This is a genomic window from Virgisporangium aliadipatigenens (genome assembly GCF_016863615.1).
GTDB lineage: Bacteria > Actinomycetota > Actinomycetes > Mycobacteriales > Micromonosporaceae > Virgisporangium > Virgisporangium aliadipatigenens.
Genome location: NZ_BOPF01000005.1, coordinates 56,508 through 114,178 on the forward strand (window position 1 = coordinate 56,508; position 57,671 = coordinate 114,178).

Here is a 57,671-nt window from a genome sequence, read left to right on the forward strand (position 1 = left end):
GTTCCTACAGGACTCGATGGGGAGTTGCCGGCGCACGCTCGACCGGCTCACCGGAGCGCTGCGTGCGGCCGGATCCACGCCCTCGACCGTGTCCCCGTTGCCCGACCGCTCCAGCCGCATCCTCGGGATCGCCGCGGCGAACGTGCTGGGCCTGCCCGTGGTGCCGTTCGCGGCGGAGCGCACCGACACCGTGATCGTCGCCTACGACCTGAACGACTCCGACGAGCAGACCCTGCGGGCGCTGTGGGGTGAACGGGCGCCCGGGGCCGTGCTCGTGGAGCAGGCGTCGTGCTGGACCGACCCGCCGGCCGTCGCGGCGGACCTCACCGGCCTGCTGCACCAGGTGGCCCACGCGCCCTGGGGCGAACGCCTCACCGTCGACGGGCGCACCCCGCCGGACGACCGGCCGGAGGAAGAACTCGCCGCCGAGCTCGTGGCCGCCGCGCCCGGGCCGGACGACGACATCGCCCCGGGCGACAGCGACGCGGACTTCGCGGCGTTCGTGCGCGCGGTCGGCGCGGACTGGCCGGGCACCGGTGCGCGGGATCGGGTCTTCTCCCCGGGACCCGTGCGCAGCAGCAGGTTCGCCTGACACACGCCTCAGGTCAGGCCGACCCGGTCGGCGGCCTCGACGCCGGAGTCCCAGCCCTCCTCGCTGTCCACCCGACTGCCGCGCACCCGGGTCGTGCGCGGGAAGACGCGTTCCATCGTCTCGCGCACCTGCGCGTCCCGGTCCGCGAGCACCGGCAACAGGTTCGCGTCGGTGCTGACCGGGACGGCCGCGTCGGCCAGCCGTTCGCCGACCCGCACCGCGAACGCCACCAGGAACGAGCGGCGGAACGTCTTCACCCGCGCCTTGTTCGCCTTGCGGCCGGCCGGCTCCGCCTGTGCCATCGCCCGGTTCGCCTGCACGAGCAGGGACGCGTAGAGCAGTTCGACCGCGTCGAGGTCGGCGTCGTAGCCGAACACCGTGGAGAAGCCGAGTTCCGGCGACCAGACCGTCCGGCAGCGGTTGGCGTCGGCGACGGCGTGCAGCAGGGACGCCTTCTCGTTCTCGTACGGGTGGTCCACGCCGACCCGCCGCGCGAACGGCACCACGGCCGGCCCACCGTCCTGTGTGGACACCAGCGCCTCGTCGATGCTGTGCCGCGCGATCAGTTCCTGCGCCTTGGCCGTGTACGTCTCCGCCTCGGCCGGGAACGCGCTCGACTCCGCCTTCGCCAGCAGCGCCCGCACCCGGTGGACCAGCTTGGAGTCCAGGTGCCGGGCGGGTGCCCGCGCGGCGGTGCCCGGCGGCGGGATCAGCACCTCGATCCGCGGCAGCGTGCGCAGGATGCCGAGCAGCGTGAGCATCAGGTCGAGCACGGCCGTGCGGTCGAGCCGGTGCCGCCGCGCGAACTCGCCGAGATAGTCGTCGCCCCACCAGACGGTCGCGCCCAGGGCATCGGCCTGCTCCCGCCAGCGCGGGTCGACCGGCCGGGTCCGGGAGAGGTGCGCGGCGACCGCATCCGTCACCAGGTCGGGGACCGGCGGGCCGCTCCGCCGCGCGACGACGCGGTGCAGTTCGACGGGCTGCCAGCCGCCGCGCCAGAGCCTTTCGCCGTTCTCCCGGAGGATCGCGAGCAACGTGGTGTCGACCTCGGCGGGCGGGGCGACGGTGAGGGAGTCGAGCCCGGCCTCGTAGTCGACGCCGCCGTCGAGAACCGCGCCGATCCGCTCCCGCATGCTGATCACCCCTCAACGGTACGGGCGGGTCAGCGGGACCGGTCGAGCCGCCCGGCCAGGTACTCCTGGATCTCCGCGTGCCGGAACCGGTAGGACGCGCCGGAGCGGCGCAGCACGCCGCGCCGGTGGGCGTCGTCCAGGAAGGCGAGCAGCCGCCACGGCAGGCCCCACCGCAGCGCCAGCCAGAGCCGCACGACGCCGAGACTCAGCCAGGCGGATCCCAGCCGCAGCCCGATCACGACGCCGAGGCCGACGAAGACGGCGCTCTGGGCCGCGCTGAGCAGCCCGTGCCCGAGGTCGGACTGCAGCGTGGCGCGCAGCCCGGCCGCGCCGGCGACGGCACCCACGGCCGCCAGCAGGGCCGCGCGGTCGCCGGCGAGCAGGGCCCGCGGCTGAACCGGGTCGGTGCTGTCGAGTGCCCGCGACGCCATGGCGGTGGCCACGTAGACGACGGCGAGGGTGGCGAGCGACAGGGCCCCGAACACGGTCGCGCGCTCCGCCGGCCCGGCCAGCCGGACCAGCGCGACGAAGGCGAGCGCGACCAGTGCCCCGACGGCGAGCGCCAGCAGCAGGTGCCGGTGCCACCAGCGCATCCGGCGCGGCGGCGTGCCGTCGAGGAGCATCGTGCCGACCCGCGGACCGAGGAGGATCGCCACCACACCGCCGATCGCCGGACCGTAGTCGACGCCGAGGAGCAGGAGCAGGGCCAGACCGACGGCCGCCCGGGTGAGGCCGCGCAGCACCGGCGGCGGCGCGATCGGCCGCCACCAGGGAATGTCCGCGCCGGCCGGGTTGTGGCGGGCCAGCACGGCGAGGTGGCGTTCGACCCGGGCCGGGTCCGGCCGGTCGTGGTACAGCGCCGGCACGTAGCACTCGTGCAGCGTGCGCTCCAGCGTCGACTCGTCGCCGATCGCGGCCACCGCGGCCGGTTCCGCCTGCCGGCAGGCGACCTGCGTCAGGTAGACCGCCAGCGGCCGGGTGAGCACCCGGGTGAGCGGCCGTCCCGGTTCGCCTGCCGCGTCCGCCACGTCGTTCCACCGCGAGGGCAGGTCGAGCAGTTCGCCGCCGCGCAGGAACGCCACCGCGTCCGCCGGTGCGACGGGTTCGAGCGCGACGACGGCGGCCCGTCCGAGCGCCCGCCCGCCGACGCGCAGCGCCTCCCGGTAGTCCACCGGCCGCGAGGTGAGCACGAACGGCATGCCCTCGGCCTCCGCCAGCCGCCGCACGGCCGCCGCGCGGAGGTCCGGGGCCATCTCGTCGAGGCCGTCGAGGACGGGCAGCACGCGGTCGTTCGCGACGAGCGCGGCGGCCGCGTCCGACCCGTACTCGGCCCGGGCCAGCCACGGGTGATCCTGCGCCAGGCACGCCGCCAGCCAGTCGCGCAGCGGGTCGCGGAGCGGGTTCCAGGAGGAGAGCGGGAAGAGGGCCGGCACCCGTTCGTCGTCGAGGAGGCGCAGCAGGAGGAGCACCGCCATGACGGTCTTGCCGGTGGCGGGTTCGCCGATGATGACGAGTTGTCGTGGGGCGAGGCCGCGGTAGGCGGCGGCGAGGTCGTCGACGGTCCCGCCACCCGGGATCCGTTGGGACGTCCGCGACGCGACGTCGCGTTCCACCCCCGTCCACAGCACCTTCAGCGGAACGTCGTCGCGCAGGCCGGGCAGCCACCGGTCCCCGTCCCACTGCCGGCGCACCCGCGTGCGCAGCACGGCGGCCGCCGAGTCCAGCGCCGAACCCGGGTCGACGGCACCGGGCGGGTTCAGCGCCACCGCCAGCGACAGGAGCGCCACCAGCACACCCGTGACGCCCGCGATCGTGCTCACCAGGCCGACGACGTCGGTGCGCGGCGCGATCCACCACCCGAACCAGAGCAGCCCGGCGCCGCTCAGCAGCGCGCAGCCGCTGATCCACCACAGCAGCGGTCGGCGCACGACAGACGACACAGCGTCATGATGGCCGCCCGGCGCCACCCACGCATGGAAGGATCTCACCGTGATCACCTTCGGGGTCGTCGGCATCGAACACCCGCACGCGATGAACCTGATCGCCGGCCTGCGCGACGCCGGGGCCCGCTGCGCCGGCTTCTTCACGGGCCGGCCGAACCCGGTTCTCGACCGGTGCCGGCAGCGCTTTCCCGACGTGCCCGTGGTCGACGACGCCCGGCGCCTGGTCGAGGACCCCGACGTGGCGTTGATCGTCAGCGCCGACGTGCCGGACCTGCGCGCCGCGGTGGCGGTCGCGGCGATGCGCGCCGGGAAGGACGTTCTGGTGGCGAAGCCGGGGTGCACGACGTCGGCGCAGCTCGCCGAGATCCGGGCCGTGGCCGCGCGGACGGGGCGCCGGTGGGTGGTGGCGTTCTCCGAGCGGCTGCACGTGCGCGCGGCGGTGCGCGCCGGCGAACTGGTGCACGCCGGCGCGATCGGCACCGTGGTGCAGACGATCGGGCTGGGCCCGCACCAGTTGAAGCGGTCCACCCGGCCGGCGTGGTTCTTCGACCCGGCGCGCAACGGCAGCATCCTGACCGACCTGGCGTCGCATCAGATCGACCAGTTCCTCTTCTACACGGGTTCGACCGATGCGGAGATCGTCGCGTGCACCGTGGCCAACCACGCCACGCCCGAACATCCGGCGTTCCAGGACTTCGGCGAGGTGCTGCTGCGCAACGCACACGCGCACGGCTACCTGCGCGTCGACTGGTACTCCCCGGACGGCCTGCCGACGTGGGGCGACGGGCGGCTGACCATCCTGGGCACGGCCGGCTACATCGAGCTGCGCAAGTACGTGGACATCGCCGGGCGGCCGGGCGGCGACCATCTGTTCCTCGTGGACGCCGCCGGGACGCGGCACGTCGACTGCGCGGGCGTGCGGCTGCCGTTCTACCCGGACCTGGTGCGCGATCTCGTCGAGCGGACGGAGTCCGCGATCGGTCAGGAGCACACGTTCACCGCGACCGGCCTCGCCGTCCGGGCGGCGGAGTTGGCTACCCGGTGAGGCCGTACGAGTCGGCCGTCGCGTGTTGCCACGGCGGCGCGGAGCCCGCGCGGCTCGGTGACCCGCCCACCGAGGCCGAACTGCGGGCGGTTTTCGGACCCGGGCGGTGGGAGCCGGCGTATCCGCCGCACCTGCCCCGCCACGGCATGGTCTACCTGGTGGAGGTCACGTTGCGCAAGCGCCGTGTGCGTGGGGAGGCGCCGGGTGTGCGCATCCACCCGTTCGACCGGCACCGGCTGACGTACCGGCTCGCGTCGTGCCTGCCCGTCGCCGCGTTCGACGAGGCGCCGGGCGCCGGCACCGCCGCTCAGGAGGTGCTGATCAGGCCCCTGACGTAGGCCGCCTGACCGAGGTGCTGCGCGTCGTCGTCGATGACGCTGGCGAGCCGCACGCCGCAGGTGACCGGCGGGTCCCACCGCTCGTCCACCACGCGGTCGAGGTCGTCGGGGCCCAGCCCGCGCACGAACTTCTCGGTCCGTTCGAGGACGGCGGCGTGGTAGTCGACGAGCGCCCGCCAGGACTCCGGGCGCACCGCGGCGACCTGCTCCGGCGTGTGGCCGTAGCCGTGGTCGTCGGGGTCGGCGGCGAGGCCGAAGCGCCCGGCCCAGCCGTCCTCGACCCAGACCTGGCCGGTGCCGGCGAGCTCCGACACGTGGTGGTCCTGCACCCGGGTCAGGTGCCACACGATCCAGCCGACCGGGTTGGCCCCGGTGCCCGGCGCCCGGCGCAGCTGCTCCGCGCTCAGCCCCTCGACGGCGGTGCGCACCAGCTCCGGCTGCCGCCCGAACAACTCCACCAGAACATCACGAGCATCCACGACGCACGAACCTACCCCGGGCCCGCGCCGCGGAAACCCGAGCCCACCCGACCCGACCCGGGCGGGCCGGTGCGGAGGGGATGCAGTCCGATCGAGGACAGCCCGACCGCCGCGGCGCCGGACCGGAGGAGGGTACGCATCGTGAAGGCATCGACCCTCGTGATAGTCCTCCTACTGGGCCCGGTCCCCGCGACGGCCGCCCGTCCCGACCTCGACGGCGTGCGCGGCTGGAACGAACTGGCGCTCACCGCCGTCCGCACCACCCGCGCCACCGACGCCGACGCCGCCCGCCTGTACGCGATGCTCAACGTCGCCGCGTACGACGCGGTCAACGGCATCCACCCGACCCGGGCACCCGCGCTGGTCCCCGGACCCGGCCCGCGCGACGGCGACCCGCAGGCGGCGACGGTCGCCGCGGCGCACGCGGTCCTCGTCCGGCTCGACCCCGACCGGGTGGCCACCTACGACGCCCGCCGCGACGCCGATCTGGCGCGGCTCGGCGGACATCCGTCGGTGGCCCGCGGCGCGGCCTGGGGCGCCCGCGTCGGCGAACGGGTCGTCGCCGCCCGGGCCGACGACAACGCCCGGCCGGTGGAGAGCCAGCCGGCCGGCAGCGGCCCGGGGGTGTTCCGCGCGGCGTGGTCCGGGGTGCAGTACCGGACGGTGCGGCCGTTCGCGGTCCACGATCCCCTGCGCTACGTGCCGGGGCCGCCGCCGGCGCTCGACTCGCTGCGCTACGCGGCCGCGTTCGCCGAGGTGGCGCTGCTCGGCTCGGCCGCGCTGGCGGAGCCGGAGCTGCTGGCGACGTACCGGTTCTGGTCGCTGCCGGCCGGTTCGAGCCAGCCGCCGGGCGAGTGGCTGCGGATCGGGCTGGAGGTCTCGGCCGCCCGGCACCTGCCGTTGCCGGAACAGGCCCGGCTGACCGCGCTGCTCACCATGGCGCTGGCCGACACCACGGTCGCGACGGTCGTCACGAAGTACACGTACCGGCACTGGCGGCCGACGACCGCGATCCAGGAGGCCGACACCGACGGCAACCCGCTGACCGCGCAGGACGCCGGGTGGGCGGCGCGGGCCGGTTCGCCGGGCGGCTCGCCGGAGTACGTCTCGGGGCACAGCTCGTACAGCGCCGCCGGCGCGGCCGTGCTGGCCGGGTTCTTCTGCACGGACGCGATCCCGTTCAGCCACGCGACGGATTCGGCGCCGGACGGGGTGGCGCGGGCGTATCCCGGGTTCGCGGCGGCGGCCACGGAGGCCGGGCGGTCGCGGGTGTACGGCGGGCAGCACTTCGAGTTCAGCAACGAGGCCGGTCTGACCCTGGGCCGCGCCGTGGCGACCGAGGTCCTCGCGGGCCCCGTGCACGTCGGCGGCTGCGCTCGATGATCGCCGACTGCTACAGCTGCACCCAGGAGGCGCGCTTTCCCGACCTGCCGCCGCGCGAGGCCGTGGCCGCCGACCGGCACTGGCGGGCCGCCCACGCCATCGGCGTCGCCCTCCCGGGCTGGCTCGTCCTCGTGCCGCGCCGCCACGTCACCGCGATCGCCGACCTGACCGACGCCGAGGCCGCCACGCTGGGTGCCTGGCAGGTGCGGCTGTCCCGGGCCCTGCGCGAGGTCACCGGCTGCGCGCGCACCTACGTGGCGCAGTTCGCCGAGAAGCCCGGCTTCGGCCACGTGCACTTCCACGTCGTGCCGCGCCCCGCCGACCTGCCGCCCGAACACCGCGGCCCGGGCGTCTTCGCCCTCATGCGCGACGCCGTCTCCCCGCAGGAGGCGGACGCGCTCGCCGCGAGACTCAGCGCGGCCCTTCGAGATCGGTGAGGAGCGCGATGTTCTCCTCCTCGTCCGGGTCCGGCCCGGGCGTGTCGATAAACGCCGCCAGCACCTCGACGGCCACGTCCGGCGACAGTCGCTTGAGGCTCATCGCGAGGACGTTGGCGTCGTTCCACTGGCGGGCGCCGCGCGCGATCCAGGCGTCCCAGGCCAGCGCCGCCCGCACGCCGTCGACCTTGTTGGCCGCGATGGCGGTACCGGTGCCGGTCCAGCACATCACCACGCCGACGTCGGCCCGGCCGTCGACCACCGCGCGCCCCACCTCCGCCCCGAGGTCGGGCCAGCGCTCCAGGTGCAGCACCTCGACGTCGTGCCCCTTGCGGGAGAGGTAGTCGAGCACCGCGCGTGTGGTCTCATTCTTGTCGTCGGCCCCGAAAACTATGCGCACGCGTCAAAGACTAAGGGCATTTCTTGCCACGGTCCGCCGGGTGCGCTACCGCAGCTCCCGCGGGGACCGCTCCGGGCCGATCCCGCTCCGCTCGATCGGCCGCTCCGCTGCCGGGTTCGTGTTCAGAGCAGGTCGCGGTATCTGGTGAGTGCGGCCAGCGCGGCGGTCAACGCGGCGTCGCTCTCCGCGCGGGACCGTGCCGCCGCCGCGAGGTGGTCCAGGGCGTCGCGGGTGTGCCTCGACGCCGAGCCCTCCACCGTGTCGGCCAGGGTGGCCAGCGCGTCGCGGAGGTCTTCGTACGCCGGGTCGTCGGTGAGCCGCCTCTCGACCGCCGCGATCGTCGTCGAGAGGCCGGCGACGGTCAGGCCGGCGGGGCGGCGTGGTGTCGCGGAGACGGGCCGGCGGAGGGCTCTCGCGCGGTGGGCCTCGGCGTAGCGGCGTAAGTAGGGGTCGTCGCCGCGGGCAGCGGCGGCTGCCAGGTCGACGCGGTAGCGGGCGCCCGTTCCGGCGAGGACGTGCGCGACCAGGCGCGGGCCGGCCAACCGGTACACCGCCCGGCCGTCGGCGCCCGAGACGAGCACGTGGCGGGCGATCGGCTCCAGCACGCGGGCCACGTCGGCGTCGGTGTAGTCGTCGAGGTCGGCGCGCACCTCGTCGTTGCGCAGCACCGAGGCGAGCCGCGGCCACACGTCGCGGGCCGGCACCCCGGCCCCGAACGCCGACGCCGCCACCCGCAGCAGGTGCCGTGCGACGGCGCGGTCGGCCTTCGGCAGTTCGGCGAGGGCGCGGTCCAGGGCGGCGGGGTCGTCGTCCCCGGGGCCGGCCGCGCCCGCCAGGGTCCGCGGCGGCGCGGCCGGGTCGTGGCGCGGGTTCACCAGCATCGGCAGCGACGTCCCGAACGACCCCACCCACGGCTGCCGTCCCGCGTACACCGGCCACCGTTCGGCCAGCGCCCGCAGCACGTCCACCCCGCGAACCGCCGCGTCGTAGGCGCTCCAGTGCGGGCGCACCCCGTCCGGCCCGTGGCGCAGCAGATCCGTGAAGATCCGGCCGAACTGCCCCTCCAGCGCCTGTTCGTACGGCTGCGCCGTGGCGAGCACGCCCACCCAGCTGGGTCCGTCCACTTTGGACGCGAGCGCGGCGACGTTCGGGATGGCGGTGCCGTCGTGGCAGGTGTCGAGCACCAGCAGCACCTGGCGAACGCCACGGGCCAGCGCGCCGCCGGTCAGCCGCGCCGGATCGAGTGTCCACCGTGGACTGCCCGCCTCGTCGGTGTCCCGCAGGACCAGCCGCAGGTCGGTCTGTCCCCCCGCGACGGCATGCCCGGCCCAGTAGACCAGCGCCGTCGTTCCCTGGGAAGAGGCCGGCGCCACGGACGGCACCCCGGCCCGGTCCGGATCGGAGACGACCCGCACCGCGGCACCCCTGCGGGCCAGTTCGGCCCCGACCTCCTGCACGTCGGCGGCGGCGCGGCCCAGCTTGCCGTACCGCTCGCAGTCGTAACCGGACACGCCAACACCGAGATACTGCAACGGTTTCTCCCGGATTCGATCGGCAAACCCGTTAACCCTCGCAGAGATCGACGTTGGGGCACGTTCGGCCACGACGGTCGATATGTCCGACGACCGTACGGCCCCGGCCGCCCGAAAGGATAGGCTCGCGGGATGCGCCGGTCGTACGTGGTGACGGGTGGCGGCCGGGGTATCGGCCGCGCCGTGGTCGAGCGGCTGCTCGCCGGTGGTGGCGCGGTCGTGGCGATCGAACGCGACGCCGAGGCGCTGGACTGGGCCGTCACGCACGAGGCCGCCGACCGGATCGTGACCGTGGCCGGGGACGCCGCCGACGAGACGGTCGCCACGCGGGCCGTGGAGCTGGCCGCCGCGGCGGGCACCTTCGCCGGCTGGGTCAACAACGCGGCGGTCTTCCGCGACGCCTCCGTGCACGACACGCCCACCCGCGAGGTGCTCGACCTCATCGCGGTCAACCTTGACGCGGCCGTGGTCGGCTGCGCGGTGGCGGTGCGCCGGTTCCTCGCCGACGGCACGCCGGGCGCGATCGTCAACGTCTCCTCGCATCAGGCGCAGCGCGCCGTTCCCGGGTGCACGCCGTACGTCGTGGCGAAGAGCGCGGTGGAGGGGCTGACCCGCGCGCTGGCCGTGGAGTACGGGCCGCACGGCATCCGGGTCAACGCCGTGGCGCCCGGCTCGGTGCGCACCGAGCGGCACGACCGGTTCCTGGCGGGGCTGACGCCGGCCACGCGCACCCGCATCGAGCAGGAGCTGAAGGACCTGCACCCGTTGGGCCGGATCGCGCGGGCCGAGGAGGTCGCCGGCGTGGTGTGCCACCTGCTCTCCGACGACGCCGGATTCGTCACCGGGGCGACGGTGCCGGTCGACGGCGGGCGTTCGATCCTGGCCAGGGATCCGCAGGAGTAGGGACTTCCGGCCTCTTGTGTCCGGGGCCAAGGACCCTGTGCGCGTCGGGACGTTCTCCGTGACGCTGGGGAGCGTGCCCGCCGCTCAGTGGAGTTTCGCGAACGGCGAACTGGCCTCCCTGCTCGACTCCGCCGGCGTGCTGTCGCCGTCGCGGGAGCTGCCGTGGCTCGTGCGGTTCACCGAGTCCGCCATCGAACTGGAGGTGGCGGAGCCGGCCGCGCGGGAGGCCCGGCTGGCGTGCGGCGCGGCGGCGTTCACGCTGCGGCTGGCGCTCGCCGCACGGGGTACTCCGGCCGAGGCGACGTACGGGGCCGGTACCGGTTCCGTGCGGCTGGTGCCGTTGCCGCCCCGCCCACCGACCGGTGCCGAACGGCGCCTGCACGCGGCCGAGGCAGGAGCGCCGGCGCCCGGGATCTCGCCGGGGGTGCGCCGGGCGCTGACGAGGGCCGCGCGGGCGGAGGACGCCTGGCTGGTGGTGCTGACCGGGCCGCGGCGGCTGCACGGGGTGACCTCGATGGTGCGGCTGGCGGACGAGCCCGCCGAGCTCACGGAGGCGTTCCACCGGAAACTGGACGAGTGGGTCGGTGGCCGGGACACGCCGCTCGGGGTCCTGGGTGTCCACGGAGACGGCCCGGGTGACCAGGTCCGGGCCGGTGCGGCGCTGCAGCGGGTGCGGCTGACGGCGGCGGCGGCCGGGCTGCCGATGTCGGTCCTGTCCGCCGGGGTGCGCACGACCGGCGTCCGCGAACGTCTCCGCGTCGCGCTGGGCCGCTACGCGAGCCCGCAGGCGGTGGTCTGCTTCTGCGCGGGCTGGGACAAGACCTTGGCCGATCCCGGGGCAGGGGGTATAACGGGGTTATAACCCGTTGCTAACCCCATAGGGGGTACCCGTGCCGAAGATCAACGTGTACCTTCCGGACGACCTCGCCGAGGCGGTCCGCAGGGCCGGCATCCCCGTCTCCGCCGTCTGCCAACGCGCCCTGGAGCAGGCCGTCCGCCGCGTCACGGCGATCCGCGAGACGGTCCTCGCCGGCCCGGAGGACCCGACCGCCGGCCTGTCCCACTTCACGCCCCGCGCCCGGGAGGCCATCCGGCTCGGCCTCGAACGCGCCAGACAGGACGGCGCCGCCACCGTCGGCACCGGCCACCTCCTGTCCGGGATCCTGGACGAGGGGCAGAACCTCGCCCTGCACGTGCTGCGCGCCGCGGAGATCGACCCGTCGGCCGTGCGGGAGGCGTTGTCCCGCCGGCCCGTCACCCGCGCGGAGGAGCCCTCCCTGCGCTTCGGCGAGCACGCGGCCAACGCCCTCGAACTGACCGTCACCGAGGCCACCGGCCTGGGACACAACTACGTCGGCTGCGAACACCTCCTGCTCGGCATAGCCGCCGAACCCGACGGCACCGGCGGACACGTCCTGCGCGAACTCGGCGGCGACTACCGCCTGGTGCGCCGCGCCGTGACGGCAGCCCTCGCCGGCTACGTCCACCTGCGCGCCCAGACCGCGCCGCCCTCGGTCGCCGAGACCGTCCGCGCGGAGCTGGCTCCCGTCGTCGCGCGCCTGGCCCGCCTGGAGAGCCACGTCGGACTGGAGGCGCCGTGAGCAGCAAGGCGCGCAGCTTGCGAGCACCGCTGTCGCGAACCGGGGAGGCACTGTGAGCAGCAAGGCGCGCAGCTTGCGAGCACCGCTGTCGCGAACCGGGGAGGCACTGTGAGACCGCTGCTGCTCGCCACCGGCGGCACCATCGCCACGCACCCGGGACGGCCGGGGCGCGGGGCGTTCCTGACCGGGGCGGAACTGCTCGACACCGTGCCGCCCGAGGTCGCCGGGGGCGTCGACGTCGAGGACGTGGTGGCCGCGCCGAGCTGGGACCTGGACACCGGCACCATGCTCGACGTGGCGTTCCGGGTGCGGCGCGCCGTTCTCGAGGACGGCTACCCGGGCGTGGTGGTGACCCACGGGACCGACACGATCGAGGAGACCGCCTACCTGACGGACCTGCTCGCCGGCCCGGCCGCCGCACTCGGCGGGATCGTCCTCACCGGCGCCATGCGCCCCGCGAACGCCCTCTCCGCCGACGGCCCCGGCAACCTCGCCGCCGCCCTGAGCGCCGCGGCCGACCCCGCCCTGCGCGGCTGCGGCGCCGTCGTCTGCCTCAACGACGAACTGCACGCCGCCCGCTGGGTCCGCAAGGTCGACGCGACGAACGTGGCGGCGTTCAGCTCGGCACCGCACGCCCTGCTCGGCCGGGTGCGCGACGGCGGCGTCCAGCTTCTGACCCCGCCGCCGCCCCGCCCGCCCGCGCCGGCCGGCGACCCCGAGCCGGCCGTCGCCTTGATCACCGTCTACCCCGGGATCGGGCCGGAGCAGCTCACCGCCGTCGTGGACGCCGGCGCCCGGGGGATCGTGCTGGAGGGCACCGGCCTGTCGAACGTTCCGGTGAGCCTCTTCACCACCATCTCCGACCTCGCCGACTGGGGGATCCCGGTGGTGATCGCCTCCCGGTGCCGGGTGCCCGGGGCGCCGATGAAGCCCGGGGTCCCGCCGGGCGGCCTCGTCGACGACTCCGGGCTGGCGGCCACGGTGGGCGCGATCGGCGCGCGGGGGCTGCCGGCGGTCAAGGCCCGGTACGCGCTGATGGCCGCGCTCGGCACCGGGCGCGAGTCGGCCCGCACGGTCGACGGCGTCCGCGCCTGGTTCGCCGAACTGTCCTGACCGGCTACCCCGAGCCGACGCTCGCACGGCGGGCGAGCCTACGCCGAGTGGAACAGGTCCTCGAGCATCGCGCGCGTCCGCGTCGACAGGGGCTCGGCGGGGAAGAAACGTTCGCAGAGTGCGAGGGCGGCCGCGACGCTGGAGACGCCGATGATGTCGGCGAGCCGGCGAAGGTCGTCCTCGTCACGGCTGCGCGCCGCGAACGCCTTCATGGCGAAGACGTGTTCGGGAGAAGCCGCCATCACACGGATACCGGGATGGTCGAACACCTCGCGCTTGCCGTCGTCGTTCTGCGTGGAGACATAACTGCTCGCCTGTTCGTTGAGCCACCACGGCGGGAGTCCCATGGCCTCCGCGACATTCCGCGCTTCCTCCAGCACGATGCCGTGCGGCACGAAGGTTGCGTCGACATCGCGGGTCACCCGGTCGGCGTCATAGGCGAGTGCCATCGCCGCGCCTCCGACCACGAACACGTCAGCGATCACTCCGCGACGCACGAGTCGATCGCCCAGCGCGGTGAACGCCCGTTCAGCTCGGCGTGATCGAGGAGGCCGCCGCTCACGCTGCTTCGAGATCTCGGGCGGAGAGATACACGCCGTGCTTGCGAAAGGCGGCCGGTGCCTGGACCAGCGCCTCCATGCGCTTGGACGGCAGCGACGACGGAAACCAGGGGGTGGCGAGTACCCGTGAGCGGGACCACCGCGGCGGCGCCTGGTCGAGGCGGGCGGTGAGGTGTTCGGCGAGCGCGGCCAGCAGCACGTCCCACTTCTCTTCGCCGGTCGGGGAGGGCTCATCCGTCAGGAGATCGAGCCGCCGCTCGGCCGGCTCCCAGCGGTACTCCTCGAGGAACTCCCAGACGTGCTTCCACCTGATCTTCTCGTCCGCGTCGCGGGTGAGGTGGGCGGCGAGGTCGGCTAGCGTCATCGGCCGATAGGTCATGATCACCTCAGGGTTCGCAGCTCGCTCGCTGGAACAGAATACTTGAGGCGGCTTGCGGCGCGTCTTTCCCACCGTAGTGTTCATGGTGGCCTTGGGGGAGACCGTGAGCGTGTCTCGGGTGTTCTGGCTGCTGCTGGTGGTGGCGGGTGTGGTCGGGCTCAGGCTGTTCCCCGGAAACCCAAGGCTTAGGCTCCGTTCATGACGGAGCTGAGCCTCGCCGCCGGGTTTCCCGCCGCATCGGCACAGGAGTGGCGCCGGCTCGCCGTCGCGGTGCTCCGCAAGTCCGGCGCCGCCGGTGCGGACACCCCGGACGAGGCGGTCGACGAGCTGCTCGCCACGCAAACGTACGACGGCATCCGGTTGGCGCCGCTGCACACCGCCGGCACGCCGGCCGTTCGGCCGCCGCACGTGCGGGCCGGCGCGTGGGAGGTGCGGCAGCGGCACGGCGGCACCGACGCGAAGCGGGTCAACGAGGAGATCCTCGCCGACCTCGACAACGGCGTCGGCGGCGTCTGGCTCGACGGGCCGCTGCTGCCGGGGATGTTCGACGGGGTGTACCTGGACCTGATCTCCGTGGCCGTCTCCCGGGACGCCGCGGGTGAGCTGCTGGATGCCGAGACGTTGCACGGCACGCTCGGGCTCGACCCGGAGCGCGACCTCGACCTGATCCGGGTCGCCGTCGAGCGTCACCCGGGCGTGCGGGCGGTCACCGTGGACGGGACGCGGTTCCACGAGGAGGGCGCCTCCGACGCCCAGGAGCTGGGCTGCGCCGTGGCCGAGGCCGTCGCGCACCTGCGGGTCCTCGCGTCTTCCGGTCTTCCGGTCGAACGTGCGTCAGCACAGCTGGAGTTCCGGTTCGCGGCAACGGCCGATCAGTTCGGGACCGTCGCGAAGCTGCGTGCGGCACGGCTCATGTGGGCGCGGGTGCTGCAGGCGTGCGGCGCACCGGACAGCGTGCGCATGTATCAGCACGCCGTCACGTCGGCGGTGATGCTGACCGCCCGCGACCCGTGGACCAACCTGCTGCGCGGCACGCTCGCCTGCTTCGGCGCCGGGGTCGGCGGCGCGGACGCGGTGACCGTGCTGCCGTTCGACGCGGCGGTGGGGCGGCCGGACGGGTTCGCGCGGCGGATCGCGCGCAACACCCAGTCGCTGCTGATCGAGGAGGCGAACGTCGCCCGCGTGCGCGACCCGGCCGGCGGCTCCTGGTACGTGGAGCGCCGCACCGCCGAGCTGGCGCGGGTCGCGTGGGAGTGGTTCCAGGAGATCGAACGCGCGGGCGGTTTCAGCGCGGCGGCCGACCTCATCGCGGAACGGCTCGCCGCCACGTGGGAGAAGCGCCGGATCAACATCGCCCATCGGCGCGATCCGTTGACGGGGCTCAGCGAGTTCCCCCATCTGGAGGAGAAGCCGCTGGTGCGGGAGGCCGCCGACGGGCCGCGACCGGCGCGCAGGTACGCGGCGGATTTCGAACGGCTCCGCGACCGCGCCGACGCGGCACCCACCCGGCCGACGGTCTTCCTCGCGACGCTGGGGCCGGTGGCGGCGCACACCGCGCGGGTTTCCTTCGCGGCGAACCTCTTCGCGGCCGGCGGCATCGCGACCGTCCACAGTGGACCGGAGGATTTCGGCGCGAGCGGCACCCGCGTCGCCTGCATCTGCGGCACGGACAAGGCCTACGCCGAGCACGCCGTCGGGGTGGCGGCGGCCCTGCGTGAGGCCGGCGCGACCACCGTCTGGCTCGCCGGCCGGCCCGCCGATCACGAGGGCGTGGACGGCTACCTGTACACCGGCTGCGACGCGATCGCCGCACTCGAGTCCACGTTGGAGGCACTGGCGTGATCCCCGATTTCTCCACTGTGGACTGGGTGGCTCCGTCGTCCTCTGTGGACGGTGCCGGCCCCGAGTGGGAGACGCCCGAGGGCATTGCCGTCAAGGCGGCGTACGGCCCGGAGGACCTCGAGGGGCTCGACTTCCTGGACACCTATCCGGGGATCGCGCCGTACCTGCGCGGCCCCTACCCGACGATGTACGTCACGCAACCGTGGACGATCCGCCAGTACGCCGGCTTCTCCACGGCCGAGGAGTCGAACGCGTTCTACCGGCGCAACCTGCGCGGCGGGCAGAAGGGGCTGTCGGTGGCGTTCGACCTGCCGACGCACCGCGGCTACGACTCGGATCACCCGCGGGTCGGCGGCGACGTGGGCATGGCCGGCGTGGCGATCGACAGCATCTACGACATGCGGCAGCTCTTCGACGGCATCCCGCTGGAGAGGATGAGCGTCTCCATGACGATGAACGGCGCCGTGCTGCCGGTGCTGGCGCTGTTCGTGGTGGCGGGCGAGGAGCAGGGGGTGGCGCCGGAGCAGCTGTCGGGCACCATCCAGAACGACATCCTCAAGGAGTTCATGGTCCGCAACACGTACATCTATCCGCCGCGGCCGTCGATGCGCATCATCTCCGACATCTTCGCGTTCACGTCGCAGCGGATGCCGCGCTTCAACTCGATCAGCATCTCCGGCTACCACATGCAGGAGGCGGGTGCGACCGCCGACCTGGAGCTGGCGTACACGCTCGCCGACGGGCTGGAGTACCTGCGCGCCGGCCGGGACGCGGGGCTGGACGTGGACGCGTTCGCGCCGCGGCTGTCGTTCTTCTGGGCCGTCGGGATGAACTTCTTCATGGAGGTCGCGAAGCTCCGCGCCGGACGGCTGCTCTGGGCCAAGCTGGTGCGGGAGTTCGGGGCGCGGAACCCGAAGTCGTTGAGCCTGCGCACGCACTGCCAGACCTCGGGCTGGTCGCTGACGGCGCAGGACGTCTTCAACAACGTGGTGCGCACCTGCGTCGAGGCGATGGCCGCCACCCAGGGGCACACGCAGTCCCTGCACACGAACGCCCTCGACGAGGCGCTCGCCCTGCCGACCGACTTCTCCGCGCGGATCGCCCGCAACACGCAACTGGTGCTGCAGCAGGAGTCCGGCACCACGGGCGCGATCGACCCGTGGGGCGGCAGCGCCTACGTCGAACGCCTCACGCACGACCTCGCGCACCGCGCCTGGGCGCACATCCGCGAGGTCGAGGAGGCCGGCGGGATGGCCCGCGCCATCGACGAGGGCATCCCGAAACTGCGCATCGAGGAGGCGGCGGCGCGCACCCAGGCCCGCATCGACTCGGGTCGCCAGCCGGTGATCGGCGTCAACAAGTACCGCCCCGAGGCGGACGAACCCATCGACGTGCTCAAGGTGGACAACCGGGCGGTGCGCGCGCAGCAGGTCGAGAAGCTGCGCCGGCTGCGCGCCGAACGCGACGACGTCGCCTGCACGGCCGCCCTGGAGGCGCTGACCAGGGGCGCGGCCGGCGACGCGAACCTGCTGGAACTGGCCGTCGACGCCGCCCGCGCCAAGGCCACCGTGGGGGAGATCTCCGACGCGCTGGAGAAGGTGTTCGGCCGGCACACCGCGCAGATCCGTACGATCGCGGGTGTGTACCGCGACGAGGCCGGCCCGGCGGGCAACATCGAACGGGTGCGCGCCGCGACGGCGACGTTCGCCGAGAACGAGGGCCGGCAACCGCGGATCCTGGTGGCCAAGGTCGGCCAGGACGGCCACGACCGGGGCCAGAAGGTGATCGCGACGGCCTTCGCCGACCTCGGCTTCGACGTCGACGTGGGCCCGCTCTTCCAGACGCCCGCCGAGGTGGCGCGGCAGGCGGTCGAGGCCGACGTGCACATCGTCGGCGTCTCCAGCCTGGCGGCCGGCCACCTCACGTTGGTGCCGGCGCTGCGGGACGAGTTGGCGGCGCTCGGCCGCGACGACATCATGATCATTGTCGGTGGCGTCATCCCGCCGCAGGACGTCGAGGAACTGCGCACCGCCGGCGCGTCGGCCGTCTTCCCGCCCGGCACGGTGATCGCGGACGCGGCGCTCGACCTGCTGGCCTCGCTCTCCGCGCGCCTGGGCCATGCCGCCGGCGACTGAGGAGTACGTCGAGGGGGTTCTCGCCGGCTCGCGCGCCTGGATCGCCCGCGCCATCACCCTGGTCGAGTCGAGGCGGGCCGACCATCGCGCCGCCGCGCAGGAGGTGCTGGTCGCGTTGACCCCGCACGCGGGAGGGGCGGTGCGGGTCGGCGTCTCCGGGGTGCCCGGGGTGGGCAAGTCGACCTTCATCGACGCGCTCGGCACGCGGCTGACCGCCGACGGCCACACGGTGGCTGTGCTCGCCGTCGACCCGTCGTCGGTGCGGTCGCGGGGCAGCATCCTCGGCGACAAGACCCGCATGCGGGCGCTCTCCGTCGACCCGCGGGCGTTCGTCCGCCCGTCGCCCAGCGCCGGAACGCTCGGCGGCGTCGCGCAGGCCACCCGCGAGGCGATGGTGGTGCTGGAGGCCGCCGGCTACGACACCGTTCTGGTGGAGACCGTCGGGGTGGGGCAGTCGGAGACGACCGTGGCGGAGATGGTCGACACCTTCCTGCTGCTGGCGTTGGCGCGCACCGGCGACCAGTTGCAGGGCATCAAGAAGGGCGTCCTCGAACTGGCCGACGTGGTCGCCGTCAACAAGGCCGACGGTCCACATGAGACGGAGGCAAAGCGCGCGGCCCGCGAACTGGCCGGTGCCATGCGGCTCCTGCGGGTGCGAACGCCCGTGCTCACCTGCAGCGCGCAGACGGGTGCGGGGCTCGACGAGGTGTGGCGGGCGGTCACCGACCACCGCGACGCGCTCGACGCGTCCGGGGAGTTGGCGCGCCGGCGCCAGCGGCAGCAGGTCGGCTGGGTGTGGGCGATGGTGCGGGACGCTCTTCTTTCGTCACTGCACGCCGACCCGCGGGTCAAGGCGACGGCGTCCACTGTGGAGGGTGAGGTGCTCGCCGGCACGCTCACGCCGGCCCTTGCGGCACAACGGATCCTGGACGCCTTCACGCACTCCTGAGCCCGCTGCGGTGGCGGCGCACCGCGTCCCGGTTGGCGCACCGGGTCGAGCAGTACCGCTGCCGGCCGGTGCGCGACTGGTCCGCGTACACCACGTCGCAGTCCCGGTCCGCGCAGCGGCCGAGCCGGTGCATGCCGCGCCCCGACAGGTGCAGCGCGACGCCGACGCTGACCAGCGCCCGCAGCACCCCGCCCAACGAGAGGTCGTCGTCGCGGTAGTGCAGGTGCCAGCCGCCCACGTGGTCGGTGAGCCTCGGGTGCGCCGAACTCTCCTTCAGCAGCGCGTTGACCAGCGCGGCGCGTGCCTTCTCGCCCGGCGCGTCCACGATCTCCCGGAAGCGCAGAACGAGGTCGCGCGTGGTGTCCAGATCGGCGGGGCCGGTCGGCATGTCCACGACGACGCCGGCCTCGACGCAGCGCCGCACGAGGTCGTCGAGGTCCGCCACCGGCCGGTTGCTCAAATCCACGGCAAGATTCACCGGATCCTCGCCGTAAGGGTTGAGTTGCATAAGGCCATTACATCAGGCTTGGGGCGTGAACTCCTACATCTCTTCATCACATCGGCACGATTGGCAGACCCGTTCCCGGCATCGGACGAGCGACGGGACGGTGCGCTACGACCGGTGCCGTTGCGGCGTATGGCTCGTGGTCACCGACCAGGTGGAGCGCACCCCGCGGGTCGCCCGCATGATCTTCCCGTGACCCGTCCGGCCGCCGGGTAGGCGGTCGGGCTGTTGGATCTCTCAGTTCTTCGCGCGGTTGTCGAACAACCGGGTTCTCCGCACGTCAATACGTGCAGAGGTACCACGCGACAACGAGGGAGAGGCCAGCGTGACGACGGGTTCGTTGGGATTCGAGACGAGCGTCTTCGACAAGGAATACATCACCCTGGCCGGGCAGCGTGAGGGCATCGTACGGGGCGGGCGGGACCTGTTCGACCGGCTGCCGCGCGCGTTCGAGGGGATCAACCAGATCGCGGTGATCGGCTGGGGGCCGCAGGGCTCGGCGCAGGCGCAGAACCTGCGGGACTCCCTGGCCGGCCGGGTCCGGGTCGTGGTCGGCCTGCGGGAGGGTTCCGCCTCCTTCGACGCCGCGCGGGCCGCCGGGTTCTCCGAGGCGGACGGGACGCTGGGCGAGATGTTCGCCGTCGTCGCGGCCTCGGACATGGTGCTGTTGTTGATCTCCGACGCCGCACAGGCCGCGCTGTACGAACGGATCTTCGCGGCGCTGCGGCCGGGCGCGACGCTCGGCCTGTCCCACGGGTTCCTGCTCGGCCATCTGGACCAGCGGGGCGGCCGCTTCCCCGAGGGCATCGACGTGATCGCCGTGTGCCCCAAGGGGATGGGTGCCTCCGTGCGGGCGCTGTACCTCCAGGGCGTCGAGACCAACGGCGCGGGCATCAACGCCAGCTTCGCCGTGGAGCAGGACCGCAGCGGCCGGGCGGTCGAACGGGCCCTCGGCTGGTCGGTGGGCCTGGGCGCGCCGTACACGTTCCAGACGACCCTGCGGTCGGAGTACCTGTCGGACCTGACCGGCGAGCGCGCGATCCTGCTCGGCGGGGTGCACGGCATCGTCGAGAGCCTCTACCGCCGGTTCCGTGACCGGGGCATGACCGAGGTCGAGGCGTACCGCCACTCCGTCGACTGCGTCACCGGCCCGATCTCCTCGATCGTCTCCAAGGAGGGGCTGATCGGGCTGTACCGGCGGCTGGACCCGGCCGAACGCGAGATCTTCGGGCAGGCCTACGCGGCCGCCTATCCGGTCGGGCTGGAGCTGACGCACGAGATCTACGACGAGGTCTCCTCCGGCAACGAGATCCGCAGCGTGATCCTGGCGGGCCGGCGGCTCGCCGAGTTCCCGATGGGGAAGATCGACCAGGCGGCCATGTGGCGGGCCGGCGAGGTCGCCCGCCGCGATCGCGACGACGCGACGCTGCCGCTGGACCCGTTCACGGCGGGTGTCTTCTGCGGCGTGATGATGGGCCAGATCGACACGTTCATCGCGAAGGGCCACCCCTACTCGGAGATCGCCAACGAGTCGGTCATCGAGGCCACCGACTCGCTCAACCCGTACATGCACGCCCGGGGTGTGGCGTACATGGTGGACAACTGCTCGACCACGGCACGGCTGGGCTCGCGCAAGTGGGCGCCCCGCTTCGACTACCTGCTGACCCAGACGGCGTATCCGGCGGTCGACGACGGCGCCGGCGCGCTCGACACCGCGCTGGTCAAGCGGTTCGAGGATCACCCGATCCACGAGGTCCTGCGGATCTGCGGGCAGCTGCGGCCGTCCGTCGACATCTTCGTCCAGTGAGCCCGGACGCACCGGGCCGCGACCCGCGGTACGCCGACCTGATCGCCGACAGCTACCTCATGCACATCGGGGAGGAACTCGTCCCCGGCGGGCTCCGCGGTACCGGGGCGGCCTCGTGGCTGTACGATGCGTCCGCCCCGCTGCTCGCCCACGACGCGGCGGCCGACCCGCTGTTCGTCTACGCCAACCGCAAGGCGCAGGCGCTGTTCGGCTACGAGTGGGACGAGTTCGTCGGCCTGCCGTCCCGCCTGTCCGCGGGGGAGCAGGACCGGGAGTCGCGCCGCGCCTTCCTGGAGTCGGTGCGGCGCCAGGGCTACGCGGACAACTACCGGGGTCCGCGGGTCACCCGGGACGGGCGGCGGTTCTGGATCGAGAACGCGACGGTGTGGAACCTCGTCGGCCCCGACGGCGCCCCCGCCGGGCAGGCCGCGATGATCCTGCGCTGGTCCACCGGGCGCGCCACGGCCGCGAGCGCGTATTAGCTGGGGCAGCCCGAGGTGCCGGTCGGCTCGCCGAACTTGACGACCGTCAGCCGGATCGAGGTGTCGGCCGGTGGACGTTCGCCGGCCGGCACCGACTGCACCGTGACGAGCCAGTTGCTGTCCAGCAGCGGCCGCCGCTTCTTGCCGAGCCCGTCCGCGGTCGTCGTCCGGGTGAACCCGGCCGCGCCGAGCGTCTGCTGCGCCACGTTGAGGTCCAGGCACTCCACGTCCGGCACGACGCCCTTCGTCACGACCGGCGTCGCGTAGACGTCGGACGGCTTGCGCACCCGCAGGATGACGGTGGTGCTGCCGTCGACGGCGAAGCCGCCCTCGGGGGAGTGCGACTCGACGATCCAGTTGTCCGGGTTGATGACGGTGCGCTTGCGGCCGGTGGCGTCCCGGGTGTCGATCTTGCCGATGCCCAGGGCGGTGAGCGCCTCCTCGGCGTCCTTCAGCCGGTAGTCCCGCAGGAACGGCATGCGCTCGCTGCCGACCGGCTCCTCCGGCTCGACGCCCGGCCCGCGGGTCACCGAAGGATCCGTCTCCAGTGCGACGTTCGACGGCTGGGAGGCGTTCGACGAGAACATCGCACCGAGCACCGCGACCACGAGGAACGCGGTGAACACGACGCCGGCGGCGCGGCCCGTACCCGACACATCTGCAGGCTAAGCCGGCATTCGGGGTGATGGCGGCATTCCGCAGAAAGCGCAACCGAGGGCCGGGAGCGGGTGGGTCGATCACGTGCCGGAATGCACCGTGCCCGATACGTTGGCCGGATGAGTGCCCCGATGCGAGTGTCCCGCCGCGGTGTCCTGGTCGGTGCGGCCGCCGCTGCCGCCGCGCCCCTGGTCGCACCCGGCCCGGCCGGTGCGACCGGCGGTGGTGACCGGACGTACAGCCTGACCGTGCTCGGTACCTCCGACACCCACGGCAACGTCTACAACTGGGACTACTACCGCGACGCCGAGTACGACGACAGCGCGCACAACGACGTCGGCCTGGCCAAGGTCGCGACGGTGGTCAACGGCATCCGGGCCGAACGCCGGGGCCTCGCCACGCTGGTGCTGGACGCCGGCGACACGATCCAGGGCACCCCGCTCGCGACGTACTACGCGAAGCAGGAGCCGATCACGAGCACGCGCGAGAAGCACCCGATGGCCCGCGCGATGAACGTCATCGACTACGACGCCGTGACGCTCGGCAACCACGAGTTCAACTACGGGCTGCCGCTGCTGGACCTGTGGATCAGGCAGCTCGGCTTCCCGGCCCTGGCCGCCAACGCGGTGAGCGTGCGGACCGGCAGGCCGGCGTTCACGCCGTACGTGATCAAGAAAGTGTCGCTGGGACGCGGCGCGCCCACGTTCCGGGTGGGGATCCTGGGACTGACGAACCCGGGCTCGGCGATCTGGGACCGCGCGAACGTGGAGGGCAAGCTCCGCTTCGAGGACATGATCGCCACGGCCGCCCGCTACGTGCCGGAGCTGCGCAGAAGGGGCGCCGACCTGGTGCTGATCAGCGCGCACGGCGGCGACAGCGGCACCTCCAGCTACGGCCCCGAACTCCCGAACGAGAACCCCACCGCGCTCATCGCCCAGCAGGTGCCGGGCATCGACGCGATCCTGTTCGGGCACGCGCACGCCGAGGTGGTCGAGCGGTTCGTCACCAACGAGGCGACAAAACAGCAGGTGCTCACCAGCGAACCGGCCAAGTGGGGCCAGCGGGTAACCCGGATGGACTTCACGCTGCGCCGCGAGCGCGGCCGCTGGCACGTCGACACCAAGCGCGCCACGATGATCAACACGAACACCGTCGTCGAGGACCCGAAGGTGCTGGCGGCGGTGCGGGCCCAGCACGCCAAGACGGTCGCGTACGTCAACCAGGTGGTGGCCACCTCCGCGGTCGAACTGTCGGCCGCCGAGTCCCGGTACCGGGACACGCCGATCCTGGACTTCATCAACCGGGTGCAGACGGACACGGTCACGGCCGCACTGGCCGGCGGCGAGTACGCCGCGCTGCCGGTGCTGTCGATCGCGGCGCCGTTCAGCCGCACGGCGCGGTTCCCCGCGGGCGAGGTGAGGATCAAGGACGTCGCGGGCCTGTACATCTACGACAACACGCTCGAAGCGGTCGTGCTGACCGGTGCGGAGGTGAAGGCGTACCTCGAGTACTCGGCGAAGTACTTCCGCACGCTGGCCCCGGACGCGCCGGTCGACCCGGCCACCATCAGCGACCCGGCCGTTCCGGACTACAACTACGACACGCTCTCCGGCGTCGACTACGACATCGACATCAGCCTGCCGGTCGGGCAGCGGATCACCCGCCTGGAGCACGGCGGGGCGGCCGTCGCTCCGGACGCCCGCTTCGTGGTCGCGGTCAACAACTACCGGCGCAGCGGCGGTGGGGCGTTCCCCGGGATCGTCAAGCCCCAGGTGTACAACGCGCAACAGGAGATCCGGCAGCTGCTGATCGACTGGGCCCAGGCGAAGGGGACGATCGACCCCGCGGAGTTCTATGTCCCCAACTGGAAGCTCGTCCGGGCGGGGGTGCCGGTCTTCCCGGCCGGATAAGGTGCCGAGGTGCGTTGGACCCTCACCGTGCTCGGCACCACCGACCTCCACGGGAACGTCTTCAACTGGGACTACTACCGCGATGCCGAGTACGACGACGGCGCCCACGACGACGTCGGCCTGGCCAAGGTCGCCAGTGTCGTGGGCGCGGTGCGTGCCGAGCGGGAGGGCCTCGCCACGCTGGTGCTGGACGCCGGCGACACGATCGAGGGCACGCTGCTGACCACGTTCTACGCGCGGCGTGAGCCGATCACCAGCACCGGCGAGATCCACCCCATGGCCCGCGCCATGAACGTCATCGGCTACGACGCCGTGACGCTCGGCAACCATGAGTTCAACTACGGGCTGCCGCTGCTCGACCTGTGGATCAGCCAGCTGGACTGCCCCGCCCTGGCCGCCAACGCGATCAGCGAGGCGACGGGAGAGCCCGCATACGCGCCCTACCTCCTGAAAGAAGTGCGGCTGGCGGAGAACGCCCCCGCCTTCACGGTGGGGATCCTGGGACTGACCAACCCCGGCACGGCCGTGTGGGACCGCGGCACCGTGGCGGGGAAGCTCCGCTTCGAGGACATGGTCGCCACGGCCGCCAAATGGGTCCCCGAGATGCGAAAGGCCGGCGCCGACCTGGTGCTGGTGAGCGCGCACGGCGGCGACAGCGGCACCTCCACCCTGGGCCCCGGCGTGCCGAACGAGAACCCGACCGCGCTCATCGCCCAGCGGGTGCCCGGCATCGACGCGATCCTGTTCGGGCACGCGCACGCCGAGGTGGTCGAGCGGTTCCACGTCAACGAGCACACCGGCGAACGGGTCCTCACCGCCGAACCGTCGAAGTTCGGCCAGCGGGTCTCGCGGATGGACTTCACGTTGCGCCACACCGGTGGCCGCTGGGTCGTCGAGGACAAGTGCGCCACGATGATCAACACGAACACCGTCGAGGAGGATCCGACCGTCCTCGACGAGCTCAAGGAGCAGCACGCCCGGACGGTCGCGCACACCACCCGCGTCGTCGCCACCTCCACGGTCGAGATGTCGGCCGCCGAGTCGCGCCTGCGGCCGACGCCGATCCTGGGATTCGTGCACCGGGTGCAGACCGACACCGTTCGCGCCGCCCTCGCCGACAACGAACTGCCCGTGCTGTCGGTGGCGTCGCCGTTCAGCCGCACGGCGCGGTTCCCGGCCGGGGAGGTGTGCGTCCGGGAGATCGCCGGGCTCTACGTGTACGACAACGCGCTGGAGGCCGTCGAGCTGACCGGTGCGCAGGTGCGGGCCTACCTGGAGTACTCGGCGCGGTACTACCGCACGCACGCGCCGGGCGCGCCGGTCGACCCGGCCACGATCAGTGTGCGCGGCCGGCCGGACTTCAACTACGACACGATCGACGGGATCGACTACGACATCGACATCAGCCGCCCGGCCGGGGAACGGATCACCCGCCTGGAGCACGGCGGAGCGGCCGTCGCCCCGGACGCCCGCTTCGTGGTCGCGGTCAACAACTACCGGCGCAGCGGCGGCGGGGCGTTCCCCGGAATGGGCGGGACCCCGCTCTACAGCGCCGGGCGCGAGATCCGCGAGCTGCTGATCGACTGGGCCCGGGCCCGGGGAACGATCGACCCGGCCGACTTCTCCGCCGCCAACTGGAGACTGGTTCGCGACGGTGTGCCCCTCTTCGCCTGACGGGTATCGCACGCGTAACCTGACGGTGTTCCGCGCGTAACGCGCGTCGCGGCGGAGTCCGGGTTAGATTTCCCGGGTGTTGGGCCTACCGGAGAACATCACCGCCCTCTTGTTCGACCTCGACGGGGTGCTGACCCAGACCGCCAAAGTTCACAACGCGGCCTGGACGCAGACCTTCGACGACCTGCTGCGCCGTCGAGCCGACCAGGGTCTGGAGGAGTACCGGCCGTTCGATCCGGTGCACGACTACAACCGCTACGTGGACGGCCGACAGCGGGCCGACGGGGTGCGCACGTTCCTCGCCTCGCGCGGGATCGTCCTCCCCGAGGGTGAACCCGACGACACCCCGGAGAAGGACACCGTCAACGGCGTCGGCAACCGCAAGAACGAACTTCTGCTGGAACACATCCGTACCAAGGGCGTGGAGGTGTACCCGGGTTCGGTCGAGTACCTGCGCCGCGCCGCGGAGGCCGGGCTGCGCCGCGCCGTCGTGTCGGCCAGCGCCAACACCGGCGACGTCCTGCGCATCACCGGCATCGGCGACCTGCTCGAGGGGCGCATCGACGGCGTCGTCGCCCGCGAGCGCGGGCTGCCCGGCAAGCCGAAGCCGGACACGTTCCTGGCCGGTGCTGCCCTGCTCGGCGTCGACCCGGCCGACGCCGTGGTCTTCGAGGACGCCGTCGCGGGCGTCCAGGCGGGCCGCGCCGGCAACTTCGGCTACGTCGTGGGCGTCGACCGGGTAGATCATGCGGAGGAACTGCTGGAGGCCGGCGCCGACATCGTGGTGAAGGACCTCTCCGAGTTGCTGGGAGAGCAGGCGTGATCCGGGAGAAGGACTATCCCGTCGAACCGTGGCACGTGCGCGAGACCGACCTGGACCTGACCGCCATCGCGCAGTCCGAGTCGGTGTTCGCGCTCGCCAACGGGCACATCGGCCTGCGGGGCAACCTCGACGAGGGAGACCCGCACGGGCTGCCCGGCACCTACCTGAACTCGTTCTACGAGCAGCGGCCGCTGCCCTACGCCGAGGCCGGCTACGGCTTCCCCGAGTCGGGGCAGACCGTCGTCAACGTCACCAACGGCAAGCTCATCCGGCTGCTGGTCGACGACGAGCCGCTCGACATCCGCTACGGCCAGCTGCACTCCCACGAACGCGTGCTGGACCTGCGCGCCGGCACGCTGTTCCGCACGTTCGAGTGGTCCTCACCGGCCGGCGACACCGTGCGGGTGCGCAGCACGCGGCTGGTGTCGTTCACGCAGCGGGCCATCGCCGCCATCTGCTACGAGGTCGAACCGGTCAACCACACCGTGCGGCTCATCGCCCAGTCCGAACTGGTCGCCAACGAGCAGCTGCCGCCGCGCAGCGCCGACCCGCGGGTGGCCGCCGCCCTGGAGGCGCCACTGGAGTCGGAGGAGTTCGCCACGGCGCGCAACGGCGGGCTGCTGATCCACCGCACCAAGCAGAGCAAGCTGCGCATGGCCGCCGCGATGGACCACATCGTCGAGTACCCGAACAACGGCCGGGTGGAGGTGGAGGCGTTCGAGGACTGGGCGCGCACCACCGTCGCCTGCGTGCTCAAGCCGGGGGAACGGCTGCGCATCGTCAAGTTCGTCGCCTACGGCTGGTCCAGCCGGCGCACCCGACCCGCCCTGCGGGACCAGGTGGAGGCGGCCCTCACCGCGGCCCGGATGAGCGGCTGGGAGGGGCTGCTGGCCGAGCAGCGCTCGTACCTCGACGAGTTCTGGGACGCCGCCGACGTGCGCATCGAGGGCGACGACCAGGTGCAGCAGGCGGTCCGCTTCGGGATGTTCCACGTGCTGCAGGCCGGCGCGCGGGTGGAGGATCGGCCGGTCGCGGCGAAGGGGCTCACCGGACCGGGGTACGACGGGCACGTCTTCTGGGACAGCGAAATGTACGTCCTGCCGACGCTGACGTACATCAAGCCGGAGACCGTCGAGGAACCGCTGAAGTGGCGCCACTCCACGCTCTGGCTCGCCAAGGAACGCGCGGCCACCCTAGCCCTGCAGGGGGCGGCGTTCCCGTGGCGCACCATCCGCGGGCAGGAGTGTTCGGGATACTGGCCGGCCGGCACGGCGGCGTTCCACATCGGGGCCGACATCGCCGACGCGGTCCGCCGCTACGTCAACGCCACGGGCGACGTCCAGTTCGAACGCGACTTCGGCCTCGAACTCCTCGTCGAGACGGCCCGCATGTGGCAGTCCCTCGGGCACACCGACCGGCACGGGGTCTTCCACCTCGACGGCCTGACCGGCCCCGACGAGTACACCGCCGTCGCCGACGACAACCTGTACACCAACCTCATGGCCCAGCGAAACCTGCGCAGCGCCGCCAAGGCCTGCGAACGCCACCCGGACAAGGCCACGGAGCTGGGCGTCCGGGACGACGAGGTGGCCGCGTGGTGCACCTCCGCCGAGGCCATGAAGATCCCGTACGACGAGGAACTCGGCGTGCACCCGCAGGTCGCCGGCTTCACCCGGTACCAGGAGTGGGACTTCGAGAACACGCCCGACGACAAGTACCCGCTGTTCCTGCACTACCCGTACTTCGACCTGTACCGCAAGCAGGTGCTGAAGCAGGCCGACGTGGTGCTGGCGATGCACTGGCGCGGCGACGCGTTCACGCCGGAGGAGAAGGCGCGCAACTTCGCCTACTACGAGCCGCGCACGGTCCGGGACTCGTCGCTCTCCTCGTGTACCCAGGCGGTGATCGCCGCCGAGGTGGGGCACATGGACCTGGCGTACGCCTACCTGGCCGAGGCCGCCCTGATGGACCTGCACGACCTGCACAACAACACCCGCGAGGGGCTGCACATCGCGGCGCTCGCCGGCACCTGGCTGGCGCTGGTGGCGGGCTTCGGCGGGTTCCGGGACCACGACGACGTGCCGTTGTTCGCGCCGCGGCTGCCCACCGGGATCACCCGCATGGATTTCTCGCTCCTGTGGCGGGGAAAGCGGCTGCGGGTGGACGTTCGACCGGATGAGGTGGAGTACTCGCTGCGCAACGGGGACGCGGGCACCGAGCTGGAGCTGCGTCACCACGGCGAGACGGTCAGGGTGAGCTGCGAGCAGGCGGTGACCGTCGCGATCCCGCCGCTCGCGGACCCGGGTCCGGCGCCTCGCCAGCCGCGTGGTCGGGAACCGGTGCCCCGCCCCAAGACGCCCGCGGCCTGACGGCGGGCGGCGTGTAGCGCCCCGGCGGGGTGTGGATGTCGAAGTGCAGCGTGGGCTGGGCCAGGATCGAGTGCGGCATCGAGTCCGCCGTGGTCAGGCCCAGCCGTTCGAACATCGTGAAGCGCGCGCTGCGCGCCGTGAAGCGCCGCGGGCGCATCGGCGGGTGCCAGATGCTGTAGGTGCCCACGGTGCCGCCGCGACGCGGGTACCAGCCGATCGTGGGGTGGGTGAGCAGCTCGAGCCAGGCGAGCGGCTCGGTGAACCCGTCCATCCGCTCCAGGGTGGGGTCCTCGACCGCCTCGCAGAGGCTGGTGCCGTCGCTGTCGTCGGCCGTCATCCGCCAGCGGGCCGGCGCGGCCTTCCACTCGCCGGTGATGCCGATCCGGCTGCGCCGCCACGGCATGCCCCACAGCGTCCGCGGCACGTTGACCAGCCCGTGGTCGAGCGCGGTGCCGAAGAACCAGACGCCCGGCTGTCCGTGCGCCGTCACGTAGGCGCGGTAGTTGATCTGCCCGCAGGAGATGCGCGCCGGCGGACAGAACCGGAAGTGGAAGTCCCGGTCGCGGAAGACGACCGCCGAGACGAGCGCGCCGGTGTCCCCGTCGTCGAACGCGAACTCGCGCGGCATGAAGCCCTCCGGCAGGTGCTCCTTCAGCCGTTGCGCGCAGACCCGGTAGGTGACGATGGCGAAGTCGTCCAACTCCGTCGCGGCGTGGTGCCAGCGCCGGGGCGGGCGTGGCGTTCCAGCGAAGGTCATGAAGGCAGACGATACGTCTCCACCAGGGGGAACGTGACTGCCCGGATGGCCGGAATTTCGTCCCCGAAGTCCTCAACTCACCCGACCGGCTGACGAACGGTGTGTGGTGAGGCGACTTCTGTCCGCGGGACTGGCACTTCTCCTGCTCGCCGGGTGCAGTCACGAGACGAAAGTGACGGTCTCGGAGGCGTTCTCCGACTGCTCGACCTCGCCCAACGAGTGCAACGGCGGCGCGACCGGCAGCGGCGGCACGCTCACGTACGCCGTCGCGCGGCCGGTCAGCGGCTGGAACCTCAACGACGCCGACGCGAACAGCCTGGAGACCGCGCAGGTGCTGGCGGGTGTGCTGCCGGCGGCGTTCGTGACGCACCCCGATCTGAGCACGACGCCCAACCCGGACCTGTTGGAGAGCGCCGAACAGATCTCGGCCGCCCCGCAGGTGATCGAGTACCGCATCCGCGCCGAGGCCGTGTGGGACGACGGGACCCCGATCACCGGCAACGACTTCGTCTACGCCTGGCGCACCCAGAACGGCGTCGACTGCACCGAGTGCGCCGCGGCCTCGACAGCGGGCTACGACCGCATCGCGAACATCCGCTCGGAGAACACCGGCCGCACCGTCACGGTCACCTTCGCGACGCCGTTCGCGGACTGGCGCTCGCTCTTCGGCACGCTGTACCCGTCGCACGTGGCACTGGCAAAGGGCGGCACCACCCTCGCCGCGTCGTGGAAGTGGTTCAACGACACCGTTCCGACGTGGTCCGGTGGCCCGTACAAGGTCGCCGCGCAGGTCCCCGAGGAGTCCGTCACCCTCGTCCCGAACGCCCGCTGGTACGGCCGGACCCGCCCCGCGCTCGACAAGATGGTCTTCCGCGTGATCAGCGACCCGGCGGCGGCCGTCACCGCGCTGCGCAACGACGAGGTGCAGGCCATCTACCCGCAGGCGACCCCGGACACGCTGCGCACCGTCGAGGGACTGTCCGAAGTGGACCATGTGGTGACGCCCGGCCTCGGCTGGGAGCACCTCGACGTCAACCTGGCGAACCCGCTCCTCGCCGACGCGGCGCTGCGCCGGGCGATCTTCACCGCGATCGACCGCCGGGCGATCATCGAGAAGACCGTCGGCGGTGTCGACCCCGACCTGAAGCCGTTGGGCAGCCACAACTACGTGCCGTCCCAGTCGGGCTACCGCGACGTGGTGACCGCCGCCGGCCAGGGCTACGGCGACGTGACCACCGCCCGCCGGCTGCTGGTCGAGGCGGGCTACTCGGGCGTGGGAACGTCGCTGTCCAACGCCGGCGGCACCCGGATAGACCTGCGCGTCTCGTACGCCGCGGGCAACGACCAGCGCCGGCAGATCGCCGAGGTGATCCAGGTGCAGCTTTCCGAACTCGGCATCACCACGAAGATCACGCCGGTGGAGGAGTTCGGCCGGACGATCACCACGGGCGACTTCGACCTGATCCTGTTCGCGTGGACCGGGGCGCCGTTCCCCACCGCCAACGCGCTGCAGACCTGGGCGAGCGACGGCGGCGGGAACTACGGCGGCTACCGGAACCCGGTCGTGGACGACCTTCTCAAGCAGGCGGCCGCCGAGACCGATCCCGACCGGACGGCGGTGCTGCTCAACCAGTCCGACGCGCTGCTGACCGACGACGCGTACGTGCTGCCGCTGTTCCAACGGCCGACGCTGCTGGCGGTCAACCACCGCTTCGTGAACGTGCGCGACAACCCGGCCGGCACGGGACCGCTGTATAACGTCGCCGAGTGGGGCCTGCGCCGCTAACGTGCGTGGATGCTCGCTCCACCGCTCGGCCTGTCCGTCGAGGACCTTCGCGCCGCCCTGGCCGCGCACTGGCGGCTCGACGGACTGCCTTTGACGTACGCGCCGGTGGGCTTCGGCAGCCACCACTGGATCGCCGGGTCGTACTTCGTGACGGTGGACCACGTTCCCGCGCACGATTCCCTGCACGCCGTGCTGGACGCGGTGCGGGCGCTCGACCTCGACTTCGTCGTGGCCCCACTGTCCACTGTGGACGGCGCGTCGGCGGTACGGATCGACGGCGGATTCACCGTGGCGGTCTATCCGTTCGTCGAGGGGGAGGTGTTCGACTGGGGCGCCTGGGCGGGCTCCGACCATCGCCGCGCCGTGCTCGACATGCTCGTTCGGCTGCACGCGGCACCCGTCGCCGGCCTGCCGGCGGACGACTTCGCGATCCCGCACCGGGACGGCCTGCACCCGCACGGCTTCACCGACACCGGCCCCTACGCGTCCCGCGCCGCCGCCCTGCTCGCGGCGCGCTCGTCGACCGTGCGACAGTTGCTCGACCGCTACGACGCGCTCGTCGGGTCCGCCCCGGCCGGCCGCGTCTTCACGCACGGCGAACCGCATCCGGGCAACACGATGCGCGCGCCCGACGGGTGGCGGCTGGTCGACTGGGACACCGCCCGCGCCGCACCCCCCGAACGCGATCTGTGGCTGCTCGACGATCCGGTCCTCTTCGACGCCTACACGGCCGCGACGGGTGTGCCGGTGCGGCCCGCGGTGTTGGAGTTGTACCGCGTGCGTTGGGACGTGAACGACCTCGCCGTGTGCGTGGAGCGGTTCCGGCGGCCGCACGTGGGGGATGCGGACGACGCGGAGACCTGGGAGATCCTGGCGCGCCTGCTCACCGCATGACGTCAACGGTGTGCATCTGCCTGCCCTGGATGCACCGACGGCGGCCGCCCTGGGGGTAACGGCCGCCGTCGCGGAGAGTGCGTATCGGTGCGCTAATTCAGCACTGATTGCTCTGGAACCGGGACGCCCCCGCCGCCGCGTTGAACCCGCAGGTGAACTCGTCGAAGCGCCCGTCGTCGGAGAGCCTCGACTTGAACCAGCTCACCATCGCGCGGGAGGTGGTCGGCTCGTTGCGCTGCTGCGGGAAGAAGTGACTCCCGCCGGCGATCTCCACCAGGGCCTTCGGTCCGGCGAGCGTGTTGAAGAAGCGGTTCGAGTGGGTGGAGACCGGGGCGATGGCGTCGCGCTGGCCGCCGACGATCATGACCGCCTCGCTGACGTCGTCCCAGGTCTTGTCGAGGTCCCAGGGGGCGACCGGCACGCCGGCCCGCACCGTGCCGGTGGTATCCGCCTTCAACGCCTCCAGCGTGCCGCCGCCGCCCATGGAGTGGCCGGCGACGCCGCGACGGCTGCCGTCGACCTTGGCGCGAACGGCCGACGGGGCGTCGTTCACGGCCCAGTCGAGTGCGGCGAGGAGTTGCCGGCCGCGGCTCGCGGGCTGGTCGGTGGTGCTGTTGGTCTCGATGCCGACGACCACGAAGCCCCAGGACGCGAGGCGCGGGCCCATCCAGTCGATGCTGGACCAGCGGGCCGTGAAGCCGGGCGAGACGGAGATGACGGGGAACCTGCCGGTGGCGTTCGGCGTGTAGACGAAGCCGCCGCCGAAGCCGGACTGGCCGCTGATGCGGGTCTCGGTGGTGCGGAAGTTGCCGGCGCCGGTGATGTTCTGGGCCGAGGGCGCCTGGCCGATCTCGTCGGCGCTGGCGAACGGCGCCACGACGAGGCCGCCGCCGACGAGTGCGGCGAAGACCGCGGCGGTGGTGATCACCTTGCCGCGCCGGGTGCGCAGGAATCCGAACCGGCGTGGCGTGGCGGGGAGGTCTGACTGCTGCATAGAGGTGTTCCTCCGTTGCTGCCGTGGGGCTTCTTAGGTCCTGGGGACCGCGGTCACCCGGTGGGATGCGGCAGTTTGGATCGTGGCAAGTCACGATTCGGCGAGACACCTGTCGCACGCTCGGAAGCACGCCTCTGAGCTGCGCAGATTGACAGACCATCAATTTCGAGCGCGTGAAATATTCAGTTAAGCCAGTCTTTGCGATCCGTAATGTACGGTTTGCGCGCCCGCGCGGAATTGGGTGGCGACGGGTCGACCGGCGGTGGGATCTTTGGCGGCGATGTCACGACGCACCGATCCCCGGCTGACCCGGGTCGACGATTCCTGGTTGTCCCTGTCCAATCCGGCCGGTGTGCCGGTCGAGATCTGCGCGGGTCCGGATGTTCCGGTGGAGACGGCGGCCGTGGACGAGCTGCTCGCCGTCCTCGACACCGCCACCGCGCTGCGCACGCTCGCCGACGCCACGCCCGGCCTGGCGCGGGAGCCCCGCATCGATCGGGTCGTCTGCACGCCGGACCTGCACAAGGGCGCCGGCATCCCGATCGGGACCGTGGTGCACACGACCGGCGCGCTGCTGCCCGCGGCCGTCGGCAACGACATCAACTGCGGCATGCGCGTCGAGGCGACCCGGCTCACCGTCGACCAGGTGCGGCCCCGCCTCGACGCGGTCGAGCGCGCGCTGCGCCACCTGTTCTTCGAGGGCGGCCGCCGGATCGCGCTGACGCCGGCCCAACGCGAGGGGCTCCTGCGCGAGGGGTTGCCCGGGCTCGGGACGAAGTCCGCAAGAAACGAAGGCATCTGGGCTCATGCCGTTCCCGAGGACAAGGAGATCCCGGCCCACGCGGCCGGCTGGCCGGTCGACTCGGCCGAGGACTTCCGGGACTGGATCACCAGCGGCGGCGCGGGCGGCGGCGACGGGGTGAGCTACGACAGCGTCATCGGCAGCGTCGGCGGCGGCAACCACTTCGCCGAGCTGCAGTACGTCTCGGCGGTGCACGACGGCGCCACCGCGTACGCCTGGGGCCTGGCCCCGGGGCAGGTGGTGACGATGGTGCACAGCGGTTCGCTGACGCTCGGGCACCAGGCCGGCGCGACCGGCCGCGACCTGGCCCGGGCCGCGTGGCCGAAGACCCTGCCGCTGCCGGCCAACGGCATCGTGCCGCTGCTGCTGGACCACCCGAGGAAGCACCGGTATCTGACGGCGTTCGCCAACGCGGCCAACTTCGCGATCGGCAACCGGTACTTCCTGTCGCTGATGATGCGCGCCGGCCTGGCGGCCGCGACCGGTGCCGAGCCCGGGGCCCGGCCCGTCTACGAGTCGCCGCACAACCTGCTGTGGGAGGGCGGCGACGGCACGGTGGTGCACCGCAAGGGCGCCACGCCGGCGGGCGGCCCGGACGAGGCGCGGCTCTACGGCGAGCCGGTGATCGTGCCGGGTTCGATGGGTGCCGCGAGCTATCTGCTGCGCGGGCTGGGCAGCACGAGGTCCCTGGGCAGTGCCTGCCACGGTGCGGGGCGCCGGGTGCCCCGGGGTGCCGCCGCGCGGGGGAGCGACGCCGAGCTGGACGCGTTCCTGCGCGAGTTTCGCGTGGTGACGCCGCTCAACCACCGGGACCCGACGATCGCCGGCCGGCGGGACATCATCGAGGCGTGGCGGCGGGACCTCAAGCAGGAGGCGCCGTGGGCCTACAAGGACGTCGCGCCGGTGGTGGAGAGCCTGCGTACGGCCGGCGTCGCCGAGCCCGTGGTGGAGCTGCGCCCCCTGCTGACCGTCAAGGGCTGACGCCGCCCGGCGGCGTGCGGAACGCCTCCGCCACGTACTGCGCGAAGTCGACCGCCGGCCTGCCCAGCAGCCGCGGCACGACGTCCGTCACGGTCCCGTCCCCGAGCGCCCGCAGCGCCCCGAACGCCCGCAGCTCCGCCGCGATCCGCGCGTCGGGCACGCCGAAGGAGGACATCGCGGCGCGGTAGTCCTCGTCGCCGCCGAGAAACTCGACCCTCGCCGGGATCAGCTCCAGCGCCGCCCGGAACGACAGCAGCCGCGGCCCGCTCACCTCGTACGTCCGGCCGGCGTGCGCGTCGTCGAACGCCGCCACGACCACGGCCGCCACGTCCCCGGCGTCCACGAACCCGAACCGCGTCTCCCCGACGGGCACCGCGACCGCCCCTGCGCGCACCCCGTCCGCCAGGAACCCCTCGGAGAAGTTCTGGTCGAGCCAGTCCGCCCGGACGATCGTGAACGGCACCCCGGCCCCGCGGACGATCCGCTCGGCGTCGAGCAGCCGCGTGTCGTCCATCGCCTCGATGGCCCGGCTGGAGAGCAGCACGATCCGGGACACGCCCGCCTCGACGGCCACCCGCACGAAGTCGCCGTCGACCGGCACCCCGTCCGGCGCCATGAGGAACATCCGCCGCGCCGACCCCACGGCCGGCGCCCAGCTCGCCGGATCCTCCCAGGCGAAGCGCACCGGCCCGTGCCGGGAGGCGGCCCGAACGGGCGGGCCGAGCAGGGCGCTGACCCGCCGACCGACGGTGCCGGTGGCGCCGAGCACGAGCGTTTCCATACGGAGCACCCGACCACAGGGGTCTGACACTTTTCCGTCCCGCGCGCTCAGGTGCGCACCGGCCCGGCCGATGGGCACCGACGTGGGGAAGCAGCGCACGGAGGCGGGGCAGCAGGTCGGCGAACTGCTGACCACGGCCAAGCGCGCGCTGGGCCTGAGCGTGGCGTTCCTCGCGCGGATGGACGGCACGACGCAGACGCTCGAGGTCGTGGAGTCGTCCATCCCGTTCGTGTTCCGCGAGGGGGTCACGCAGCGGCAGGACACCACGTTCTGCCAGGCGATCATGGACGGGAAGCTGCCGCCGGTCATCCCGGACGTGACGGCCTACCCGGAGGCGATGAAGCTGCCGGCCGCCCGCATCCCGCGGATCCGCAGCTACGTGTCGGTGCCGGTGGTGCTGAGCGACGGGAGCCTCTACGGCACGTTCTGCGCCGCCGGCCTCACCAGCGACCGCGGGCTGACCAAGCGGGACAAGTCGCTGATGGACGTTCTCGCGCGGGCGGCGTCGGTGGTGATCGAGCCGGAGGTGCGCGAGCAGGCCCGGCGTCGGGACATCGAGGGGCGGCTGCTGCCGTTGATGTCCGAGGGCGGTCCCCAGGTCGTTCTCCAACCGATCGTCGATCTCGCTTCTGGGGAACGGGTCGGAGCCGAGGCGCTCAGCCGTTTCCCGCGCGAGTGGAATCTCCCCCCGGATGTCTGCTTCGAACAGGCGCACAGCATCGGCCAGGGCGACGACCTGGAACTGCTGGCCCTGGAACGGGCGGCGGAGCATCTGCGCGGCGTCAACGGCTACGTCGCCATGAACGTCTCCCCGGGCACCCTGCTGCGCCCCGACACGGCGGCCCTGTTCGCGCGGCTGCCCCTGGAACGGGTGCTGCTGGAGCTGTCCGAGCACGACCAGGTCGCCGACTACGACGCGCTGAAGGCGGCCCTGGCCCCGCTGCGCGCCGCGGGCATGCGCCTCGCGATCGACGACGTGGGCGCGGGCTTCTCCTCGCTGCGCCACATCGTGCTGACCGCGCCGGACGTGATCAAACTCGACCGGAGCCTCATCGACGGCGTCACCAACGACCACGTGCTGGCGACGCTGGTGCGCTCGCTGGTGGAGTTCGCGCACGCCAGTGGTGCGCGGGTGGTGGCCGAGGGGATCGAGAACGGCACGGACGCCGCCACGCTGCTCGGCCTCTCCGTCGACTACGGCCAGGGCTGGCATTTCGGCCGCCCGGGCCCGGCCGAGGACCTGCCCGACCGCGTCCCGCCCGCCGGAAACCTGCTCGTCCCGGGCTGACCCCCGCCGAGGTGCCGATCACGCCGCCGGCGGCGACCAGGTGAGCGCGCGCTCGAGCACACCGCGCATCGCCGACGCCGGCACCCGCGGAAGAAGCGCGTCCCGCACCGCCACCAGCGGAGGCGACGAGAGCTGCGCCAACATCCCGGCCCGCCGCGACTGCCGCACCATCCACCGCGCCCGCGGCCGCCGCAGCGCGTCGTAGCGCCGCAGCCCGGCCGGAACGTCGTCGCCGACGACGGCGGCGAGCGTCACCGCGTCCTCGATCGCCTGGCAGGCGCCCTGCCCGAGGTTGGGCGTCATGGCGTGCGCGGCGTCCCCGACCAGGGCGACCGTGCCGCGGGCGTAGGAGGGCATGCCGTCGAGGTCGTAGAGGTCGTGGCGCAGCACCTCGCCGGCCGAGGCGACCAGGGCGGGGATCGGCCCGTGCCACCCCGCGAAGATCTCCCGGAGCGCGTCGGGGGACCAGGTGCTGCCCTCCGGGGCGTTCGCGGTGGCGTACCAGTAGACGCGGCCGTCGCCGAGCGGCGCGTACCCGAACCGCACGCCCCGGCCCCACGTCTCGCCGCCCTCGCGCAGCCCGCCGTCCGGGGCGGGCCCGACCGCGCGCCACGCCGTGTAGCCCGCGTAGCGCGGTGCGGGCGCATCGGGCCAGGTCAGGCCGCGGACGGTGCTCCTGATCCCGTCCGCCCCGACCACGAGGTCCGCCTGCTCCATCCGGTCGAACGTCTTCCCGCACTCGACCGCCCCGTCCGGTACCGCGCCGGCCAGCACCTCCAGCAGGTGCGCACGGTGCAGCACCAGCGGGGTGCCGTGCCTGCGCACGACCGCGTCGAGCGGCTGGCGGAACAGCACCCTGCCGTCCGGGGCGCGGATGGCGCCGGCGATCTCGACGGTGCCGCGGGCCCGCACGGCGTCGCCGAGGCCGAGCGTGTCGAGCGCGCGCACGGCGTTGGGCCAGAGCGAGATGCCGGCGCCGACCTCGGTGAGCGCGGCGGCGCGTTCGTACACCCGGACCCGCCAGCCGCGCCGGTGCAGCGCGATCGCCATGGTGAGCCCGCCGATGCCGCCGCCGACGACGATCGCCTCGCGTCCCATCGTTCCTCCCTCTACAGGCGTAGTAGACACGCTTACTCTACGCTTGTAGAGGTGTCCTCCCGCCGAGACGAACTGTGTGACGTCGCTATCACCCTCATCGCCCGGGTGGGGCTGCGCGGCCTGACCCATCGGGCCGTCGACCGCGAAGCGGGGGTGCCGGAGGGCTCCACCTCGTACTACTTCCGCACGCGCAACGCCCTGCTGGCGGCCGTCACCCGGCGGATGGCGGCGATCGACGCGCAGGCTCGGCGGCCGGCCGGCGGCACCGACCCCGAGGCGCTGGCCGACCTGGCAACCGCGCTGGTCCTCGACCTGACCGGCCCCGGCCGCGAACGGACGCTCGCCCGCTACGAGCTGTCCATGGAGGCCGCCCGCCAACCGGACCTGCGCGAAGCGCTGCACGCGGCCGGGGCCGGGATGCGCCGCGCCGCGCGGGACCTGCTCGCCGCGGCCGGCGCCGCGGAGCCCGAACGCCAGGGGCCGGACCTGGTGGCGTTCCTCGACGGACTGGTCTACGACCAGCTGGCGGGCGCCGGCGGACCCCGCACCCCGACGGCGCTGCGCGCCTCGATCCGCGAGGTCCTGCGGGGAATGCTGGGCCGCTAGAGAACGACCGCGGTGCCCGTCACCGAGATCCCGCCCGACACCGGGACGTCCACGGTGAGCAGGCTCGGCCGCCCCAGATCGTGCCCCTGGTGGACGGTGATCGTGGCCGGCGGCGCCACCAGCCCCCGCTCGCGCAGGTACCCCCCGAACGCGGCCGCCGCCGCACCGGTCGCCGGATCCTCGACCACCCCGCCCGGCGGGAACGGGTTGCGCGCGTGGAACACCACCGCCGACTCGCGCCACACCAGGTCGATCGTGGTCCAGTCGCGGGCCGCCATCAGCGCGCCCAGGGTCGCCATGTCGTAGGAGAGGTCGGCGAGGCGTTCCCGGGTGGCGGCCGCGACGATCGGGTGCCACGCGCCGGCGAACGCCACCGCCGGCGGCAGCGCCGGATCCAGCTCGGCGGCCTTCCACCCCAGCGCCGACAGCAGCGCGTCCAGGTCGGCGTCGGCCAGCCCGGCGGTGCGCGGCGGCACGCTGGTGAGCGTGGCGGTGGCCCGCCCGGCGGCGTCCACGGCGGTCCTGACCCGCACCGGACCGGCCTTGGTGGCCAGCTCCAGCACGCCGGGGCCGTGGCGTTCGGCGTGGGCGACGGCCGTGGCGATCGTGGCGTGCCCGCAGAACGGCACCTCCGCCAGCGGACTGAAGTAGCGGACGGACCCGTCCGGCGAGAGGAACGCCGTCTCGGAGTAGCCCACCTCCGCCGCCACCCGTTGCATGGTCGCCTCGTCGACACCGGTCGCGTCGAGCACCACCCCGGCCGGGTTGCCCCCGGAGGGATCGGTCGTGAACGCCGCGTACCGCAGGATCTCCATGCCGCAGACGCTATGCCGGGAGGGCCCGCCCGCGAGGGTCCAATAGCCCGGTGGCGGCTACTTCCGGCGCACCAGCGGCCAGCACGAGTACCAGATCAGCCCGGCCAGCAGCACCCACGCGTTGCCGAACAGGTACATCGGGAACTTCTCCAGCATCGGCCACAGGCCGGACCCGTCGGTCGACGCCGGTTCGAGCACCGCGTAGTAGGTGAACATCGCCGCGGCCAGCACGGCGTGCGCGAAGAGCCCCCAGTGCGCCGGCCGCCAGAACACCCACACCGCGAGGAGCACCGGCACCGTGCCCGCGAAGAGCAGGAAGACCTGCAGGTCCGCTTCGCTGCCGGTGTAGGCCGACAGCTGCACGAGGAACTGCGGCCACATGAACAGGGCGGCCAACGCCAGCAGGCGCGGCGGCGCGAACGGCTCGACCCAGGGACGTTCCCCGGCGGAGGAAGGGCGCACGAGCAGCCGGATGCCCACGGCGACGAGCAGGACGGGCCCGGAGAGGGCCAGGAAGCGCTGGGCGTACTCGTGGCCGTGGTCCTCGGCGAAGTACGCCGCCTCGGGATAGCCCTGCGACACCAGCGCGACCAGCAGGCCGAGCGCGACCAGGAGCCCGCCCGCGGCCCGGCGCCCGCTCGCGGCCCGCGACGCGAACCCGGCCGCCACCCCGGTGGCCAGCACGGCCGACAGCAGGTACACCCACATGGCGCTGGCCAGCGAGGCGTCGACGAACCGGTCCCACCCGGCGACGAAGTACCACGGCACGGAGGTGCCCAACGCCACCAGGAGCGCCACGACCAGCGCGGTCACGGCGTCGCGCACCGCAGACCCGGGGGTCGGCGCGGCCGGGGCGGGCACGTACGCGGTCGGGTCGTCCAACGGCGGCGGCGCGCCGACGGAATGCGCGCCGACGGTCGTCACGCCGGCGGGCGGCGGGCTCACCGGCGGCGGGCCGCCCGGCGAGGTCGGGCGCGGCGGCAGCGGCCCGGGCGGCACCGGGCCGGCCGGCGAGGCAACGGTGGCCCGCCCCGTCGGCCCGACCGGCCCGCTCGACACGGGTGCCGCCGGGGTGGAGACCGGGTGGGCGGAGACCGGGACCGCCGACACCGGGTACGGCGCGCCCGAGATCGGGGCCAGCACCGGCGTGTAGCCCTCCGGCCCGACCGTCCCGGCGAACCCCTCCGGTGGCGTGTACCCGGCCGCGGCAAGCGGCGCCGTCGCCTGCACGCTGCCCTCGGCCACCACCAGTTCCGGCTGCTCGATCACGGTGGGGGAGATGCCGAGCGTGCGGTGCAGCATCGTCGCCACGAGCGGGATCCGGCTCGAGCCGCCGACCAGGAAGACCCCGGCCACGTCCGACGGCTGCACCCGCGCGTCGCGGACCGCCGCGACCGTCGTCGCGATCGTCCTTTCCAGGATCGGGAGCATGAGGCGTTCGAGTTCCTCCCGCCCCAGTGGCGCCTCCGCCTCTACCAGGGGAACGGGGATGAGCGTGAAGTTCGCGCGGGACAGCACCTCTTTGGCGATCCGCGCGTCCTCCCAGAGGAGGCGGCGGTGCCGGCGGTCCGGGACGGTGACCGGTGCCTCGAGGCGGCGCCACGCGTCGGCGTGGTTGGCGGCGTACAACGCCCCCAGGTGGGAGACGACGGCCGCGTCGACGTCGAGCCCGCCGGTGTCCGGCAGCCCGGTCGAGGAGAGCACCTCGAAGCCGTGCTCCGTCCGGCGCACCACGCTCGCGTCGAACGTCCCCGCGCCGAAGTCGTACACGATCACGCAGCCGCCGACCGGGACCCGCGCGCCCGGCAGCGCCGCGAAGTAGGTGGCCGCCGCGGACGGTTCGGGGACGAGCTGGCGGTTGCTGAAGCCGGCCCGGCGGGCCGCCTCCACCAGCACGGCGCGGCGGCGTTCGCCCCAGGCGGCCGGGTGGGTCAGCGTCGCGTCGACCACGGCCTCGCCGGCGACCGAACGCGCCTCGGCCGCCACCCGGCGCAGCACCGCGGCGACCAGGTCGACGACCGGCACCTCCGCCTCGCTGAGCAGCACGGTGGTCTCGTCGACGCGCCGCTTCGGGTTGGGCTCGAAGCGTTCGGGGTGGGTGCGCGCGGAGTGCGACGCCTCCTGCCCGACCAGCAGGTTGCCGTCCGGCAGCGCGAACACCGCCGACGGCAGCAGGGGCGAACCGTCGAAGAGCAGCGGCTTGACGCGGCCGTCCGGCCAGCACAGCACCGCCACGGTGGAGGAGGTGCCGAAGTCCACGCCCAAGCGGAATCGTGCCGTCACGGCTTGAGACTAAATAGCTTCCCGCCTGCGCGGACAAGACATAATTGTCCAGCCCTGCTGTCCGAACGTCGGCTACAACAAGCCGATGATCCGGGTGGCGGCGATCTCGATGACCACGCGTTCGGGGTTGGGGCGCGGCTCCCGGTACCGCAGCGCGTAGCGGCGAACGGCCTCCGCCACCGCGGCCGGCTCGGAGCTGACCGTGGCGCGTCCCTCGACGGTGACCCAGCGGCGGCCGTCGACCGAGCACACGGCGACCCGCGCACCCTCCGGACCTGCGGCGACGACGTTGCGGACCTTGCGGGTGCCGGCGCTCGCGATGATCCGGGCGAGTCCGGCGTCGACGTCGAACGTCACCCCGACCGGCACGACGTGCGGGCTGCCGTCGGGTCGCGGCGTGGTCAGCGTGGCCAGATGCCGCTCCGCCCAGAACGCCGTGAACTCTTCGCTCCGCGGGTCGACGGCATGCTGTCGGATTCCGGTCATGCCGGGAATGATCGCATGGGCGCACGCGGGGCCGGTCGGACCGTGATGGTGTCCGGCCGGCCCCGCCCGGGGGGAGTGCGGTCTGTGCGGGCTACTTGCTGACGCCGTCCTCGACGCCGATCTTCTGGGTCAGCCGGATGACGGCCGTCAGCAGCGGCGGAACGTCCTCGGCGAGGTCCGACGTGAACACTCGCTTCACCCGACCGTCGGAGTAGGTCACGCGCAGCGTGTACGTGAAGAAGTCGCAGCACGGGTTCTCCGGCCCGTAGATCGGCTTCAGCGCCAGGAACTCGGGCGTGGCGACGGCGTTCAGCAGGCGAACCGCCTCCGGGCTGGTGTCTGCGTCGGTGACGTGCCACTTCACCGGGATGCCGATGATGCCGCCCTGACGGAGCAGGTCCACCCGGGTGGCGACCGGCGCCTGCGTCTCGGCGGTCGCGGCCGTGGCGGGCGTGGCGAGGGCGGTCGCGGCGATGCCCAGCACCAGGGCCAGCGCGACGAACATGCGGCGGAACATGGATTCCCCTTCCATCTCGTGATGTCGCCGTCGAGCATCGCCGTGATCACGTTGCGTGCGAATCCGTAGTTCTACGTAGCGCGCCTGGGCGTTCCGGTGCGGCGGGTTGACCCGTAGAGTCGGGGGCGTGAGTGGTGACGTCGTTCCGGACCGGCGTGTCCTGCGCATGTCGCACGCCGACCGCGAGCTCGTGGTGGCCCGGCTCAACAACGCGCTGAGCGAGGGCCGGCTGGAGCTGGCGGAGTTCGAGGAGCGGCTCGACGGGCTGATGAAGGCGCGCACCTACGGCGAGGCCGAGGCGCTCCTGGCCGACCTGCCCGACACGTCGATGCCCACGCTCGCCGTGCGCGACACGATCGAGCTGCGCAGCCACGCGGGCAACATCAAGCGCGACGGGCGCTGGGCCGTGCCGCGCCGCATCGAGGTCCGCAGCGTCGCCGGCAGCGTCAAGCTCGACATGCGCACCGCGATCTTCACGCACCAGTTCGTCGAGATCGACCTCGCCGCCCAGGCGGGCACGGTGGTCGTGGTGCTGCCCCCGGGGGCCACGGCCGACATCGACGCCGTCGGCGCCTCGGCCGGCACGGCGAAGTCCACGGTGCCGCCCACGCCGGAGCCGGGCGGCTATGCGCCGCACCTCGTGTTCACGGGCAGCGTGGCCGCCGGCACGTTGGTCGTCCGCTACGAGCGACGGTTCTGGCGCTGGACCTGGTAGTGCCGCGTGGGAGTGGTGCGGGCGCGGACGCTGACCGAGGCGTACATGTACCTGGAGCTCGTCGTCGAGGGCGAGCGGCCGATCGACCACGCCCGACTGGTGCGACTGTCCACACGCGACGGTGAACGCGTCGTCCGCGTCGACGGGCCGCACGGCGGCCGGCACTACCAGTTCACGATCGTGGTGGCGGCGCCCCCGCCCGGTGAGCAGATCCGCGGGATCGGGTACGTCGGGCACGACTCCGAGCCGTCCACGCTCATCGATCCGGGCGGCTGGCGGATGATCGAACTCTGGTCCGGCCCGCCCGCCGAGGCGGCGCTGCGCGCGTCGACCGCACCGCCGCCGCCGATCGACGGGGCCTCGGTGATCGCCTCGGACGACCCCGACCGGTACACCCGCACGGGCGACGGCCTGCTGACGGCGCTGGCGGCGCTCGGCGAGATCGCGAAGTTCATCCCGGCGGGGGAGTCCGCGGTGCCGGCCGCCGCGTTCTTCACGCCTTCCGGGCGGGAACTGCTGCGCCGGGAGCCGGAGGCGTTCCGCAGCGCCCGGATCGAGCACGAACGGGTCCGCTACCGCGCCCTGCTCGACCAGCTGGTCGCCCGCCACGCCTAGGCCCGATCGTCGGCCGAATCGTGATCTGCGCATAAGTAGCTCGATCGACTGATATCTCTTACGCTGAATCACTCCGGTGCGTGAGCGGACCCCTACCCTCCGGTGGTGCCGCCCGCCGCGCGAAGGGTGGTGGAAAATGGCCAAACCAGGGATCTTCGCGATTCGCGACGTCGCGTCACTGGTGACGGAGACACGCGAGTCCGGCCACGAGCTCAAGCGGGCCGTCGGCGCGACCCACCTGACGGCGATGGGTGTCGGCGCCATCATCGGCACCGGAATCTTCGTGGTGATCGGCGAGGGGGCCGCGCTGGCCGGCCCGGCCGTGATCCTGTCGTTCGTCCTCGCGGCGGTCGCCTGCACCTTCTCGGCGCTCTCCTACGCGGAACTGTCGGCCGCGATCCCGGTCTCCGGCAGCGCCTACACGTACGCCTACGCCACCCTGGGCGAGATCGTCGCCTGGATCATCGGCTGGGACCTGATCCTCGAGTACGGCGTGTCGGTGGCCGCCATCGCGGTCGGCTGGGGCGGCAACCTGAACGTCTTCCTCGACGCCGCGTTCGGGATCTCGCTGCCCGAGGCCATCTCCGCCCCACCGGAGAAGGGCGGTGTGGTCAACCTGCCGGCCGTCTTCATCGTGCTGGCCATCACGGCACTGCTGGTGCGCGGCGTGCGCGAGAGCGCGCGGGCCAACCTCGTCATGGTCGGCGTGAAGCTGGTCGCCCTGCTGTTCTTCATCGTGATCGCGTTCTCGAACTTCAGCACGGGCAACTTCACGCCGTTCACCCCGGAGGGCAGCGGCAGCGTCACCACGGCCGCCGCGATCATCTTCTTCGCCTACATCGGGTTCGACGCCGTCTCCACCGGCAGCGAGGAGGCTCGCAACCCGGCCAAGGACCTGCCGTTGGCGATCATCGGCTCGCTGGTCATCTGCACCGTCTTCTACGTGCTGACCGCCGTCGGGGCGTTCGGGATCGCCAGCCGGGAGCAGTTGCAGGACAGCGAGGCCCCGCTGGCCACCGCCCTGAACGACGGCGCCGGCATCTCGTGGGCCGCCTGGGTGCTCGCCCTCGGCGCGCTCGTGGCGATCACCAGCGTGGTGCTCGTGATCCTGTACGGGCAGACCCGCATCTTCTTCGCGATGTGCCGCGACGGCCTCATGCCCGCCCGCCTCGCGACCGTGAACCCGCGCTTCGGCACGCCCGCCCGGCTCACCATCGGGCTCGGCGTGGTCATCTCGATCCTGGCCGCGCTGGTGCCGCTCAACGAGATCGTGCAGCTGGTCAACATCGGCACGCTCTTCGCGTTCATCCTGGTGAACGTCGGGGTGATCGTGCTGCGCCGGACCCGTCCGGAGATGCCGCGGCCGTACAAGGTGCCGCTGTCACCGGTGTTCCCGCTGCTGGGCATCGCGTTCGCGGTGTGGCTGATGAAGGACCTGCCGCTGGGCACGTGGATCCGGTTCGTGGCGTGGCTGGCGCTCGGCATGATCATCTATGCGGCGTACGGCTACCGGAACTCCCGCCTGCGGCGCGGCGAGGCCCCGCCCGCCGACCTCTCCCTGGCGGCCGGCGACGCACCCGCCACCGGCGACGCACCCGCCGGCGGGGCCGCCCCGACCGCGGCGGACGCCGGCACGGCACCCCCGCCGGAACGGCGGCCGGACGGGCAGACCCCGGAGCGTGCGCCGTGACCGCTGGGGGCCGCCCCGTGATCGTCGGCTTCGACGCCGGTCCCTCCGGGGCGGACGCGCTCGCGCTCGGCCGGCGGCTCCGGGCGGTCCTCGGCTGCCGGCTCGTCGTCGCCGTGGTGCGCCCCGCGGCGGCGGCCATCAGCCCGGCGCGCGTCGACGCCGAGTGGGTCGCCGACCGGCACCGCGTGGCGACCCAGATGCTCGACGGCGCCCGTCGCCTGCTGAACGGCGTCGACCCCGACCTGCCCGTCGACTACCGCGTCGTGGCCTCCTCCTCGGCGGCGCACGGGCTGCACGACCTCGCCGACGAGGTGGGCGCGGCGGCCATCGTGGTGGGCTCGCGCACCGAGGCGCCGCACGCCAGACTCTTCGCGGGCAGCACCGCGGAACGCCTCCTCGCCGGCAGTTCCTGTCCGGTGGCGGTGGCCCCGTCGGGGCTGCGCGGGTGGCCCTCCGGCGGCGTCACGCGGATCGGCGTGGCCTACATCGACACGGCGGAGGCGCGGGCGGCGCTGGAGTTCGCGGCGGGGGTGGCCGCCCGGGTGCGGGCGCACCTGCACCTGTACACGGTCGTCGCGGACCAGGCCGAGGTGTGGCCGGCCGGCGTGGGCCGGGACGCCGAACGCGCCTTCCTCAACACCGCCCGCGACGAGTACCAGCGGGCGTTGGACTCGGCCGTCGCCGGCCTCCCCGAGGGGGTGCACGCCACCACGCACCTGCGCACGGGGCATGCCGTCGACGTCCTCTCCGACCTGGGGCCGGACGAGATCGACATCCTGTGCTGCGGCTCCCGCGGCTACGGCCCGGTGCGCCGCGTCATGCTCGGCGGCGTCTCCTCCCGCCTGGTCCGCCGCGCGAGAACCCCACTGATCGTGGTCCCCCGGGCATAGCTACGAACACGCGTCGCGCAGCCAGTCCGCGGGCGGGACCGAACGCCGCACCTCCTCCACCCGACCGAGGATCCCGTCGAGCGCCTCCGCCCGCGGATCCGCGAGAAACTCCAGCACCGCCGTGGCGAACGCCGTCCCGACGGCCTGCGGCATGAAGTCCGAGCCGTCGAGGCAGCGGGAGCTGCCGGCCAACCGGTTCGCGACCAGGAGACCGATGTCGTCGCCCCGGTAGGCGGCCGCGCGGTCCAGATCCGTTCGGGGGGAGAAGAAGCCGCCGCCGGCCCGCCCGGTCCACTCCTGCTGCCCCTGCCGGGACGCCAGGAACGCCAGCAGCCGCCGCGCCGCCGGCCGGTCGTGGAAGAGGCCGGCGACATCCACGGAGACGGCGGAGTTGTCGCCCGGGAACGGATGCACGCCCCACCCCTGCGGCCGCAGGAACGACGCCTGGTGCTCCATCGCGCAGGGCGTCGGTGGGTGCTCGTTCCAGGCGGTGAGCAGCATCGTGCGGGACTGCGTGAGCATGCCGGAGGTCTCCAGCAGCCGGTGCCAGGCGAGCCAGGCGCCGCGCACCTCGGCGGAGGTCCACGCCAGGTCGCCGCGCGCCCAGCGTTCGTAGGCGTCGGCGCCGTACAGGTGCAGCAGGATGTCCTCGATCCAGTCGGTGCCGGGCCATCCCGACTCGGCGCCGCTCTTCACGCCGATGCACCACGGGACGACGCCGCCCCTGGCGCGGACCTGCTGACCGCGTTCGACCAGATCGGCGAAGGAGGTGAACGGCGCCGCGGCGGCGGTCCCGACCGTGCGGTCGTACCAGACCAGGCTCTTGAGGTCCGTCTTGACGACGACCCCGTACGGCCGCGCCGGGTCGTCGAGCGCCAGATACTGCCTCTCCTGAACGCCCGGATCGCGCGGCAGCCGCGCCAACCGGCCGGCGCGGGCGTAGCGGGCCAGCTCGGCCGGGCTGGACAGAACGGCCACGTCGGGCGCGCTGCCGGCGAGGTCGGACAGCCGCAGGATGGCGTTGACGGTGCGCACCCCGCGATAGCGCACCTCGATCCCGGTGTCGCGGGTGAACCGGTCCAGGGTGGCCAGGAACGCCTTTCCCTCCTTGCCGCCCGGGTCCCACGGCCCCAGCACCGTGACGGTCTCCTCGGCGGCCACCCCGCAGGAGGTCACCAGCAGAAGAACGACCAGCAGCATCCGTCTCATGCGCCACCCCCGTACTCGTCGATCCGCCGCTGCACCCCGACCGCGATCAGCGCGACCAGGACGACGGCCAGCCCGACCAGCAGGTACGGCAGCGAGTGCCCGTCGGCGGCCCGTGCGGCGTCGGCCACGAGCGCGGCGCTCGGCGGTGGCGGCGGTGTGTTCCCGGGGCCCACGAGTGGGGTGAGCCCCCGGGTGGCCCGCCGGAAGTCGTCCGCGGCGCCCCACCACGGCTGCGCGATCCCCACCGCCATGACCGCCAGGCCCACGGTCGCCGCCGCGAGCGGAACGTTGAGCCGCCGCCGGAACCGGGACGCCAGATACCGCTGCGTCAGCACCAGCAGCGCCAGGCACACCAGCACCGGCACGATCCACAGCAGCGCGGTCGCCGGCTGCCGCCACCCGGAGGTCCGCTGCGCCCGCAGATCGGCCCGCACCGCGCCCCGGAACTCCGCCAGTTCGACCAGCACCGAGCCGTCCAGCAGGTCGTGCGCGTAGCGCAGGTGCGCCTCGGCGAGCAGCGGCTGGCCGCGTCCGATCGCCACGCCGGCCTGTTCGAGCAGCGCCAGGTACCGGATCAGCAGCCCCTGCACCACCTGCAGCAGCTGCCGGTCGGCGTCGTCGGAGGCCGGCCGCTGCGCCAGAACGCCCAACCGCTGCACCGCGTCCGCGACGACCGCGTGGTGCTCGCCGCCGGCCAGCACGCCCGGGCACGCGCCGCAGTCGGTGAACCGCCCGTCGAGGTCGCGCAGCTGCGTCCACACGGCCGAGACGGCGCCGGTGGTCGGGACGACGTCCTCGTCGACGGCGCGGGCGGTCGACTGCGCGCCGAGGAACGTGGTCAGTCCGCCGGCCAGCGCCACCACGACCAGGACGACGAGCGCGGTGCGCAGCCGGCGCAGCGCGTGCGGGGTGGAGTCGGCGGCGGTCAGCCGATGAGTGACCGTGACCGATGGATGCACGGTGGGTAGCGTATCGAAATCGGTCGCGGAGGGGTCCCCGTCTCCGTATGGTGCTTCGCATGCGCACGGCGTTTCTGATCGACCTGGCGGGGCTCATCCCGTCGGGCGGGTCCGCCTGTGCGCGTCGCCTGGATACGCGACCCTGACCCTTCTCCCGCTCCAGCAGGACCCAAGGAGAAGGGTGGCTCGCACGCGTGGTTCTGGCGCGTGGCCGCCTCCCTCGGCAGCGGCTTGCGCGTAACACCGGTCCGCCGAACAGGTCCCTCCACTTAGGACAGACCAATGGCAAAGAGTGAGTTCATCCGGAACAAACCCCATCTCAACATCGGCACGATGGGGCACGTCGACCACGGCAAGACCACGCTGACGGCCGCGATCACCAAGATCCTGGCCGACCGCGACCCGGTCGGGAACACGTTCGTCTCCTTCGACGGGATCGACCGCGCGCCGGAGGAGATCCAGCGCGGCATCACCATCAACATCGCCCACGTCGAGTACGAGACGGCCACCCGCCACTACGCGCACGTGGACATGCCCGGCCACGCCGACTACGTGAAGAACATGATCACCGGCGCGGCGCAGGTCGACGGCGCGATCCTCGTGGTCTCGGCGCTCGACGGCGCGATGCCGCAGACCCGCGAGCACGTGCTGCTGGCCCGCCGGGTGGGCGTGCCGTACCTGGTCGTCGCGATGAACAAGGCGGACGCCGCGGAGGACCCGGAGCTGCTCGACCTCATCGAGCTGGAGGTGCGCGAACTCCTGACCGAGTACGGCTTCCCGGGCGACGAGGTGCCGGTGGTGCGGGTCTCCGCGCTCAAGGCCCTCGCCGGCGAGCCGCGGTGGGAACAGTCCATTGTGGACCTGCTCGACGCCGTCGACTCGTACGTGCCGGTGCCGCCGCGCATTCTCGACCGGCCGTTCCTCATGCCGATCGAGAACGTGCTGACGATCACCGGCCGCGGCACCGTGGTCACCGGGGCGGTCGAGCAGGGCCGCCTGCACGTCGGCGACGCGGTCGAGGTGGTCGGGCTCGGGCCGACGCTGGCCACGGTGGCCACCGGGCTGGAGACGTTCGGCCGCACGCTGCCGACCGCCGAGGCGGGCGACAACGCGGCGATCCTGCTCCGCGGCGTGCGTCGCGAACAGGTGCAGCGCGGCCAGGTCGTCGCGGTGCCGGGCAGCGTCGCCGGGCACACCCGGTTCCGGGCGCGGCTGTACGCGCTCACGTCGGCCGAGGGCGGGCGGCACACGCCCTTCTTCGGCAACTACCGGCCGCAGTTCTACTTCCGCACGACCGACGTGCCGGGCGCGGTGGAGCTGAGCGAGGGGGTGTCGATGGTCGTTCCGGGGGACACCGTGGACCTGTCGGTGTCGCTGGGCAAGCCGGTGGCCATGCACGCCGGTCTCGGGTTCGCCGTCCGCGAGGGCGGCCGCACCGTCGCCGCCGGCACGGTCGCGGAGATTCTCGAATAGTTAGAGTCGGCCGGTGCTCGAGATCTTCGAACTGGCCGACACCGGGGACGCTCGGGGAAGCAGTTTCGGCCCACCGCCGGACTTCTTCGCCGAGCGTTTCCCGCTGGGCGACCTGCACCTCACGACCGTGCTCCCCGGCGCCGTCCGGGGCAACCATTTCCATCTGGAACGCCATGAGCTCCTCACGGTCCTGTCGACCGGCCCCTGGTCGCTGCACTGGGACGAGGGCGAGGGCACGGCGGTGCACACGCGTGCGTTCGGCCCCGGGGCGGTGCTGATCCGGGTGCCGCTGCGCGCCTCGCACGCGGTGCGCAACGACGGCACGACGCCGTTGCAGGTGATCGGGATGACCGACGGCCCGTTCGATCCCGCGCGCCCGGACGCCTATCCGCGGGACGTCGTCTGAACGCGTCGGCGGATCACCAGGGCGCCGGTGATCACCATCGCCAGCCCGGCCAGGAGCACCGACCAGCGGGCCCAGCTCCTCGAGGCGCCGGTGGACGGCTCGGCGGTCGCCGACCCCACTCCCGAGCGCGCCTGCGGGGAGGGGGACGGCGGGGGAGCCATCTCCTCCGGTGTCACGAGATGTCCCACACGCGCCGTGGCCGGCTGGGCGAACCCCCAGTCCAGCAACGAGATCGCCTGCTTCCACGTGCGCCCCGGCACGATCTCGGCGCCCATGAGCGTCACGACGAGCCGCCGCCCGTCGCGCTGCGCGGCGCCCACGTACGTGTGCCGCGCCTCGTCGGTGAACCCGGTCTTGCCGCCCATCGCACCGGGATAGTTGACCAGCAGCTGGTTCTCGTTCTGGATCTGGAACCCGGTCGGATCCTTGGGCGGCTGTGCCGGCCACTGCATCCGGTCGAGCGTGTCGTAGCGGACGAAGTCCTCCCGCGCGAAGTCGGCCCGGGCGATCAGCGCCAGGTCGTAGGCGCTCGACGCCTGGTCCGGCGCGTCGTAGCCGTGCGGGTTGGCCGCGTGCGTGTCGAGCGCACCGAGCCGTTTGGCCTCGGCGTTCATCCGCTCGACGGTGGCCGCGACGCCGCCCGCGCCGCCGGCGACCCGCGCGAGGGCGTTGGCGGCGTCGTTGCCGGACTGCAGCAGCAGCCCGTACCAGAGCGTCGACACCGGGTACTTGCCGCCGACGACCAGGCCGACCGCCGAACCGTCCTTCAGGTCCCGCACGTCCTCCTCGGTGGCCTCGACGACGAGGTTCGGGTCCAGCAGCGGCAGCGCCGCGGCGGCGAGGAGCAGCTTCTGCGTGCTGGCCGGCCGGCGCCGCACGTGCGGCCCGCAGGCCCCGACGACGGCGCCGCTGTCGAGGTCGGCGACGATCCACGTCACGGCGGAGAGCGTGGGCGGCGTCGGCGCACCGTCGGCCACGACCAGACCGGTGGTGCCGAGCTTCTCCCCGCCCACGGGCTTCGCCGTCTGCGCGGGCGGAACGGCCGGCGTCGGCGGGATCGACGGGATGCTGGCGTACGGGCACGGCGTGACCGGTGCCGGCGAGTCGGGTGCGGCGATCGCGCCGGCCGGGAGCAGCGGCGACGTGGCCAGGGCGGCGCAGAGCACCACGACCGCCGACGATGTCCCCATGGCGCGAGGGTAACCCGACCGCCGCGCGGGCTCAGGCCGCGGAGACGACCGGCCGGAGCGCCTGGAGGTGCTCGCGCACCTGCTGGTGCGGCATCGGCCGGGCGAACAGGAACCCCTGCCCGTAGCGGCACCCGCCCTCCAGCAGCAGCCGCTGGTCGGTCGCCGTCTCGATGCCCTCGGCCACCACGTCCAGGTGCAGCGTGCTGGCCAGCTGGATGATGCCGCGCACCAGGTCGAGCTGCTGCTGTGACGTGCTGATCGTGTCCACGAACGACTTGTCCAGCTTCAACGTGTCGACCGGCACCCGGTGCAGGTAGCTCAGCGACGAGTAGCCGGTGCCGAAGTCGTCGATGGAGACGTGGATCCCGGCGTTGCGCAGCGCCGCGATGTCCTCGTTGATCGACTCGTGGTCGCCGAGCAGCAGGCTCTCGGTGATCTCCAGCGTGAGCCGCTCGGCCGGCAGCCCGAACTCCTCCAGCACGTCGAAGACCTGCGTCACGAACCCGGTGGAGCGGAACTGGCGCACCGACACGTTCACGCTGACGTACGGCGCGTCCGCCCCGAACTCCCGCACCCACCCGGCGGCGTCGGCGACGGACTGGCGCAGCACCCACGCGCCCAGCGGCACGATCAGCCCGCACTCCTCGGCCACCTGGATGAACTGCAGCGGCGGCACCATCCCGCGCCCCGGGTGCTGCCAGCGCACCAGCGCCTCGACCCCGCGCACCCGCCCGGTGGCCAGGTCGACGATCGGCTGGTAGTGCAGGATGAAGTCCCCGTCGGCGATGGCCTGGTCCAGTTCGGTGCGCAGCTGCATGCGTTCGAGGACCTGCTCGTGCAGCGACGCCTCGTACCGCCGCCACCGCGCCTTGCCGCCGCTCTTGGCCGTGCCGAGGGCGACGTCGGCCTGGCTGACCAGCGACTGCGCGTCGTCGATGTCGGCGCCGGTGGCCACGCCGATGCTGAGGTGGGCGGTGACCACGCTCCCGCTGACCGTGAACGGCGCCGTGAACGCCGAGACGATCTCCTCGGTGATGTGTTCGACCTCGGTGGTGTCGGTGGCACCGTGCACCACCACCCCGAACTCGTCCGCGCCCAGGCGGGAGACGGAGCCGCGGTCGCCGAGCGCGTCGGCGAGCCGGCGGCTCACGGCGATCAGCAGCTCGTCGCCGACGTCGTGGCCCATGCTGTCGTTCACCACGCGGAAGTCGTCGATGTTGATCAGCAGGACGCCGGCGGTGGTGCCCTCGCGGGCGGCGTCGGTGGCGACCTCGGCGACGGTGTCGTGGAACTTCAGCCGGTTGCCGAGCCCGGTGAGCGGGTCGAGGTAGGCGCGGCGCAGGAGTTCCTGCTCCAGGCGGGCGCGCTCGGTGACGTCGCGCATGGTGAGCACGAGGCCCTCGACGGTGGGCTCGTGGCGCAGGTCGCGCACGGTCACCTCGACCTCGATCGCGGAACCGTCGGCGTGCGCCACGGTCCAGTGTTCGACCTCGTTGGGCCCGTGCAGGTGGGTGCGCACCACGTCCAGGGCCTGCTCGACGTCGTGCCGGCCGGCGACGGCCACGAGGTCGATCAGGTCGGCGCCGACCGGGTTCTCCAGGCCGAACAGCGGCTGCGCGGACGGGCTCGCGTACGTGATCCGGTTGTTGTCGTCGACGATGAGGATGATGTCGGCGGCGTTGAGGATCAGCGTGCGGAAGTAGGTCTCGCTGTTGCGCCTGCCGATCTCGCGGTTCAGGGCGAACTGGTCGAGCATGCTGGCCGCCTGGCCGGCGAGCACCGGCACGGACTCCTGCAGTCCGACGAGCGCGGTCTCGTCCGCGGCGACGAAGAGATCCCCGCGGCGGGTGGTGCCGACGGAGAGCGGGCAGTGCAGGACCAGCTCGAACCCGGCCAGCGTGGCGGCGAGCTCGGCCGGGAGTTCGCCGATGTCGCGCAGGTCGACGGTGGTGGCCGCCGCCGGCTCGGGGCTCGCCGCCTCGTGGCCCTCGTCGACGGCGAGCACGACGAGGTGGTCGGTGCCGGGTGGGAGCAACCGCGCGATGGCCTCGTGCACGACGGTGGTGACCTGTTCGCGGTCGGTGGTCGACAGCAGCGCCTCGCACGCGCGGCGCAGCTCCCGTTCGCGGCCCATGCTGCGGCGCAGCCCGGCGGTGACGACCGACATGCGGGCGATGGCGAGCAGGACCAGGACGGCGGAGGCGATCGCGATGACGACGCCGTCGCGGACCGGCCCCTGGACGGACTGGAAGAACAGGATCGTCGGCGCGATGAGGGACGCGACGCCGAGCACGACGCGGCGGGCGTCGAGCTGGTGCCGGGTGATGACGCGCGGCTGGGTCAGCGCGGTCATCGACGGGTGCAGCACGGCGAGCCCGCCGAAGAGGTAGAACAGGATCCAGCAGAAGTCGGCGATGCCGCCGAGCTGGAAGTCGCCGTTGAGCTGGCTGTAGGAGTACACCGCGTCGGCGGCGGCCAGGCACGTGCCGCTGGCCAGCATGAACGCGGCGCTGGTGCTGCGGGCGGCGCCGAAGGCGATGCGGGCCATCAGGGCGAGCGTCAGCACGTCGAAGATCGGGTAGGCGGCCGAGACGGCCTTCTCGCCCATGTTCAGCGCGGGGTCCGCGAACTTCGGCCCGATGAGGAACACCCAGGCGAGCAGCAGCGCACCGGCGGCGAGCATGAGCGAGTCGAGCATCACCGCACGGTCCCGGCTGACCGCGCCGGAACGGGCGAGCAGGAGGAAGCCGAGCAGCAGCATCGGCTGGTTGACACCGATCATGATGACGTCGGCGATCGACGGGGGCGAGTTGTCGCCCAGCTCCTTGAGCGCGATCGCGACCACGCTGCCCACGGCGAAGAAGAACGTCCCGCCCCAGAGCAGCAGCCAGGGGAGCTTGCGGCGGGGCCGGTTGCGCCGCAGGCCGATGAAGTAGGCGACGCTGTTGCCGAGGACGATGCCGATGAAGGCGACCCCGCGCCACGCCGGTACCCCGGCGTAGAAGGCGGTCAGGAGCGCCGTCCAGCCGGCCAGGATCCACAGAGCCCGCCTCGACATCGGTACCTCCTCACCGGCCGGTCTCCCGTCTGTCGGCGGGTGGGCATCCGTATCTGAGTGGTTCTTGCGCGAGACTTGAGCGGATCTTACGTTTCCCCTGGCCGTCGGACCAGGGAGTGCTCGCCGCCGGTTTGGAACATTTCCAGATGCGATATGTGACCGCCGGAGTGTGACCTGTGCCACCGCCCGGACACGTAAGGCGTGCCTAACGTGTGGTTCTGCCGTCCCACCTGATCGACGCCCTTGAGAACGCCGTTTCCGGTGCCGAATACTTGGTTCTGTGATCGAACCGCGGGTACCCGGCGACGACACGGTGGTGCCCGAGCGGTACGTCGGCATCTCCGACCTTTACGACGCCGGCCTCTACGATCAGGTCATCGAGGAGGTCGACGGCCGGCGGATCCGGATCGGTGACCGGTGGCTGGTCGACTTCGCCTCGTGCAACTACCTCGGCCTCGACCTCGACCCGGCGGTGCAGGACGCGATCGGCGAGCAGGTGCGCCGCTGGGGCACCCATCCGAGCTGGTCGCGGATGCTCGGCAACCCGCGCCTCTACCCGATGATCGAGGAACGCCTCACCGAGCTGCTCGGCGCGCCGGACACGTTGGTCCTGCCCACGATCAGCCAGACCCACATGGCGGCCATCCCGCTGCTGGCCGAGGGCGGTCAGATCTTCCTCGACTCGCGCGCGCACCGCACGATCTACGACGGCTGCGTGCACGCCCGCGGGCTCGGCGCGACGTTCACCCGCTTCCGGGTCGACGACCCCGGACGCCTCGCCGCACTGCTGCGCGCCGCGCCGCCCCGGCAGCGGAAGCTGGTCTGCGTCGACGGCGTCAACAGCATGACCGGCAACCCGCCGGACGTTCCCACGCTGGCCGCCCTGTGCCGGGAGTACGACGCGCTGCTCTACATCGACGACGCGCACGGGTTCGGGGTGCTGGGGGAGCGGCGGCCCGACGAGTCCTCGCCGTACGGCTCGCGCGGCAACGCCGTGGTGCGCCACACCGGCGAGTCGTACGAGAACATCGTCCTGGTCGGCGGCTTCTCGAAGGCCTACTCCTCGATGCTGGCGTTCGTGGCGTGCACGCCGGCGATCAAGCGGCATCTGAAGGTCAACACCGCGACGTACAGCTTCTCCGGTCCGGTGCCGGTCGCCTCCCTCGCGACGGTGCTCGCCGGCCTCGACGTCAACGCCGCCCGGGGCGACGAACTCCGCGCCGACATCTGGCGCAAGACGCGCCGGCTGCTGGAGCACGTGCGCCGGTTGGGCGTGCACACGCCGAACGTCAGCGGGTTCCCCCTGGTGGAGCTGCCGCTGCGGGACCCGGCCGAACTGCACGCGGTCGGCCGCACGCTCCTGGACCGGGGTGTCTACACCACCCTGGCGCCCTACCCGGGCGTGCCGCGTGACGAGGTCGGGATCCGGATCCAGGTGACGGCCGCCAACACCGATGACGAGCTGGACCTGCTGATCGAGACGCTGACCATGCTGGCGAACGCCGATCCGGGCCTGCCGCACCGGTTCAGGTCAACCGTATGACCCAGTGCCGGCAGCGCAGCGGCCGTCCCGAGTAGTCGAGGTCGTGCTCGCCGAGCGGGGTGAAGCCGAGCTGCCGGGCGACGGCGTTCGAGGCCGCGTTCGTCACCGCCGGGAAGACGTGGATCTCCGAGACCCGGCCCTCGTCCCGGGTCACGTCGAAGAGGGCCGCCATGCCGCGGTACGCCATCCCCTTTCCCTGGAACGGCGGCAGCAGCATCAGCCCGGCCTCGTGGATCGTGCTCCCCGCCCACTGCGTCGCCCACAGGCCCACGATGCCGGCGTCCTCCCCGGTGTCGGCCACGATGCGGTAGTAGCGGTCGCCGCCGGCCATGCCGGCGAGGCGGTGCGCGTGGGTCTCGGCGATGCCCTCGGCGGAGACCGGCCCGCCCAGTTGGCCCATCACGGCGGGGTCGCTCTCCAGCGCCGCGGTGAGGGGCAGGTCGGCGTTCGTGTAGGGGACGAGTCGCACGCGCCGCACGGTAGCAATGTGGGGTTTCGCCCGGTAGCAATGTGGGGTGAGGTGCGTCACGATGGCTCCGTGGCCAACCCGTGGCTCGCCCTGCCCGCCGGCGCCGATCCGTTCACCCGGATCAGCGAGGTGGGGCGCGCGCACGAACGCTTCGTCGAGGGCGCCGCGGTGGGGCCACCCGTGCGCGAGGTCGTGGCCGACTCGTGGCGCCGCACGGCCCGGGCGCGGTTCGGGCCGGACGACATGGCGCCGATCGACCTCTCCGACGACGCGCTGGAGGAGTACCGGGCCGCCCATCCGCTCGCGCGGGTGCTTCCCCTGTTCCGCGAACTCCTCGGCGACCTCGCCCACGACGGCGACCACCTGATGGCGGTC

Annotated in this window: 53 protein-coding genes and 1 pseudogene (2 of these 54 cut by a window edge); 32 read left to right on the forward strand and 22 right to left on the reverse strand. The window is 72.9% G+C overall.

The features are described 5' to 3' along the window. Window positions 1-592, forward strand: the end of a protein-coding gene (locus Val02_RS09000; RefSeq protein WP_203898478.1) for a tetratricopeptide repeat protein. The gene continues 668 nt to the left of window position 1, outside the view; the window shows 592 of its 1,260 coding nt (coding positions 669-1,260); the start codon falls outside the window, past its left edge; it ends in the stop codon at window positions 590-592. A gap of 8 nt (window positions 593-600) precedes the next feature. Here the strand turns inward: Val02_RS09000 and Val02_RS09005 are convergent, their stop codons facing one another. Beyond that, window positions 601-1,725: a DUF2786 domain-containing protein gene (locus Val02_RS09005; RefSeq protein WP_203898547.1), complete on the reverse strand. Its 1,125-nt coding sequence runs from the start codon at window positions 1,723-1,725 to the stop codon at window positions 601-603. Window positions 1,726-1,754: 29 nt separating this feature from the next. After that, window positions 1,755-3,665 carry a hypothetical protein gene (locus Val02_RS09010; protein ID WP_203898479.1) on the reverse strand — a complete coding sequence of 637 codons (1,911 nt, stop codon included), beginning with the start codon at window positions 3,663-3,665 and terminating at the stop codon, window positions 1,755-1,757. Between the two features lie 49 nt (window positions 3,666-3,714). Between Val02_RS09010 and Val02_RS09015 the strand changes: the two genes are divergently transcribed. Next, the gene (locus tag Val02_RS09015; protein WP_203898480.1) at window positions 3,715-4,713 is read left to right on the forward strand and encodes a Gfo/Idh/MocA family protein; all 999 of its coding nucleotides are present in this window, start codon (window positions 3,715-3,717) and stop codon (window positions 4,711-4,713) included. After that, window positions 4,710-5,051 carry a hypothetical protein gene (locus Val02_RS09020; RefSeq protein ID WP_203898481.1) on the forward strand — a complete coding sequence of 114 codons (342 nt, stop codon included), beginning with the start codon at window positions 4,710-4,712 and terminating at the stop codon, window positions 5,049-5,051. The genes Val02_RS09015 and Val02_RS09020 overlap by 4 nt, the downstream gene beginning before the upstream one ends. Here Val02_RS09020 and Val02_RS09025 read toward each other — a convergent pair. Then, entirely contained in the window at window positions 5,021-5,530 is a 510-nt protein-coding gene (locus tag Val02_RS09025; protein ID WP_203898482.1) for a mycothiol transferase, read from the reverse strand. The genes Val02_RS09020 and Val02_RS09025 overlap by 31 nt on opposite strands. Window positions 5,531-5,671: 141 nt before the next feature. Between Val02_RS09025 and Val02_RS09030 the strand changes: the two genes are divergently transcribed. Further along, window positions 5,672-6,913 carry a vanadium-dependent haloperoxidase gene (locus Val02_RS09030; RefSeq protein WP_239152615.1) on the forward strand — a complete coding sequence of 414 codons (1,242 nt, stop codon included), beginning with the start codon at window positions 5,672-5,674 and terminating at the stop codon, window positions 6,911-6,913. Continuing rightward, the gene (locus Val02_RS09035) at window positions 6,910-7,350 is read left to right on the forward strand and encodes an HIT family protein (RefSeq protein WP_239152616.1); all 441 of its coding nucleotides are present in this window, start codon (window positions 6,910-6,912) and stop codon (window positions 7,348-7,350) included. Before Val02_RS09030 ends, Val02_RS09035 begins: the two co-directional genes overlap by 4 nt. On the opposite strand, the gene Val02_RS09040 is transcribed toward Val02_RS09035, so the two are convergent. Both Val02_RS09040 and Val02_RS09045 read right to left on the reverse strand, forming a co-directional pair. Beyond that, entirely contained in the window at window positions 7,325-7,750 is a 426-nt protein-coding gene (locus Val02_RS09040; protein ID WP_203898483.1) for an RpiB/LacA/LacB family sugar-phosphate isomerase, read from the reverse strand. The two genes, Val02_RS09035 and Val02_RS09040, sit on opposite strands and share 26 nt — an antisense overlap. A 122-nt stretch (window positions 7,751-7,872) precedes the next feature. Further along, window positions 7,873-9,261 (reverse strand): hypothetical protein, encoded by a 1,389-nt coding sequence (locus Val02_RS09045; protein WP_203898484.1) that lies wholly within the window; start codon window positions 9,259-9,261, stop codon window positions 7,873-7,875. A gap of 153 nt (window positions 9,262-9,414) precedes the next feature. Here Val02_RS09045 and Val02_RS09050 point away from each other — a divergent pair, with 153 nt between their 5' ends. From Val02_RS09050 to Val02_RS09065, 4 genes are all read left to right on the forward strand, one after another. Further along, on the forward strand, window positions 9,415-10,185 hold the full coding sequence (locus Val02_RS09050; RefSeq protein WP_203898485.1) for an SDR family NAD(P)-dependent oxidoreductase: 771 nt from the start codon (window positions 9,415-9,417) through the stop codon (window positions 10,183-10,185). Window positions 10,186-10,258: 73 nt separating this feature from the next. Further along, complete coding sequence (locus tag Val02_RS09055) at window positions 10,259-11,047, forward strand: hypothetical protein (RefSeq protein WP_203898486.1); 789 nt, start codon at window positions 10,259-10,261, stop codon at window positions 11,045-11,047. A 28-nt stretch (window positions 11,048-11,075) separates the two neighbouring features. Beyond that, window positions 11,076-11,786, forward strand: a complete 711-nt coding sequence (locus Val02_RS09060; protein WP_203898487.1) for a type II toxin-antitoxin system CcdA family antitoxin — start codon at window positions 11,076-11,078, stop codon at window positions 11,784-11,786. A 108-nt stretch (window positions 11,787-11,894) separates the two neighbouring features. Next, window positions 11,895-12,899 (forward strand): asparaginase, encoded by a 1,005-nt coding sequence (locus Val02_RS09065; protein ID WP_203898488.1) that lies wholly within the window; start codon window positions 11,895-11,897, stop codon window positions 12,897-12,899. A gap of 38 nt (window positions 12,900-12,937) precedes the next feature. Here the strand turns inward: Val02_RS09065 and Val02_RS09070 are convergent, their stop codons facing one another. Both Val02_RS09070 and Val02_RS09075 read right to left on the reverse strand, forming a co-directional pair. Beyond that, a complete protein-coding gene (locus Val02_RS09070; RefSeq protein WP_203898489.1) occupies window positions 12,938-13,366 on the reverse strand; it encodes a DUF6036 family nucleotidyltransferase in 429 nt (142 codons plus the stop codon). Between the two features lie 91 nt (window positions 13,367-13,457). After that, a complete protein-coding gene (locus Val02_RS09075) occupies window positions 13,458-13,823 on the reverse strand; it encodes a hypothetical protein (protein ID WP_203898490.1) in 366 nt (121 codons plus the stop codon). A gap of 213 nt (window positions 13,824-14,036) precedes the next feature. On the opposite strand from Val02_RS09075, the gene Val02_RS09080 reads away from it, so the two are divergent. Genes Val02_RS09080 through meaB form a run of 3 tightly spaced genes read left to right on the forward strand, consistent with a single transcriptional unit; the run spans window position 14,037 to window position 18,764 of the window. After that, window positions 14,037-15,680: a methylmalonyl-CoA mutase family protein gene (locus Val02_RS09080; protein WP_203898491.1), complete on the forward strand. Its 1,644-nt coding sequence runs from the start codon at window positions 14,037-14,039 to the stop codon at window positions 15,678-15,680. A gap of 44 nt (window positions 15,681-15,724) precedes the next feature. Next, the gene (gene scpA / locus Val02_RS09085) at window positions 15,725-17,815 is read left to right on the forward strand and encodes a methylmalonyl-CoA mutase (protein ID WP_373317877.1); all 2,091 of its coding nucleotides are present in this window, start codon (window positions 15,725-15,727) and stop codon (window positions 17,813-17,815) included. After that, window positions 17,799-18,764: a methylmalonyl Co-A mutase-associated GTPase MeaB gene (meaB, locus tag Val02_RS09090; RefSeq protein WP_203898492.1), complete on the forward strand. Its 966-nt coding sequence runs from the start codon at window positions 17,799-17,801 to the stop codon at window positions 18,762-18,764. The genes scpA and meaB overlap by 17 nt, the downstream gene beginning before the upstream one ends. Here meaB and Val02_RS09095 read toward each other — a convergent pair. Continuing rightward, entirely contained in the window at window positions 18,751-19,272 is a 522-nt protein-coding gene (locus Val02_RS09095) for a CGNR zinc finger domain-containing protein (RefSeq protein WP_203898493.1), read from the reverse strand. The two genes, meaB and Val02_RS09095, sit on opposite strands and share 14 nt — an antisense overlap. Before the next feature lie 25 nt (window positions 19,273-19,297). On the opposite strand from Val02_RS09095, the gene Val02_RS09100 reads away from it, so the two are divergent. The 3 genes from Val02_RS09100 (at window position 19,298) to Val02_RS09110 (ending at window position 21,558) form a co-directional block, all read left to right on the forward strand. Next, a complete protein-coding gene (locus Val02_RS09100) occupies window positions 19,298-19,465 on the forward strand; it encodes a hypothetical protein (protein WP_203898494.1) in 168 nt (55 codons plus the stop codon). Between the two features lie 129 nt (window positions 19,466-19,594). Further along, window positions 19,595-21,076: a hypothetical protein gene (locus Val02_RS09105; protein WP_203898495.1), complete on the forward strand. Its 1,482-nt coding sequence runs from the start codon at window positions 19,595-19,597 to the stop codon at window positions 21,074-21,076. Continuing rightward, entirely contained in the window at window positions 21,073-21,558 is a 486-nt protein-coding gene (locus Val02_RS09110; protein WP_203898496.1) for an MEKHLA domain-containing protein, read from the forward strand. Before Val02_RS09105 ends, Val02_RS09110 begins: the two co-directional genes overlap by 4 nt. Here Val02_RS09110 and Val02_RS09115 read toward each other — a convergent pair. Beyond that, window positions 21,555-22,214 (reverse strand): PASTA domain-containing protein, encoded by a 660-nt coding sequence (locus tag Val02_RS09115; RefSeq protein ID WP_203898497.1) that lies wholly within the window; start codon window positions 22,212-22,214, stop codon window positions 21,555-21,557. The genes Val02_RS09110 and Val02_RS09115 overlap by 4 nt on opposite strands. Window positions 22,215-22,334: 120 nt before the next feature. On the opposite strand from Val02_RS09115, the gene Val02_RS09120 reads away from it, so the two are divergent. The 4 genes from Val02_RS09120 to Val02_RS09135 all read left to right on the forward strand — a co-directional run bounded on the left by Val02_RS09120 (window position 22,335) and on the right by Val02_RS09135 (window position 28,991). Next, window positions 22,335-24,125 carry a bifunctional metallophosphatase/5'-nucleotidase gene (locus Val02_RS09120; protein WP_203898498.1) on the forward strand — a complete coding sequence of 597 codons (1,791 nt, stop codon included), beginning with the start codon at window positions 22,335-22,337 and terminating at the stop codon, window positions 24,123-24,125. Between the two features lie 9 nt (window positions 24,126-24,134). Beyond that, entirely contained in the window at window positions 24,135-25,799 is a 1,665-nt protein-coding gene (locus tag Val02_RS09125) for a bifunctional metallophosphatase/5'-nucleotidase (RefSeq protein ID WP_203898499.1), read from the forward strand. 76 nt (window positions 25,800-25,875) lie between these two features. Beyond that, a complete protein-coding gene (locus tag Val02_RS09130) occupies window positions 25,876-26,622 on the forward strand; it encodes an HAD family hydrolase (RefSeq protein WP_203898500.1) in 747 nt (248 codons plus the stop codon). Beyond that, window positions 26,619-28,991 (forward strand): glycoside hydrolase family 65 protein, encoded by a 2,373-nt coding sequence (locus Val02_RS09135; protein WP_203898501.1) that lies wholly within the window; start codon window positions 26,619-26,621, stop codon window positions 28,989-28,991. Before Val02_RS09130 ends, Val02_RS09135 begins: the two co-directional genes overlap by 4 nt. A gap of 70 nt (window positions 28,992-29,061) precedes the next feature. Here the strand turns inward: Val02_RS09135 and Val02_RS47220 are convergent. Next, window positions 29,062-29,748 (reverse strand): annotated as a pseudogene (locus tag Val02_RS47220) (DUF2071 domain-containing protein); the annotation flags it as partial. Window positions 29,749-29,854: 106 nt separating this feature from the next. Between Val02_RS47220 and Val02_RS09140 the strand changes: the two are divergent. Further along, entirely contained in the window at window positions 29,855-31,534 is a 1,680-nt protein-coding gene (locus tag Val02_RS09140; RefSeq protein ID WP_203898502.1) for an ABC transporter family substrate-binding protein, read from the forward strand. 9 nt (window positions 31,535-31,543) lie between these two features. Further along, on the forward strand, window positions 31,544-32,428 hold the full coding sequence (locus Val02_RS09145) for a phosphotransferase (RefSeq protein ID WP_203898503.1): 885 nt from the start codon (window positions 31,544-31,546) through the stop codon (window positions 32,426-32,428). Between the two features lie 97 nt (window positions 32,429-32,525). On the opposite strand, the gene Val02_RS09150 is transcribed toward Val02_RS09145, so the two are convergent. After that, window positions 32,526-33,422: an alpha/beta hydrolase family protein gene (locus tag Val02_RS09150; RefSeq protein WP_203898504.1), complete on the reverse strand. Its 897-nt coding sequence runs from the start codon at window positions 33,420-33,422 to the stop codon at window positions 32,526-32,528. A 280-nt stretch (window positions 33,423-33,702) separates the two neighbouring features. On the opposite strand from Val02_RS09150, the gene Val02_RS09155 reads away from it, so the two are divergent. Continuing rightward, window positions 33,703-35,205 carry an RtcB family protein gene (locus Val02_RS09155; RefSeq protein ID WP_203898505.1) on the forward strand — a complete coding sequence of 501 codons (1,503 nt, stop codon included), beginning with the start codon at window positions 33,703-33,705 and terminating at the stop codon, window positions 35,203-35,205. Here the strand turns inward: Val02_RS09155 and Val02_RS09160 are convergent. Continuing rightward, window positions 35,195-35,986 (reverse strand): SDR family oxidoreductase, encoded by a 792-nt coding sequence (locus Val02_RS09160; RefSeq protein ID WP_203898506.1) that lies wholly within the window; start codon window positions 35,984-35,986, stop codon window positions 35,195-35,197. The genes Val02_RS09155 and Val02_RS09160 overlap by 11 nt on opposite strands. A gap of 70 nt (window positions 35,987-36,056) precedes the next feature. Between Val02_RS09160 and Val02_RS09165 the strand changes: the two genes are divergently transcribed. Next, a complete protein-coding gene (locus tag Val02_RS09165) occupies window positions 36,057-37,274 on the forward strand; it encodes a sensor domain-containing phosphodiesterase (protein ID WP_203898507.1) in 1,218 nt (405 codons plus the stop codon). An 18-nt stretch (window positions 37,275-37,292) separates the two neighbouring features. Here the strand turns inward: Val02_RS09165 and Val02_RS09170 are convergent, their stop codons facing one another. Beyond that, entirely contained in the window at window positions 37,293-38,372 is a 1,080-nt protein-coding gene (locus tag Val02_RS09170) for an FAD-dependent monooxygenase (protein WP_203898508.1), read from the reverse strand. A gap of 51 nt (window positions 38,373-38,423) precedes the next feature. Here Val02_RS09170 and Val02_RS09175 point away from each other — a divergent pair, with 51 nt between their 5' ends. Further along, entirely contained in the window at window positions 38,424-38,978 is a 555-nt protein-coding gene (locus Val02_RS09175) for a TetR/AcrR family transcriptional regulator (RefSeq protein WP_239152619.1), read from the forward strand. Here Val02_RS09175 and Val02_RS09180 read toward each other — a convergent pair. From Val02_RS09180 to Val02_RS09195, 4 genes are all read right to left on the reverse strand, one after another. Beyond that, a complete protein-coding gene (locus Val02_RS09180) occupies window positions 38,975-39,793 on the reverse strand; it encodes a PhzF family phenazine biosynthesis protein (RefSeq protein ID WP_203898509.1) in 819 nt (272 codons plus the stop codon). The genes Val02_RS09175 and Val02_RS09180 overlap by 4 nt on opposite strands. Before the next feature lie 57 nt (window positions 39,794-39,850). Further along, window positions 39,851-42,076, reverse strand: coding sequence for an Hsp70 family protein (locus tag Val02_RS09185; protein ID WP_203898510.1), 2,226 nt, complete (start codon window positions 42,074-42,076; stop codon window positions 39,851-39,853). 72 nt (window positions 42,077-42,148) lie between these two features. Next, entirely contained in the window at window positions 42,149-42,562 is a 414-nt protein-coding gene (locus tag Val02_RS09190) for a pyridoxamine 5'-phosphate oxidase family protein (protein ID WP_203898511.1), read from the reverse strand. A gap of 91 nt (window positions 42,563-42,653) precedes the next feature. Then, entirely contained in the window at window positions 42,654-43,079 is a 426-nt protein-coding gene (locus Val02_RS09195; RefSeq protein ID WP_203898512.1) for a hypothetical protein, read from the reverse strand. 127 nt (window positions 43,080-43,206) lie between these two features. Here Val02_RS09195 and Val02_RS09200 point away from each other — a divergent pair, with 127 nt between their 5' ends. The 4 genes from Val02_RS09200 (at window position 43,207) to Val02_RS09215 (ending at window position 46,989) form a co-directional block, all read left to right on the forward strand. Next, the gene (locus tag Val02_RS09200; protein WP_203898513.1) at window positions 43,207-43,794 is read left to right on the forward strand and encodes a DUF1707 SHOCT-like domain-containing protein; all 588 of its coding nucleotides are present in this window, start codon (window positions 43,207-43,209) and stop codon (window positions 43,792-43,794) included. Window positions 43,795-43,800: 6 nt separating this feature from the next. Then, the gene (locus tag Val02_RS09205; protein WP_203898514.1) at window positions 43,801-44,409 is read left to right on the forward strand and encodes a hypothetical protein; all 609 of its coding nucleotides are present in this window, start codon (window positions 43,801-43,803) and stop codon (window positions 44,407-44,409) included. Between the two features lie 136 nt (window positions 44,410-44,545). Beyond that, window positions 44,546-46,099 carry an amino acid permease gene (locus Val02_RS09210; RefSeq protein WP_203898515.1) on the forward strand — a complete coding sequence of 518 codons (1,554 nt, stop codon included), beginning with the start codon at window positions 44,546-44,548 and terminating at the stop codon, window positions 46,097-46,099. Continuing rightward, window positions 46,096-46,989 carry a universal stress protein gene (locus Val02_RS09215; protein WP_203898516.1) on the forward strand — a complete coding sequence of 298 codons (894 nt, stop codon included), beginning with the start codon at window positions 46,096-46,098 and terminating at the stop codon, window positions 46,987-46,989. The genes Val02_RS09210 and Val02_RS09215 overlap by 4 nt, the downstream gene beginning before the upstream one ends. On the opposite strand, the gene Val02_RS09220 is transcribed toward Val02_RS09215, so the two are convergent. Together Val02_RS09220 and Val02_RS09225 are read right to left on the reverse strand one after the other, a co-directional pair. Continuing rightward, window positions 46,990-48,198, reverse strand: coding sequence for an ABC transporter substrate-binding protein (locus Val02_RS09220; protein ID WP_203898517.1), 1,209 nt, complete (start codon window positions 48,196-48,198; stop codon window positions 46,990-46,992). It lies immediately after the preceding gene. Continuing rightward, entirely contained in the window at window positions 48,195-49,157 is a 963-nt protein-coding gene (locus Val02_RS09225) for a GlnX family signal transduction membrane protein (protein ID WP_203898518.1), read from the reverse strand. The genes Val02_RS09220 and Val02_RS09225 overlap by 4 nt, the downstream gene beginning before the upstream one ends. Window positions 49,158-49,439: 282 nt before the next feature. Between Val02_RS09225 and tuf the strand changes: the two genes are divergently transcribed. Further along, window positions 49,440-50,630, forward strand: coding sequence for an elongation factor Tu (gene tuf, locus Val02_RS09230; protein WP_203898519.1), 1,191 nt, complete (start codon window positions 49,440-49,442; stop codon window positions 50,628-50,630). Between the two features lie 13 nt (window positions 50,631-50,643). After that, entirely contained in the window at window positions 50,644-51,036 is a 393-nt protein-coding gene (locus Val02_RS09235; protein ID WP_203898520.1) for a cupin domain-containing protein, read from the forward strand. On the opposite strand, the gene Val02_RS09240 is transcribed toward Val02_RS09235, so the two are convergent. After that, on the reverse strand, window positions 51,015-52,226 hold the full coding sequence (locus tag Val02_RS09240) for a D-alanyl-D-alanine carboxypeptidase family protein (protein ID WP_203898521.1): 1,212 nt from the start codon (window positions 52,224-52,226) through the stop codon (window positions 51,015-51,017). The two genes, Val02_RS09235 and Val02_RS09240, sit on opposite strands and share 22 nt — an antisense overlap. Before the next feature lie 31 nt (window positions 52,227-52,257). Further along, window positions 52,258-55,284 (reverse strand): putative bifunctional diguanylate cyclase/phosphodiesterase, encoded by a 3,027-nt coding sequence (locus Val02_RS09245; protein WP_203898522.1) that lies wholly within the window; start codon window positions 55,282-55,284, stop codon window positions 52,258-52,260. A gap of 280 nt (window positions 55,285-55,564) precedes the next feature. On the opposite strand from Val02_RS09245, the gene Val02_RS09250 reads away from it, so the two are divergent. Further along, window positions 55,565-56,827, forward strand: coding sequence for an aminotransferase class I/II-fold pyridoxal phosphate-dependent enzyme (locus tag Val02_RS09250; RefSeq protein WP_203898523.1), 1,263 nt, complete (start codon window positions 55,565-55,567; stop codon window positions 56,825-56,827). On the opposite strand, the gene Val02_RS09255 is transcribed toward Val02_RS09250, so the two are convergent. After that, entirely contained in the window at window positions 56,811-57,296 is a 486-nt protein-coding gene (locus Val02_RS09255; protein WP_203898524.1) for a GNAT family N-acetyltransferase, read from the reverse strand. The genes Val02_RS09250 and Val02_RS09255 overlap by 17 nt on opposite strands. Before the next feature lie 69 nt (window positions 57,297-57,365). Here Val02_RS09255 and Val02_RS09260 point away from each other — a divergent pair, with 69 nt between their 5' ends. Continuing rightward, window positions 57,366-57,671: the 5' end (the start) of a GAF domain-containing protein gene (locus Val02_RS09260; RefSeq protein ID WP_203898525.1), read on the forward strand. It continues 987 nt past the right edge of the window; 306 of the gene's 1,293 nt are visible here — the first part of the coding sequence; the start codon lies at window positions 57,366-57,368; the stop codon falls past the right edge of the window.

Coding starts and splice junctions, on each gene's coding strand:
- Val02_RS09005 (WP_203898547.1), bottom strand. CDS start 1,725: ATGCGGGAGCGGATCGGCGCGGTTCTCGACGGCGGCGTCGACTACGAG.
- Val02_RS09035 (WP_239152616.1), top strand. CDS start 6,910: ATGATCGCCGACTGCTACAGCTGCACCCAGGAGGCGCGCTTTCCCGAC.
- Val02_RS09050 (WP_203898485.1), top strand. CDS start 9,415: ATGCGCCGGTCGTACGTGGTGACGGGTGGCGGCCGGGGTATCGGCCGC.
- Val02_RS09075 (WP_203898490.1), bottom strand. CDS start 13,823: ATGACGCTAGCCGACCTCGCCGCCCACCTCACCCGCGACGCGGACGAG.
- Val02_RS09080 (WP_203898491.1), top strand. CDS start 14,037: ATGACGGAGCTGAGCCTCGCCGCCGGGTTTCCCGCCGCATCGGCACAG.
- meaB (WP_203898492.1), top strand. CDS start 17,799: ATGCCGCCGGCGACTGAGGAGTACGTCGAGGGGGTTCTCGCCGGCTCG.
- Val02_RS09095 (WP_203898493.1), bottom strand. CDS start 19,272: ATGCAACTCAACCCTTACGGCGAGGATCCGGTGAATCTTGCCGTGGAT.
- Val02_RS09120 (WP_203898498.1), top strand. CDS start 22,335: ATGAGTGCCCCGATGCGAGTGTCCCGCCGCGGTGTCCTGGTCGGTGCG.
- Val02_RS09145 (WP_203898503.1), top strand. CDS start 31,544: ATGCTCGCTCCACCGCTCGGCCTGTCCGTCGAGGACCTTCGCGCCGCC.
- Val02_RS09150 (WP_203898504.1), bottom strand. CDS start 33,422: ATGCAGCAGTCAGACCTCCCCGCCACGCCACGCCGGTTCGGATTCCTG.
- Val02_RS09155 (WP_203898505.1), top strand. CDS start 33,703: ATGTCACGACGCACCGATCCCCGGCTGACCCGGGTCGACGATTCCTGG.
- Val02_RS09160 (WP_203898506.1), bottom strand. CDS start 35,986: ATGGAAACGCTCGTGCTCGGCGCCACCGGCACCGTCGGTCGGCGGGTC.
- Val02_RS09165 (WP_203898507.1), top strand. CDS start 36,057: ATGGGCACCGACGTGGGGAAGCAGCGCACGGAGGCGGGGCAGCAGGTC.
- Val02_RS09170 (WP_203898508.1), bottom strand. CDS start 38,372: ATGGGACGCGAGGCGATCGTCGTCGGCGGCGGCATCGGCGGGCTCACC.
- Val02_RS09180 (WP_203898509.1), bottom strand. CDS start 39,793: ATGGAGATCCTGCGGTACGCGGCGTTCACGACCGATCCCTCCGGGGGC.
- Val02_RS09190 (WP_203898511.1), bottom strand. CDS start 42,562: ATGACCGGAATCCGACAGCATGCCGTCGACCCGCGGAGCGAAGAGTTC.
- Val02_RS09195 (WP_203898512.1), bottom strand. CDS start 43,079: ATGTTCCGCCGCATGTTCGTCGCGCTGGCCCTGGTGCTGGGCATCGCC.
- Val02_RS09210 (WP_203898515.1), top strand. CDS start 44,546: ATGGCCAAACCAGGGATCTTCGCGATTCGCGACGTCGCGTCACTGGTG.
- Val02_RS09220 (WP_203898517.1), bottom strand. CDS start 48,198: ATGAGACGGATGCTGCTGGTCGTTCTTCTGCTGGTGACCTCCTGCGGG.
- tuf (WP_203898519.1), top strand. CDS start 49,440: ATGGCAAAGAGTGAGTTCATCCGGAACAAACCCCATCTCAACATCGGC.
- Val02_RS09240 (WP_203898521.1), bottom strand. CDS start 52,226: ATGGGGACATCGTCGGCGGTCGTGGTGCTCTGCGCCGCCCTGGCCACG.
- Val02_RS09245 (WP_203898522.1), bottom strand. CDS start 55,284: ATGTCGAGGCGGGCTCTGTGGATCCTGGCCGGCTGGACGGCGCTCCTG.